General features: G+C 61.1%; 49 protein-coding genes and 1 pseudogene. 16 read left to right on the top strand and 34 right to left on the bottom strand.

Annotated features, from left to right (window positions below):
- Window positions 1-79: 79 nt before the first annotated feature.
- A pseudogene (locus QP915_RS05995) lies at window positions 80-810 on the top strand (IS1634 family transposase); the annotation flags it as partial.
- A gap of 27 nt (window positions 811-837) precedes the next feature.
- On the opposite strand, the gene QP915_RS05990 reads toward QP915_RS05995, so the two are convergent.
- The 15 genes from QP915_RS05990 to hisD all read right to left on the bottom strand — a co-directional run bounded on the left by QP915_RS05990 (window position 838) and on the right by hisD (window position 13,991).
- Window positions 838-1,728 carry a cation diffusion facilitator family transporter gene (locus QP915_RS05990; RefSeq protein WP_005328806.1) on the bottom strand — a complete coding sequence of 297 codons (891 nt, stop codon included), beginning with the start codon at window positions 1,726-1,728 and terminating at the stop codon, window positions 838-840.
- A gap of 293 nt (window positions 1,729-2,021) precedes the next feature.
- Window positions 2,022-3,437, bottom strand: a complete 1,416-nt coding sequence (pyk, locus tag QP915_RS05985) for a pyruvate kinase (protein ID WP_239193234.1) — start codon at window positions 3,435-3,437, stop codon at window positions 2,022-2,024.
- 159 nt (window positions 3,438-3,596) lie between these two features.
- Entirely contained in the window at window positions 3,597-4,550 is a 954-nt protein-coding gene (gene lgt, locus QP915_RS05980; protein ID WP_284768592.1) for a prolipoprotein diacylglyceryl transferase, read from the bottom strand.
- Window positions 4,551-4,595: 45 nt separating this feature from the next.
- The gene (locus tag QP915_RS05975; protein WP_284768590.1) at window positions 4,596-5,426 is read right to left on the bottom strand and encodes an indole-3-glycerol phosphate synthase TrpC; all 831 of its coding nucleotides are present in this window, start codon (window positions 5,424-5,426) and stop codon (window positions 4,596-4,598) included.
- An 84-nt stretch (window positions 5,427-5,510) separates the two neighbouring features.
- A complete protein-coding gene (locus tag QP915_RS05970) occupies window positions 5,511-6,149 on the bottom strand; it encodes a TIGR02234 family membrane protein (RefSeq protein WP_284768589.1) in 639 nt (212 codons plus the stop codon).
- Entirely contained in the window at window positions 6,146-6,508 is a 363-nt protein-coding gene (gene hisI / locus QP915_RS05965) for a phosphoribosyl-AMP cyclohydrolase (protein ID WP_284768588.1), read from the bottom strand. Before hisI ends, QP915_RS05970 begins: the two co-directional genes overlap by 4 nt.
- Window positions 6,505-7,275, bottom strand: coding sequence for an imidazole glycerol phosphate synthase subunit HisF (hisF, locus tag QP915_RS05960; RefSeq protein ID WP_284768587.1), 771 nt, complete (start codon window positions 7,273-7,275; stop codon window positions 6,505-6,507). The genes hisI and hisF overlap by 4 nt, the downstream gene beginning before the upstream one ends.
- A gap of 30 nt (window positions 7,276-7,305) precedes the next feature.
- Complete coding sequence (locus tag QP915_RS05955; protein ID WP_284768586.1) at window positions 7,306-8,088, bottom strand: inositol monophosphatase family protein; 783 nt, start codon at window positions 8,086-8,088, stop codon at window positions 7,306-7,308.
- Window positions 8,089-8,091: 3 nt separating this feature from the next.
- A complete protein-coding gene (priA, locus tag QP915_RS05950; protein ID WP_284768584.1) occupies window positions 8,092-8,880 on the bottom strand; it encodes a bifunctional 1-(5-phosphoribosyl)-5-((5-phosphoribosylamino)methylideneamino)imidazole-4-carboxamide isomerase/phosphoribosylanthranilate isomerase PriA in 789 nt (262 codons plus the stop codon).
- A 14-nt stretch (window positions 8,881-8,894) separates the two neighbouring features.
- Window positions 8,895-9,527, bottom strand: a complete 633-nt coding sequence (gene hisH / locus QP915_RS05945) for an imidazole glycerol phosphate synthase subunit HisH (protein ID WP_284768582.1) — start codon at window positions 9,525-9,527, stop codon at window positions 8,895-8,897.
- A gap of 3 nt (window positions 9,528-9,530) precedes the next feature.
- Window positions 9,531-10,781: an MFS transporter gene (locus tag QP915_RS05940; protein ID WP_284768580.1), complete on the bottom strand. Its 1,251-nt coding sequence runs from the start codon at window positions 10,779-10,781 to the stop codon at window positions 9,531-9,533.
- On the bottom strand, window positions 10,778-10,945 hold the full coding sequence (locus QP915_RS05935; protein WP_284768579.1) for a CG2302 family histidine operon protein: 168 nt from the start codon (window positions 10,943-10,945) through the stop codon (window positions 10,778-10,780). Before QP915_RS05935 ends, QP915_RS05940 begins: the two co-directional genes overlap by 4 nt.
- 5 nt (window positions 10,946-10,950) lie before the next feature.
- Complete coding sequence (hisB, locus tag QP915_RS05930) at window positions 10,951-11,553, bottom strand: imidazoleglycerol-phosphate dehydratase HisB (protein WP_284765794.1); 603 nt, start codon at window positions 11,551-11,553, stop codon at window positions 10,951-10,953.
- On the bottom strand, window positions 11,550-12,680 hold the full coding sequence (locus QP915_RS05925) for a histidinol-phosphate transaminase (protein ID WP_284768578.1): 1,131 nt from the start codon (window positions 12,678-12,680) through the stop codon (window positions 11,550-11,552). The genes hisB and QP915_RS05925 overlap by 4 nt, the downstream gene beginning before the upstream one ends.
- Window positions 12,681-13,991 carry a histidinol dehydrogenase gene (hisD, locus tag QP915_RS05920; RefSeq protein WP_284768576.1) on the bottom strand — a complete coding sequence of 437 codons (1,311 nt, stop codon included), beginning with the start codon at window positions 13,989-13,991 and terminating at the stop codon, window positions 12,681-12,683.
- Window positions 13,992-14,116: 125 nt separating this feature from the next.
- Between hisD and QP915_RS05915 the strand changes: the two genes are divergently transcribed.
- Window positions 14,117-15,013 (top strand): type III secretion system chaperone family protein, encoded by an 897-nt coding sequence (locus tag QP915_RS05915; protein WP_284768574.1) that lies wholly within the window; start codon window positions 14,117-14,119, stop codon window positions 15,011-15,013.
- Between the two features lie 9 nt (window positions 15,014-15,022).
- Here QP915_RS05915 and QP915_RS05910 read toward each other — a convergent pair whose 3' ends face one another.
- Both QP915_RS05910 and QP915_RS05905 read right to left on the bottom strand, forming a co-directional pair.
- Window positions 15,023-15,508 carry a hypothetical protein gene (locus QP915_RS05910; RefSeq protein WP_284768572.1) on the bottom strand — a complete coding sequence of 162 codons (486 nt, stop codon included), beginning with the start codon at window positions 15,506-15,508 and terminating at the stop codon, window positions 15,023-15,025.
- 1 nt (window position 15,509) lies between these two features.
- Window positions 15,510-16,304: a hypothetical protein gene (locus QP915_RS05905; RefSeq protein ID WP_284768571.1), complete on the bottom strand. Its 795-nt coding sequence runs from the start codon at window positions 16,302-16,304 to the stop codon at window positions 15,510-15,512.
- 164 nt (window positions 16,305-16,468) lie between these two features.
- On the opposite strand from QP915_RS05905, the gene QP915_RS05900 reads away from it, so the two are divergent.
- The 5 genes from QP915_RS05900 (at window position 16,469) to QP915_RS05880 (ending at window position 22,280) form a co-directional block, all read left to right on the top strand.
- Window positions 16,469-17,008 (top strand): TetR family transcriptional regulator, encoded by a 540-nt coding sequence (locus QP915_RS05900; RefSeq protein ID WP_284768570.1) that lies wholly within the window; start codon window positions 16,469-16,471, stop codon window positions 17,006-17,008.
- Window positions 17,009-17,029: 21 nt separating this feature from the next.
- Window positions 17,030-19,228, top strand: coding sequence for a glycogen debranching protein GlgX (gene glgX / locus QP915_RS05895; protein ID WP_284768569.1), 2,199 nt, complete (start codon window positions 17,030-17,032; stop codon window positions 19,226-19,228).
- A gap of 13 nt (window positions 19,229-19,241) precedes the next feature.
- On the top strand, window positions 19,242-20,573 hold the full coding sequence (locus tag QP915_RS05890; protein WP_284768568.1) for an exonuclease domain-containing protein: 1,332 nt from the start codon (window positions 19,242-19,244) through the stop codon (window positions 20,571-20,573).
- Between the two features lie 80 nt (window positions 20,574-20,653).
- Window positions 20,654-21,271 (top strand): hypothetical protein, encoded by a 618-nt coding sequence (locus tag QP915_RS05885; RefSeq protein ID WP_284768567.1) that lies wholly within the window; start codon window positions 20,654-20,656, stop codon window positions 21,269-21,271.
- Window positions 21,272-21,281: 10 nt separating this feature from the next.
- Window positions 21,282-22,280 (top strand): GTP pyrophosphokinase, encoded by a 999-nt coding sequence (locus QP915_RS05880; protein WP_250409992.1) that lies wholly within the window; start codon window positions 21,282-21,284, stop codon window positions 22,278-22,280.
- A 21-nt stretch (window positions 22,281-22,301) separates the two neighbouring features.
- Here the strand turns inward: QP915_RS05880 and QP915_RS05875 are convergent, their stop codons facing one another.
- Genes QP915_RS05875 through ilvA form a run of 4 tightly spaced genes read right to left on the bottom strand, consistent with a single transcriptional unit; the run spans window position 22,302 to window position 24,840 of the window.
- Window positions 22,302-22,691 carry an RNA-binding S4 domain-containing protein gene (locus tag QP915_RS05875; protein ID WP_023021235.1) on the bottom strand — a complete coding sequence of 130 codons (390 nt, stop codon included), beginning with the start codon at window positions 22,689-22,691 and terminating at the stop codon, window positions 22,302-22,304.
- Complete coding sequence (locus tag QP915_RS05870) at window positions 22,692-22,931, bottom strand: hypothetical protein (protein WP_049377606.1); 240 nt, start codon at window positions 22,929-22,931, stop codon at window positions 22,692-22,694. It abuts the gene before it with no gap.
- A 2-nt stretch (window positions 22,932-22,933) separates the two neighbouring features.
- Window positions 22,934-23,572: a YigZ family protein gene (locus tag QP915_RS05865; protein ID WP_284768566.1), complete on the bottom strand. Its 639-nt coding sequence runs from the start codon at window positions 23,570-23,572 to the stop codon at window positions 22,934-22,936.
- Window positions 23,572-24,840, bottom strand: coding sequence for a threonine ammonia-lyase IlvA (ilvA, locus tag QP915_RS05860; protein ID WP_284768565.1), 1,269 nt, complete (start codon window positions 24,838-24,840; stop codon window positions 23,572-23,574). Before ilvA ends, QP915_RS05865 begins: the two co-directional genes overlap by 1 nt.
- 99 nt (window positions 24,841-24,939) lie before the next feature.
- On the opposite strand from ilvA, the gene QP915_RS05855 reads away from it, so the two are divergent.
- Together QP915_RS05855 and QP915_RS05850 are read left to right on the top strand one after the other, a co-directional pair.
- Complete coding sequence (locus tag QP915_RS05855; protein ID WP_284768564.1) at window positions 24,940-26,793, top strand: choice-of-anchor I family protein; 1,854 nt, start codon at window positions 24,940-24,942, stop codon at window positions 26,791-26,793.
- Between the two features lie 62 nt (window positions 26,794-26,855).
- A complete protein-coding gene (locus QP915_RS05850; RefSeq protein ID WP_284768563.1) occupies window positions 26,856-27,341 on the top strand; it encodes a hypothetical protein in 486 nt (161 codons plus the stop codon).
- A 49-nt stretch (window positions 27,342-27,390) separates the two neighbouring features.
- Here the strand turns inward: QP915_RS05850 and QP915_RS05845 are convergent, their stop codons facing one another.
- Entirely contained in the window at window positions 27,391-28,581 is a 1,191-nt protein-coding gene (locus QP915_RS05845; RefSeq protein WP_284768562.1) for a cobalamin-independent methionine synthase II family protein, read from the bottom strand.
- A 72-nt stretch (window positions 28,582-28,653) separates the two neighbouring features.
- Window positions 28,654-32,226 carry a DNA polymerase III subunit alpha gene (dnaE, locus tag QP915_RS05840; RefSeq protein WP_239277363.1) on the bottom strand — a complete coding sequence of 1,191 codons (3,573 nt, stop codon included), beginning with the start codon at window positions 32,224-32,226 and terminating at the stop codon, window positions 28,654-28,656.
- 27 nt (window positions 32,227-32,253) lie between these two features.
- On the opposite strand from dnaE, the gene rarD reads away from it, so the two are divergent.
- Window positions 32,254-33,123, top strand: coding sequence for an EamA family transporter RarD (gene rarD, locus QP915_RS05835; protein ID WP_284768561.1), 870 nt, complete (start codon window positions 32,254-32,256; stop codon window positions 33,121-33,123).
- Here rarD and QP915_RS05830 read toward each other — a convergent pair.
- The 5 genes from QP915_RS05830 to lspA are packed head-to-tail and all read right to left on the bottom strand — an operon-like array spanning window position 33,110 to window position 36,433.
- Window positions 33,110-33,379: a permease gene (locus QP915_RS05830; protein WP_284768560.1), complete on the bottom strand. Its 270-nt coding sequence runs from the start codon at window positions 33,377-33,379 to the stop codon at window positions 33,110-33,112. The two genes, rarD and QP915_RS05830, sit on opposite strands and share 14 nt — an antisense overlap.
- 9 nt (window positions 33,380-33,388) lie before the next feature.
- Window positions 33,389-34,429: an HNH endonuclease signature motif containing protein gene (locus QP915_RS05825; protein ID WP_284768559.1), complete on the bottom strand. Its 1,041-nt coding sequence runs from the start codon at window positions 34,427-34,429 to the stop codon at window positions 33,389-33,391.
- A 60-nt stretch (window positions 34,430-34,489) separates the two neighbouring features.
- Entirely contained in the window at window positions 34,490-35,026 is a 537-nt protein-coding gene (locus tag QP915_RS05820; protein WP_284768558.1) for a hypothetical protein, read from the bottom strand.
- A complete protein-coding gene (locus QP915_RS05815; RefSeq protein ID WP_239278933.1) occupies window positions 35,023-35,949 on the bottom strand; it encodes an RluA family pseudouridine synthase in 927 nt (308 codons plus the stop codon). The genes QP915_RS05820 and QP915_RS05815 overlap by 4 nt, the downstream gene beginning before the upstream one ends.
- Entirely contained in the window at window positions 35,942-36,433 is a 492-nt protein-coding gene (lspA, locus tag QP915_RS05810) for a signal peptidase II (protein WP_370633366.1), read from the bottom strand. Before lspA ends, QP915_RS05815 begins: the two co-directional genes overlap by 8 nt.
- 41 nt (window positions 36,434-36,474) lie before the next feature.
- Between lspA and QP915_RS05805 the strand changes: the two genes are divergently transcribed.
- The gene (locus QP915_RS05805; protein ID WP_284768557.1) at window positions 36,475-37,416 is read left to right on the top strand and encodes a hypothetical protein; all 942 of its coding nucleotides are present in this window, start codon (window positions 36,475-36,477) and stop codon (window positions 37,414-37,416) included.
- Here QP915_RS05805 and QP915_RS05800 read toward each other — a convergent pair whose 3' ends face one another.
- Window positions 37,417-38,067: a WKL family lipoprotein gene (locus tag QP915_RS05800; RefSeq protein ID WP_284768556.1), complete on the bottom strand. Its 651-nt coding sequence runs from the start codon at window positions 38,065-38,067 to the stop codon at window positions 37,417-37,419.
- Between the two features lie 108 nt (window positions 38,068-38,175).
- On the opposite strand from QP915_RS05800, the gene QP915_RS05795 reads away from it, so the two are divergent.
- Window positions 38,176-39,069: an asparaginase gene (locus tag QP915_RS05795; RefSeq protein WP_284768555.1), complete on the top strand. Its 894-nt coding sequence runs from the start codon at window positions 38,176-38,178 to the stop codon at window positions 39,067-39,069.
- Here the strand turns inward: QP915_RS05795 and QP915_RS05790 are convergent.
- Window positions 39,066-40,454, bottom strand: coding sequence for a DNA polymerase IV (locus tag QP915_RS05790; RefSeq protein ID WP_284768554.1), 1,389 nt, complete (start codon window positions 40,452-40,454; stop codon window positions 39,066-39,068). The genes QP915_RS05795 and QP915_RS05790 overlap by 4 nt on opposite strands.
- Window positions 40,455-40,758: 304 nt before the next feature.
- Between QP915_RS05790 and QP915_RS05785 the strand changes: the two genes are divergently transcribed.
- From QP915_RS05785 to QP915_RS05775, 3 genes are all read left to right on the top strand, one after another.
- The gene (locus QP915_RS05785) at window positions 40,759-41,382 is read left to right on the top strand and encodes a metallophosphoesterase (protein WP_284768553.1); all 624 of its coding nucleotides are present in this window, start codon (window positions 40,759-40,761) and stop codon (window positions 41,380-41,382) included.
- Between the two features lie 65 nt (window positions 41,383-41,447).
- Window positions 41,448-42,092 carry a GntR family transcriptional regulator gene (locus QP915_RS05780; RefSeq protein WP_239278939.1) on the top strand — a complete coding sequence of 215 codons (645 nt, stop codon included), beginning with the start codon at window positions 41,448-41,450 and terminating at the stop codon, window positions 42,090-42,092.
- Window positions 42,089-43,321, top strand: a complete 1,233-nt coding sequence (locus QP915_RS05775) for an MFS transporter (protein ID WP_239278940.1) — start codon at window positions 42,089-42,091, stop codon at window positions 43,319-43,321. Before QP915_RS05780 ends, QP915_RS05775 begins: the two co-directional genes overlap by 4 nt.
- A 72-nt stretch (window positions 43,322-43,393) precedes the next feature.
- On the opposite strand, the gene ileS is transcribed toward QP915_RS05775, so the two are convergent.
- A complete protein-coding gene (gene ileS, locus QP915_RS05770; protein WP_284768550.1) occupies window positions 43,394-46,564 on the bottom strand; it encodes an isoleucine--tRNA ligase in 3,171 nt (1,056 codons plus the stop codon).
- Between the two features lie 288 nt (window positions 46,565-46,852).
- Between ileS and QP915_RS05765 the strand changes: the two genes are divergently transcribed.
- A complete protein-coding gene (locus QP915_RS05765; RefSeq protein ID WP_284768549.1) occupies window positions 46,853-47,854 on the top strand; it encodes an HNH endonuclease signature motif containing protein in 1,002 nt (333 codons plus the stop codon).
- A gap of 75 nt (window positions 47,855-47,929) precedes the next feature.
- On the opposite strand, the gene QP915_RS05760 is transcribed toward QP915_RS05765, so the two are convergent.
- From QP915_RS05760 to QP915_RS05750, 3 genes are all read right to left on the bottom strand, one after another.
- On the bottom strand, window positions 47,930-48,151 hold the full coding sequence (locus QP915_RS05760) for a hypothetical protein (protein ID WP_049377639.1): 222 nt from the start codon (window positions 48,149-48,151) through the stop codon (window positions 47,930-47,932).
- A gap of 99 nt (window positions 48,152-48,250) precedes the next feature.
- Window positions 48,251-49,426 carry a DivIVA domain-containing protein gene (locus tag QP915_RS05755; RefSeq protein WP_284768547.1) on the bottom strand — a complete coding sequence of 392 codons (1,176 nt, stop codon included), beginning with the start codon at window positions 49,424-49,426 and terminating at the stop codon, window positions 48,251-48,253.
- 203 nt (window positions 49,427-49,629) lie between these two features.
- Window positions 49,630-49,923 carry a YggT family protein gene (locus QP915_RS05750; protein WP_150850916.1) on the bottom strand — a complete coding sequence of 98 codons (294 nt, stop codon included), beginning with the start codon at window positions 49,921-49,923 and terminating at the stop codon, window positions 49,630-49,632.
- Between the last annotated feature and the right edge of the window lie 69 nt (window positions 49,924-49,992).

The raw sequence follows: 49,992 nt of genomic DNA, 5'->3' as shown, positions 1-49,992 counted from the left end.
CGCCCTTTGCCGGAGTTGAGGTTGGCTTATGAAGAACTTCTCAAATCAGCTTGACACAACATAGGAGCATCACCCTCCGAACAAGCAAGCATTGATAGATGCAGGTCTGCACTACATTTTGTCGGTGAAACCCCACCGTGCCTGAGGTGATTGAAACCTGGCGGCGGGAAATCCCTGGTGAAGCCTACGCCCACGGCCAGATCTGGACACAAGCCTCGGCAAGCGATGGGCGCAAACACCCAACCCCGAATACGATGACCCACTTCCAGTACTCCTATGATCGGGCCAGACGCAGCCTGCGCGGAATCAAAGAGCAAGTCGCAAAAGCCAAACGCGCTGTTGACGGCGAAATCGCCATTAAGCGCAACCGCTATTTCTATCTTTCCACCCCGAACAAGAAGGTCAACTACGCTCTTGCTGCCAAACACCGAACCCTAGCCGGAATTAAAGGCTATGAAACCGACCTGACCGCTCTTCCCGCCCAGGAGGTTATCGGGCATTACCGCAGGCTATTCCACATTGAAAATGTCGTATCGGATGTCGAAATCAGACCTGAAAGCACGCCCAATCTATGCGAGGAACAAAACTCGATCACAGCACATCTCAATATTGTGATGGCAGCACTAGCCGTGGCCCACCTGATGGAGACCCGCAGTGGTCACTTCATCAAACGCCTCGTGAGAACACTCAAGAAATACCGCAGCTTTCAATTCCTCGTGGGCGGCGAAACCATTCACGCCGCCGTACCACTGCCCGCCCGACCTCACCGCCACCATTCAAGCAATCACCGGCCGCGAACTTCCGCACTAAATTGGCCTAAGTCAGGTTAGATGGGAATCAGCACACCGTCTCGTGGGATTCGTGCTCCGGGTGCTCGATCTGGATGGTGGAGTGCTCGATACCGTGTTCGCGCAGGGCCTGCTGGGCGGCATCCAACAGCGGGCCGGTGCCGACGGTGCCGTCGCGCACGATATGCACGGTCGTGAGCACGTTCACGCCGTCCAGGCTCCACAGGTGCAGGTCGTGGATGTCAGCAACGCCCTCGACCTGCCGCAGCGCGGGCTCGATCGCACTGGCGTCGAAGTCCGCCGGGACTTGCTCGAGCAGCACGCTCGCCGAAAGCCGCATGAGCTGCCAGGCGCGCGGCAGCACCATCGCCGCGATCGCTAGGGAGGCGATCACGTCCGCCGCCACAAACCCCGTGGTCAGTACCACGATGCCGGCCACGATTACTGCGACCGAGCCGAGCATATCCACTAACACGTGCAAGAACGCGCCCTCCACGTTGATCGAGGATTTGCGGTGCCGGTGCAGAACCCACGCCGATAGCGCATTCGCCACCAGGCCGATCACCGCGATGATCAGCATCGTTTTTCCCTGCACTTCGGCTGGGCTCTGCAGGCGGCGCACCGCCTCGACGACAATCCACACCGAGATCGCCAGCACCATCACTGCGTTCGCCAGTGCAGCAAGCACCTCCACTCGTCGGTAGCCGTACGTGGCCTGAGCCGATGCTTGTCGGCGCCCAACCAACACCGCTAACACCGCGATGATCAACCCCGCAGCGTCGGAAAGCATGTGCATCGCATCCGCCATCAGCGCCATCGAACCCGCCAACCAGCCGCCGATCAGCTCCGCGAAGAAGACGGTGCCGGTAATGCCTAGCGCAATCAAGAGTGCGCGCAGCGGCGTGCTGGAGTGATCGTGGTCGTGGTGCTCGTGTGCCATGCACTCAGCCTATCCCCGTCGACGCTTATTGACAATTAAATGAAAATGAATGACGGTAAGCGCAGCCACTGAGGCCAAGTCGGCCTGATTTAGGTCATTGTGCAGTTGTCCTTTGAATGTGTAGAGAAGCTGAAACATGAACAACCAAAAAGTACTGCAGCCGCATGTCAGGAAAGCAACCGCTGAGTGTACACGAGGTAAATATAAATCTATATTTGTATAAATGTATATAGAAAAGCGCCGCGACCCGTGGAACGTGTTAAAGGGTGGGTCGCGGCGCTCGTGCCAAAAATCTACTTCTTGGTTTCACCCAACAAGTGACACTGAATCATGTTGGTGTTGCCAGCAATTCCTGGAGGAGTACCAGCAATGACGACAATCATGTCGCCTTCCTCGTACCTGTCCATCTCCAGCAATGCGTCATCGATGGCTTCCATCATGTCATCGGTGGACTTAACGTGCGGGCTCAAGAAGGTCTCAGCACCCCACGTGAGAGCCAGCTGGGAACGAACCGCTGGGTCCGGAGTAAATGCCAACAGTGGCAGGTGGGAGTGCAGGCGAGCCACTCGCTTAGCGGTATCACCGGAGGTAGTAAAGGCTACGATGGCCTTTGCATTGAGGCGCTCGGCAATATCGCGGGCGGAATAGGACACCACACCACGCTTGGTGCGCGGAACGTGGGACAGCGGTGGAACCTTGCCGCCATCTTCAGCATTAGCCACAATCTTGGACATGGTGCGCACGACGTTCTGCGGGTCAATGCCCACTGAAGTCTCACCAGAGAGCATGACGGCGTCGGCACCATCGAGAACGGCGTTGGCCACGTCGGAAGCCTCTGCACGAGTCGGGCGCAGGTTGGAAATCATGGAATCCAGCATCTGGGTAGCCACGATGACCGGCTTAGCGTTCTCGCGAGCAATCTGAATAGCGCGCTTCTGGAACAGCGGGACGCGCTCCAGCGGCACCTCAACACCGAGGTCGCCACGGGCAATCATGATGGCATCGAATGCCAGCACGATGGACTCGAGCGCGTCTACTGCCTCAGGCTTTTCCAGCTTGGCAATGACCGGAACGCGGCGACCCTCTTCGTCCATAATCTCGTGGACCTTATCCACATCTGCTGGGGAGCGGACGAAGGACAGTGCCACGAGGTCAACGCCGAGATTCAAAGCGAAGCGCAGGTCAGCGATATCCTTTTCCGACAAAGCCGGCACGGAGATATCCATACCAGGGAGGGAAACGCCCTTGTTATTGGAAACCGGGCCACCTTCGGTGACCTCACAGACGACGTCGTTGCCGTCGACTTCCTTACAAACAACGGCAACCTTGCCGTCGTCGATCAGCAGGCGGTCACCTGGCTTAGCATCTTTGGCCAGGCCCTTGTAGGTGGTGGAGACGCGGTCATGGGTGCCTTCGATATCGTCCACGGTAATGCGGACGATCTGGCCGTTATCCCATTGCTCCTCGCCGTTGATAAAGCGGCCAAGGCGAATCTTAGGGCCCTGGAGGTCCGCCAAGATACCTACGGCGCGGCCGGTCTTATCGGTGGCCTGGCGCACCCAGTTGTAATTCGCCTCGTGGTCTGCATGCTCGCCGTGAGACATATTCAGGCGGGCAACGTCCATGCCGTCCTGTACGAGGCGCAAGATGCCGTCCTCGCTAGCAACGGCAGGGCCGAGAGTACAAACAATCTTCGTTCTTCTATCCAGCATTATTGGCCTATTCCGTCGGGGGAAATTGAACACTCCCCAACCTACTCCTTCGAAAGGATTGGGGCCACAATTTCTCGGTTTCATTTTCCGAGCGGGCACCCCAAAATGCACCGTTTCCCACACAACCAAAACCAACCGGACATATTTGGGCGGTGTTTACGTCGATAAAGAACCCGGTTGCTGTCCATTAGATACCGCGTGCTCATCACTGTGCTCATCAGCATCCCGGCGCTCCGCCCAATATTTAGGATCCACCTCTTCGGGGGACTCTGGGCCCTGCCGGTGCCTATCAAGCACAAAGAAGACAATCGCGGCGATGATAAAAATCACAAGGGAGACGATGATATTTACGCGCACCCCAAAGATATGGGTTGCTTCATCGGAACGGATCCCTTCAATAAAGAAGCGCCCCAATGTATAGCCCATGACATAGAGGGCAAAGACGCGCCCGTGCCCCAACTTCCAGGCCTTGTGAGCCCACAAGAGGAAAAGGCAGACCAGGACATTCCACACGAGTTCATACAGGAAAGTCGGGTGTACCGAGGTCATGACCTCACCCGTGGAGTGTCCGGAAACGGGAGCATAGCCGCCATTTTCATTGACGCGGTAGTAAATATCTAAGGCCCACGGAACGTCGGTCGGGCGCCCATAGAGCTCTTGGTTAAACCAGTTACCTAGGCGTCCAATCGCTTGTGCGAGGACGAGGCCTGGTGCCACCGCGTCAGCAAAGGGGCCGAGCGGCACCTTCTTCACTTTGAAAAGCACCCACAAAGCTAGTGCGCCCAAGGCTACGGCTCCCCAAATGCCCAGGCCGCCATTGGTAATCTTCAGCGCGTCAGCGGGATTGCAGCTATCGCAGAAGTACTTCTGGTTATCGGTAATGACGTGGTAGAGCCGTCCGCCAATGATGCCGGCTGGGATGACCACGATGGCGGCATCCCATACTGTGTCTGGGTTACCGCCGCGTGCGGTGTAGCGGCGTAAGGTCATTCGCAGGGCGACGATAATTCCTACGATGATGCACAGGGCATAGGCACGAATGGGAATGGGTCCCAACTGCCACACGCCCTGCGGCGGAGACGGAATATTTGCAAGAATTTCTGTGTGCACGTAGCCAGTGTGCCTTATCCCCCACCCCACCAGCTAGTTGGGGCCTTAATCTATCTTGCGCGCGGGGCACGCTGGATGCTGCCCGGCAGCCACCAAAGAGCGCGCCAGCGCCGTCGGATCCTGGGCAGCCATGACTGATTCGCCCACCAACACTGCATCGGCGCCGCGTGAAGCATAGTGAAACAGGTTGCGCGCGTTGTTTACCCCGCCTACTGCGATGCGCAGGATGGATTCTGGCAGGCCTGGGGCGATATCGTTAAACGCCTCGCGGTTAATGGCATCCGAAGCCAACGACCACGCATTGATGGCGATGACGCTACTTCCTGCTTTGATTGCGCGGTCGACCTCGGCGCAGTTGCGTACCTCGACAATGGCGGTCATACCGAGCGATTCCACGCGGTCTAAAAGCGCCTCCAGGCGAGCTTGCTCTAAGAGCTCTACCTGCAGCGGAATAGCATCGGCCCCAAAGCACCTGGCTTCATGAATTTGATAAGGGTCCACGATGAGATCGCGCGACATCATGGGAATATCAATCGCAGCACGAGCGGCTGCCATGTCTTCTAAAGAACCGTGGAAGCGGCGGAAATCAGTCTGGCATGCCATGAGATGTACGCCGCAGCGTTCAAAGGTGCGGGCCCATTCCGCCATCTGTTCCGCAGAGCCAACATGAGCGATTTCACCGCCGTAGGGTACGGCGCGCTTGAGCTCCGTGATGACCGAGCAACCTGTGCGAAGCAACGCGGCGCGGGCATCCCGGGGAGGTTCCATGTCCCGCGAGCGCGCCTTTACCTCTTTAAAGGACACACGGGCTTCCCGCGCAGCAACGTCCTCCAAGACTCCTGCAACAAGGTGGTCAACGGCAATGGGCGTAGGCATCAGCACCTCCCTCCACGGGCGATTAAAATCACACTTAGGTTAACCCGCTAGCATGCCGTTCCGGAAATTACACAGGAAACGGGGCTATTTTTTGTCCATATCGGTGGGATCGATATCACTATCAAGTGCGTCCCACATCACGCGTCCAGAGTCGGAAGAGGTTTCCAAATCCTCCTCCAACTTTGCCTGCCGTGCCGCTGGGGTTTCGTATTTGCTAGATGCCTTCGCCTTATCTACGCCCGGATTGCGTGCAAGCATGACTGCACCGAAGAGGGCTGTTGCCGCACCTACTAGGGCCAGGATTGGCCCCAGGGAATGCACCTCGGTGGAAACGACTGTGGCCCAGTCAGAGATCTGGGCAGAGTCAACGGCGTTTTCATTGGCTGAGGCCCCCTGCAGGATTTTCTGCGCGCGCTCGGCGTCCGCGCCCGCAGTCAGCAGGCTCACCGGGGTCCATGCACTGACCGCGGCCGCGAGGGCGCACACTACGCCCACCACTCGCCTACCGACGCGCCGCAGCGCCATCCCCGCGACGGCACCGGCTACTAGAACTAGGGTCAGGGCCATGATCTCCAGCGACCAGGCCGAGCCGATGATGTCATTGGCTGCGGAGCCGGCCTTGTCGTCCTCGCTGGCGGCTACCACCCACGTAGCACGGGAGGACAGCCACACTACGATGGCTCCTACAGCGATAAGTAGTGGTCCAAGGCGTCTAGCCTTCACGGTTGCCCTCCTAGGAGATCGGTGGCGTCAAAGCACGTGCGGTCACCGGTATGGCAGGCGCCGCCGCGCTGCCGCACGGTCAGCAGAATAGTATCTCCATCGCAGTCAAGGCGAACGCCCAGCACCTCTTGGGTATTTCCAGAAGTTTCTCCCTTGACCCAATATTCATTGCGCGAGCGCGAAAAATACGTTGCCCTGCGGGTAGCGAGGGTATGGGCCAAAGCGTGGTCATCCATCCAGGCCATCATCAGCACCTCACCAGACTCAGCTTGGGCAATGGCCGGCACCAAGCCTTGGTCATTGCGCTTGAGCTGCTTGGCGATGTCCCCGTCAAGTTCATAGTTGCCCGGGGTACTCATCGGCGTACCTCGTAGCCCGCAGCATCAAGGGCGTCTTTCACGTCGCTGATTTCTACCTCACCGAAGTGAAAAATGCTTGCTGCCAAGACGGCATCGGCGCCGGCCGCAACGGCCGGTGGAAAATCTGCGGCGTTTCCCGCGCCGCCAGAGGCGATAACGGGAATGGTCACCGCTGCGCGCACGGCGCGCAGCAATTCAAGGTCAAATCCTTCCTTTGTGCCATCGCCATCCATTGAGTTGAGGAGGATCTCCCCTACGCCGAGTTCTTCGCCGCGGCGTGCCCATCCGATGGCGTCGATCCCAGCCGATTCCGTACCACCGTGCGTGGTGACCTCAAAGCCGGATGGCGCATACTCTTCGCGGCACCGGCGGGCATCAACAGACAGCACGATGCATTGGGCTCCGAAAATCTCAGCCATGTCGCGCAGCAGTTCCGGATTCTTAATGGCCGCGGTGTTTACTGAGACCTTATCCGCCCCGGCGCGCAGTAATTCTCGGACGTCATCAACGCTGCGAACTCCGCCGCCCACCGTCAATGGAATAAATACCTGGTCTGCGGTGCGACGCACGACCTCGAGCATGGTGGAGCGGCCTTGTTTGGACGCGGAGACGTCTAAAAAGGTAAGTTCATCGGCTCCTAGGGCGTCATAACGCGCGGCCAGCTCCACTGGGTCGCCGGCATCGCGCAGGTTGTCAAAGTTGATGCCCTTGACCACGCGGCCTTGGTCCACGTCTAGGCAGGGGATCACGCGTACGGCTACAGCCATGGCGGCCGCCTCCTTTTCGGGTGTTTAGTCTTAGCGGTGAAATGAACCGGTGTGACGAGACAAGATATCCACGATGGTGGCATGAACCTGCGGGGTACCTGCCACCATGCCGCGCGACTGCGCGGTCCACGGATTTCCTTCCGGATCGGTGACAACGCCACCAGCTGCCTGAATCTGCAGTGCTCCCGCGGCGTTATCCCATGGGTGCGGAGAGAAGTTAATCGCACCATCGAACACACCCTGCGCGACGAAGGCATTATCAAGCCCCACAGAACCGGTCATCCGCGGGCGCAGTCCGGTCTCGCGCAGCTCGTGGAAAATGTCGGTGGGCAAGTGGGAAGAGCAGCCCACGTGACCGCGTGCTTCATCAAAACCCATTGCTTCATCCCCTCCACCAAAACCAGTGGCAGGCCCACCTACTGAGCGCATCGGGGAGCCATCGCAGGTGACCAGACGGCGCCCCAGAAGCGGGAAGTCAGATACCGCGGCAACGGGCGTACCCTCATGAATGAGCGCCACCAGGATGCCGGCCATGGGGTTTCCGGCAGAGTAGTTTGCGGTGCCATCGATCGGATCTACCACCCACACGGTATCGAGCACGCTGCCGCCTGATTCTTCTCCATAGACCGGGATGCCAGTCATCTGGGTCAAAATATCGCGCAGCTGTTGCTCGATGACGAGATCTACCTCGGTGGCAAAATCTCCCTGCCCCTTAAAACGGGCGGGCGCAGCTCCGAGGCCGGAGCGAAAAATGGGTTCTACTTGGTCTACGGCCGCCTCCGCGAAGGCCACCAACTCGCGGGGTTCCATCATGACTTAGTTGTCCTCAGGGTCGAAAGGGTCAATGGTTTCTTCCGCCGGCAGCGGCTCTACCACGGCCACCGCAGCGAGTGCTTCGTCGAGGGTGAAATTCCCTTCGTACAGGGCCTTGCCAATAATGGCGGAATCGATGCCCTCATTTGCATAAAGCGCCAGCTCGCGCAGGTCTTCCACACTAGAAATGCCACCAGAGGCGGTGATCTTTGCTTCCGTCGCCATCGCTACCTCGCGCAGGAGCTCAATATTAGGTCCGGTGAGCGTGCCGTCTTTAGATACGTCTGTCACCACAAAGCGCTGACATCCGGCGGCATCGAGGCGCTCGAGTACCTCCCACAGATCGCCGCCATCGGAGACCCAGCCATTGCCGGCGGTACGCCATTCGCCGCCATCTTCGCGCACGGCAAGGTCCACGGCGACCTTATCTCCGTAGCGCGCGAGGATGTCCTCGATCCATTCCGGCTGCTCTAGAGCAGCCGTGCCGATACTAATGCGCTGCGCACCGGTAGCCAGCGCGCGCTCTACCGCGGCATCATCCCGGATTCCTCCGCTAAGCTCCACATTTACACCCAGCTCGCGGGTAATCATGGCCATTTCTTCGTGGTTGGAGCCCCGACCAAATGCCGCATCCAAATCCACAAAGTGCAGCCAGTTCGCGCCTTGGGACTGCCACTTTTGCGCGGCATCACGCGGGGAACCATACGAGGTTTCGGTGCCTGCTTCGCCTTTATCCAAGCGCACGGCTTGGCCTTGAGATACATCGACTGCGGGCAAAAGCGTAAAAGTCATATCCATCATCCTACCTAGAGCGTGCGCATCCAGTTTTCCAAAAGCTGTGCACCGGCGTCCCCGGATTTTTCAGGGTGGAATTGGGTCGCCCACAGCGCACCGTTTTCTACCGCCGCGACAAACCTATCTCCTGTGTGCTCGGCCCAGCTCACCAGCGGCGGGCGGGTAATTTCCGTTTCCAATTCCCAACGGCGAACGCCATAGGAATGCACAAAATAAAAGCGCTCGTCTTCGGTCACTCCAGCAAACATATCGCTGCCGACGGGTACCTCTACGGTATTCCACCCCATATGCGGCAACACCGTAGAGTGCAGCTTTTCGACGGTACCGGGCCACTCGCCGCAACCGGTGGAGTTGATGTTGTGTTCTACTCCGGCGTCGAAAAGCACCTGCATGCCTACGCAAATGCCCAACACCGGACGCTCCCCTGCCAAGCGCTGACCGATGACCCGTGGTCCTTGCACCGCCCGCAGCCCGCGCATGCAGGCAGCAAAGGCACCCACGCCGGGGACAAGCAGACCGTCCGCTTCCACCGCTTCCTTGGGGTCCGCGGTAACGGTGACGTCCGCGCCCACTCGCTCTAGTGCGCGCTGTGCCGAGCGCACGTTGCCCGCGCCATAATCCAATAATGCGACCGTCTTTGCCATGGGCTATACCTTACGCATACGGCGCAGACGCGTCCGGATATCGTTGGTTTCGCTCACCCGGGTGCGCCCGAGTACGAAGTCTGCCGCCGTCATAAGCAAACCAGCAACGAGGATGGCCACGCCGGCCCCAAACGCCCCCGCATAGCCGTAGCCGGCGACCAAGGCGCCCAAAAGGGTCGAGCCCAAACCGGTGCCGCCGTCATAGAAGATATTCCAGATGGCCGAAGCCTCCGAAACTCGTTCACGCGGCAGGCGATCAAACATCGACAGCAAGGCCTCATTTTGCGCAATACCAAAGGCACCGCCGAAGAGGAAGGCGCCCAACACGAGCCACCATACTGAGCCGTCGAGATAAAGAGGAACGGCAATGGCAAGCACACCCACGATGGCCATTACCTGGCTGGGGATGTAGAGCCGGCCAGGAGTGCCCACGCGGTCTGCCACCATGCCGGCAAAGTAGCGGAAAATCATGGCGGCGCCGCCCACGATGGATAACATGATGCCGGCCAAGCTGGCGCCGCGCTCGGCATCAAGTTCTTGCACCGCCGGCGGCAGGAAGGATGATACGGCGCCATAGCTCATAGAAAACGTCGTCAGCGCCAACGCAGGGACGAGCACCAGCTTCCACGTAGGAACGCGGATAAGGTTCGGCTCCTCTTCGGTATCGGAGGCGAGCGTGACCTTGATCTTGGGAATGCGCAAACACATGCCAAAACCCACGAAACCAATGATGCCGGCGGTGATATACGTCGAGGCATAACCCAGCTTTTCCGCCATGATCAATCCCAAGGGCAAAAAGACCATCTGGCCCAGGCCAGTAAAGACACCAATCATGCCGGTAGCCTTGCCCAGCAGGCGTACGGGCGCTAGTTCCGCAATGAGCGCGGACTCAGAAACGGTCAGCGCACCAAAGCCCACGCCGCGCAGAGCGGAAAAGAGCAGGACAACCCAAGCATCGGTGCCCAAGAGGTGGCCGAAGGCAGGTACACCCAAGGTAAAGGCAGAAAGCGCCATCACGCGGCGGTAGCCCCACCGGCGCAAGAGCCACGGGGAAATGATCTGGGTCAGCACGGTAAAGGCCATGAAGATGCCCGTGGATGATCCCGCCAAGGTAGCTGAACCGCCGGAGTCAATGACAGCTAGCGGCACTACGGGAAGGAGGATGGACCAAGCGCCGAAGGCCGCGGCAATGGCCACCATGGTGGCGGTGTAGCCCGGGATCTTCCAGATATTGGTTTCTTGGGTTGTGCTCATTTACCAAACGCTCCTGCCATCCACGAGATTGCTGCTACCACAGTGATTGCGGCCAGAAGTGAGGCTACGACTGTCATCGCCTTCGACCCCTGTTGGTAGGCAGACCATGCGCCTCCTACCAACATGCCGGCTACGAGGAAGAGGACCAAGATCATAAAGTGCATGCGTTCTAGAGTGCTCCCTTCGTCGATGGAATTCCAGTTTGGCGTGGGTCTAATTCCACCGCACCGCGCAGCGCACGCGCTACGGCCTTATACTCCGCCTCCGTAATGTGATGCGGATCGCGCCCATAGCGCACGTTGAGGTGGAGCGTTACCGCAGCGTGGGTGGCGAGCGTTTCAAAAAAGTGGCGATTGATCACCGTGGCGTAATGCCCACCGATGATCTGCCACTGCAGGTGCTCCGGTTCGCCGTTCATCACGAAATAGGCACGCCCAGAAAAATCCACCACCGCTTCCACCAAGGCCTCGTCCATGGGCAAAAGCTGGGAGCCAAAGCGGCGAATGCCGGCCTTATCCCCCACCGCCTCACGCAGCGCGGTGCCGAGCACGATGGCGGTATCTTCCACAGTGTGGTGGGCATCTACCTCCACATCGCCCTCAGCCTGCACGGTGAGATCCAAGCTGCCATGAGTAGCGAAGGCCGTGAGCATGTGATCGAAAAAAGGCAGTCCGGTGGAAATATCGCTGCGTCCCGTGCCATCGAGGTCAATGTCCACAGAAATCTGCGATTCCGACGTTGCCCGGTGGGCGCGTCCTACTCGGTTGCTCATGCTTCGCTCCTTTCTCCTGCGAGCGGGGAATCCGCCACTACTGTATCCGCAAGGTCCTCAGCTACGGCCAAAAAGGCCGAATTTTCTTCTGGCAGCCCCACCGTCATGCGCAGGTGGCCTGCGATGCCAACATCGCGAATGAGCACTTCCTTATCCAAGAACTGTTGCCACACGCGGTGTTGGTCAGCAAAGCGGCCGAAGAAGAGAAAATTAGATTCGCTAGGCAGGACGGTATAGCCCAGTTCGTGCAAGCGAGCGGCCACCCGCTCGCGTTCGGTGGCAATCTTTTCCACGGTGGCGAGCGTATCCGCGCTATGGCGCAGCGCCACCGTCGCAGCTGCTTGGGAAAGCACGGACAGGTGGTACGGCAAGCGCACCAACATCACGGCCTCCACAAAGGCCGGGTCCGCCACAAAGTATCCGAGACGGCCGCCGGCAAAATCGAAAGCCTTAGACATGGTGCGCGAGACCACCAGCTTCGTGGGGTATTTATCCAGCAGCGTCACCGCAGAAGGCGAGGAGCAAAATTCGCCATAAGCTTCATCGACGATGAGGATGCCCGGGGCGGCGTCGGCAAGCGCGGCAATATCGTCCACGCTGGTCACCCCGCCAGTGGGGTTATTCGGCGTAGTCACAAAGATGATATCCGGCTGGTGCTGCGCCACGGCTGCCAGCGCCCGGTCCATATCGATGCGGAAATTCTCATCGCGCGGGCACTCCACAAACTGCGTATGGGTCCCATCCGCGAGGATAGGGTGCATGGAATAAGACGGGTTGAAACCGAGCACGCTGCGGCCTGGACCGCCGAATGCCTGCAACAGCTGCTGCAAAATCTCATTCGAGCCATTCGCCGCCCACACCTGCGCATAGCCCACGCGCACCCCGGTTTGTTCAGAAACGTAGTCCGCCAAGGCCTGGCGCAGCTCCACCGCATCGCGCTCCGGATAGCGGTTGAGCGTGGTGGCAAGGCGCCGGGTCTCCGCCACCAAGTCATCCACCAGCGCCTGCGAGGGAGGATAAGGATTTTCGTTGGTATTGAGCTGGTAGGCCACGTGGAGCTGCGGCGCCCCATAGGCAGACTTGCCGCGCAGCTCCTCGCGCAGAGGAAGATCATTCAAGTGCGTCATTTAATTCTCCTCGAATCGGGCGCGGATAGCCTCACCGTGGGCAGGCAGCCCCTCGGCCTCCGCAAAAGCGATTACGTGCGGGGCAATCTCTTCCAGCGCAGCTCGGTCATATTCAATGAGGTTGACCGGCCGCATAAAGGTATGGGTAGAAAGGCCGGCAGAAAAGCGCGCCGTACCGGAGGTGGGCAATACGTGATTGGAGCCGGCCGCGTAATCTCCGAGCGGCACTGGAGCAAAGTCCCCTACAAAGATGGCACCGGCGTGCTTAATCCGCTCGGCCACCGCGCCGGGCTCTGCGGTGTGGATCTCCAGGTGCTCGGCGGCATAGGCATTGGCCACCGCCACCGCTGCATCCAGGGAATCGACCAACACAATTCCGGATTGCTCGCCGCCTAGAGCTTCGGCTGCCCGTTGCGCATTAGCGGTGGCGCCGTAGCGCGCCTCTACCTCCGCCTTCACACGCTGAGCCAGGCTTGGCGATGCCGTAATGAGCACGCTCGCGGCCATCGGATCATGCTCGGCCTGGGAGATAAGGTCATAGGCCACATACACCGGATTCGCGGTGTCATCAGCGATAATGGCGATTTCGGTCGGCCCAGCCTCGGCATCCGTGCCCACCACGCCGCGCACCAGCCGTTTGGCCGCGGTGACGAAGATATTTCCAGGGCCGGTAATCATGTCCACAGGGGCTAGTTCGGCCTCATCATCGCCGTAGGCCATCAGCGCGATGGCCTGGCCGCCTCCTACCGCCCAGACCTCATCCACGCCCAGCATCTGGCACACGGCCAACACCGTGGGGTGAGGCAGGCCACCGCACTCTTTTTGTGGCGGCGAGGCTACCACCAGGCTTTCCGCGCCGGCCGCCTGCGCTGGCACGGCGTTCATGATTACCGAGGACGGATAGACCGCCTTGCCTCCCGGCACGTATAGCCCAACGCGCTCGATGGGGCGAAAGACCTCGGTCACCGTGGCACCTGGCGCCAGCTCAGTGGTGTGCGCGGCCGGTTTCTGCTCGGCGTGAACCTTGCGGACCCTCTCGATGGAGGCCTCAATCGCTCGGCGCACCTGCGGGTCTAGGCCGGAAGCGGCCTTCTCCAACTCCACTTGGGGCACCCGCAGATGGGCTGGGCGCACGCCATCGAATTGTTCGCCATAATCCAAGGCCGCGGCAGCGCCCTCTTGACGTACTCGATGAACCAGCGGCGCCACCTTGTCCACCACGGCGGCGACGTCGGTGCCACCGCGCGGCAAAACTCGCCGCAGCTGGGCGGGGCGCAGCTCGTGGCCACGCAAATCGATGGTGCGAAGCATTCCGTATCCTCTTCTGCCTATCGGATTTCTGTTATTAAACCAATATCCTAATGGTCAAACGCCAGCGAGGGGGCCGGTTTGGGCTATAGACTCGATGTCAACACAGCTTTAAGGTGGTGGCAGCGATGAGCGAAATTGACCCCTCTCTTCTGCTTTCGCATGCCCGCACCATTGCCCGCGATAATGACGTGTCCTGCTGGGCGCTACCTACTGGCGAGCTTCTCGTTCCGCATGCGGCAGGCGGCTCCACCTTCATCTTTATAGACCAGCTGGAAGAACCGGTGCTCCACCTGCACACCAGCCCCGGCGGCGGCGTCGATCTCAGCGAGATCTCCGAGCTCGCACACCTAGCCAACGAGTGGAACCACGATTGTCTCTCTCCGGCCGTCGTGGTTGATTATGACCAGCCTGACTGCGTGAGCGTGTCTGGCCATAGCTATCTGCCGGCCGATATCTCCCCCAGCCGCGAACAGCTCGCGGCATTCCTCCTACCAGCGCTGCGCAATGCGGAGGTCCTCATGGATCTGCTCGCTCAATCCCATCCCGGCCTCGTGCGCGAAGCCTCACCGGAGCTTGCCCCGCTTGCCGACGCCCCCTTGGAACCCTTCACCCTCGATAGCTTGGCCGAGATCCTGCCGCTTATTGGCATCCAGCGCTTCCAAAGCGACGGCGCCACGGCGATCTACGCGTGGGTCAATGACGTTCTTTTCGCCTTCGCACTGGACAACGGGCCCAGCCTCATTATCAAAGGGCATTGGGACCCCAGCCTGGACGAGGCGGAATTTACCCGGCTCTTCCTCATTTGCAATGACTGGAATCGCGCCCACCACGGCGCCGTAGCATTTTGCCACCACACCGCCGAGGGCCTGCAAGTGCGGATGGATGCCGCCACCATTACCGCCGCGGGCCTTACCCGCCCGCAACTTTTTAGCGCCATCGGCCGCGGGCTCAAGCACATCCTGCACGGCATCGATGACATCGCACACGAAGTAACCGGTGCCTCCCCCGTCGAATGGCCCTAGACGCGCACATCACCAATCTTCATCGGCGCTGACAAAAGCCGTGGACCAATAGGCAAACATCGCCATAAAGGGGGCCACCGCCCACGAGATGGCTGGGGAAAAATTCGGGGCGAACTCTACGACTTCCCCTGGGTTTTCAGGCGGATGCGTGGCGGTGACCCCGCCAAAGACATAAAAGGACGCTGCCCCAGCCAGGGCACACACGCCGACCCACAGGAGCATCGACAAGCCCCGCCCTTGCCGGCGCAGGTACGCGCCCAATCCCAAGAACAAACCAAGCAGGCCGGTAATGAGGGCAAAGGTAATAAAGGCGATGAACTGGGCGCTTCCCATCGCATCGATGGCATAGCCACCATCGTCTACCTCATGGCCGGTAAGCGTCGGGCGGAAAAACCCCCACAACGCACCGGCCACGCCATAGACCAAGAGCGCGCACGCGAGTAACCCCGCACCGAAACCTAGGGTGCGGGGTAAACGATGATTAAACAGAGACAACTTAGTTACAGAAGGTCCAGTTGCCATTCTCGCGGCGGAAGCGGACCGTGGAGGTCTCGGTGCCCTCAGAGTTGGACACGCTAACGGTTGCAGAAGCATCGTCGCCATTGACCACAACGTCGTTGACGGACTGCAGCTTGGTCGACTGCGGGATGGACTCCAACTGGCTAGCGAACTTCTCTACCTCGGCGTTGCCACCGCCCTGCTGGCGCATGGTGTTGGCGTACTCGGCAAAGGACTGGTTCGGCAGGCTATCGACGTACTGCTGGTACTGGCCAAACTCCTGGGACTGCTCATCGCGGACTGCCTGGCAGGCGTGCTGCGGCATGTAGTTGAAGTATTCCTTCACATTATCGATCTCGTGCTGGCCGCGAACCAGCTGCTCGATGGCCTGCTTATCGGCATCATTAGCGTTCTGGCCACCTTCAATCGGCTTGATGTCCTTCGCGCCAGCAAAAGGATCCTCACCATTGTTCAGCGGGTTAGCCAGCTGATCTGGCCCCTCGCCAGCGCCGTCCTCGCCCTCCTGGCCTTTTGCACCTGCAGCGGCGTCCTTCTTTTCGCCGTCCTTATTCTGATCCTTTTCTTTATCCTTGTCCTTGTCCTTGTCCTTGGACTTATCGGCGTCCTTGTCCTCGGACTTATCTGCAGACTTATCCTCAGAAGACTTGGATGCCGTGGTGGCGGAAGCCTTCTTGGAGTCGTCATTGTCATCCGAACCACACGCAGCCAAAGCCAGCGGGGTGACCAGCGCAACTGCGATGAGGGACTTCTTTGCAGGGGTCAAAAAGGACAAGGGAAAGCTCCTGAATCAATCTTGCGAATGTGAAGCCACCCCAAGAGCGGCCTCTTATTTGTCTTCGCAATACTAACAACCCGACGATGGAAATGACATTGAGACTCCGTTAAAAGAACCTGTGAACTACCGTCCCGCCCGGCCAAGTCCGTACAATTGCCAAGGTGCACATAAATCGCGAGAGTATTATCGGCGCCGCGCTTTCCCTGCTTGATTCCTATGGGCTTGGGGACGTCACCATGCGCCGCGTTGCTTCCTCCCTCGGCGTTGCCCCCGGCGCACTCTACTGGCACATTGCCAATAAGCAAGCGCTCATTGCAGCCCTAGCAGAGGAGATTATCTCCCCCGTTTCTGGGGAGTCTCTCGAAGAGATCAGCCTCAACCTCCGTGATTTGCTGCTCGCCCGCCGCGACGGCGCCGAGGTAGTCATTGCCGGCCTCTCCCTCCCGCAGGCCCCTGCCTGGGACCGCCTCTTGACGGCCTTCACCGCTGCCGCCACGCGCAGCACCCTTGCTGCCGACAGCGCCCACCGCGCCGCCGCGCTCTCCGCCATTCACCTCGTGCTCGGCGCCACCTTAATGGAACAGTCCCAACGCCAGCTTGCAGAAACCACCGGTGAGTCTCCGGTCACAGATTATCGCGCAGACCTTATACGCGGCGTACGCATTATTAACGCTGGACTTACGCACGGCGCCGGCGCCTAGAAAGTGGTTATGCTCGTGGGCATGAACACTCCCGCCATGGACGCAGTCCCCACGCCCACCGAGCGCTACGGCCGCCAAATCTGGCCCGGCAAACCCACCCCACTGGGATCCACCTTTGATGGATCCGGCACCAACTTCGCCCTTTTTTCGGAAGTAGCGGACAAGGTCGAGCTCTGCCTCATTGATAAGGAAGGCAACGAAGACCGCATCGAAATGTCGGAGGTCACCGCCCATGTGTGGCATATTTACCTCCCCAATGTCACCCCTGGCCAGCGCTACGGCTACCGCGTCTATGGCCCCTATGAACCAGAAAACGGCCTGCGCTGCGACCCTTCCAAGCTCCTTGTCGATCCTTATGCCCGCGCCTTCGACGGCGAATTCGACGGCGATGCCTCCCTCTACTCCTATGACATCCACGCCGAGGAACCCGGCACCGGCCGCAACGAAGAAGACTCGCTGGGCCACACCATGTTGTCTGTGGTGATTAACCCCTTCTTTGACTGGCGCAGTGACCACCGCCCCCATATTCCCGATAACGAAAAGGTCATCTACGAAACCCACGTTAAGGGCATGACCATGACCCACCCCGACGTGCCGGAAGAGCTCCGCGGTACCTACGCGGGCATGGCACACCCGGCCGTCATTAACTACTTCAAAGAGCTTGGCGTTACCACCGTTGAGCTCATGCCCGTCCACCAATTCCTGCAGGACGATCGCCTGCGCAACCTAGGCCTGCGTAACTACTGGGGCTATAACACCTTCGGCTTTTTCGCCCCACACCATGACTATGCCTTTGCTAAGAAGCCAGGCGAGGTGGTCTCCGAGTTCAAGACCATGGTCCGCGCCTTCCACGAGGCCGGCATCGAGGTCATCCTCGACGTGGTTTATAACCACACCGCCGAGGGCAACCACATGGGCCCGACCATTGCTTTCCGCGGCATCGATAATGGCGCCTACTATCGCCTCGTCGAGGGCGATGAGGCCCATTACATGGATTACACCGGAACCGGCAATTCCCTCAATGTCCGCCACCCGCACTCGCTGCAGCTGATTATGGACTCACTGCGCTACTGGGTTACGGAGATGCGCGTCGATGGCTTCCGCTTCGACCTGGCGGCGACCTTGGCGCGGGAGCTTGACGACGTCGACAAGCTCGCCACCTTCTTCGACCTAGTCCAGCAAGACCCCATTGTCAGCCAGGTCAAGCTCATCGCCGAACCCTGGGACATCGGCCACGATGGCTACCAAGTGGGCAACTTCCCGCCCATTTGGAGCGAATGGAATGGCAAGTACCGCGATACCGTGCGCGACTTCTGGCGCGGCGAGCCCGCCACCCTGGGTGAATTCGCCTCCCGCCTGACCGGCTCTTCGGATCTCTATGCCGATAATGACCGCCGCCCCACCGCCTCCATCAACTTCATCACCGCCCACGATGGCTTTACCCTGCGCGACCTTGTTTCCTATAACGACAAGCACAACGAGGCCAATGGCGAGGACAACCGCGACGGCGAATCCTTCAACCGCTCCTGGAACTGTGGCGAGGAAGGCCCCACCGATAACGACGATATCCGCAAGCTGCGCCGCCGCCAGACCCGCAACTTCCTGACCACTCTCCTGCTTTCCCAAGGCACTCCCATGTTCTCGCATGGCGATGAATTTGGCCGCACGCAAAACGGCAATAACAACGTCTATTGCCAGGACAACGAGCTGTCATGGATGGACTGGTCCATGCTGGAGGAGGAAAAATCCGCCGCGATGCTGGGCTTTACCAAGCGCGTCCTGGCCATCCGCAACCACCACCCCGTCTTCCGCCGCAAGCGCTTCCTCGCCGGCGGCCCGCTCGGCGCGGATGTGAAGGAACGCGATATCGCCTGGCTGGTTCCTTCGGGCCGCCTGATGACCCAGGACGACTGGGACCACGACTTCGGCCGCGCCCTTATGGTCTACCTCAATGGCAATGCCATCACGGAAACCACCTCCCGCGGCGAGCGCATCACCGATGATTCCTTCATCATGATTTTTAACTCCCACGACGGCGAAATCGAGTTCACCCTGCCCACCAAGGATCTCGGCGCTACGTGGCGGCTGATGGTCGATACCGCCGATTCCGGCGGTTACCCCGCGGAGGAAACCCTTATTGAGGCAGAGGGTACGATCACGGTGCAGCCGCGTTCAACGCTGATCTTGCGTCAGGTTGAACCGCCCGTTTTCGATTCCTAGAGAAAGGCCCCTCGTGTCATTTCCCGCGCACGGCGCACTCATCGATGTCACAGCGGATAAACTCGTGCTCCACCGCACCCTGCTGGCTACCAGCCTCGGTGCCCCCGCCACTGAAGATATCCCGCTTGAGTCCATCGACACCGTGCACGTGAGTGAACCGACCCCCACCGGCTTCGGCGCCCTGGACTTGGGCGCCGCCGGCACTATCGCCTTCGCCCCGCACCAAGACCCGCAGGCCGTCGCCCGCGCCATTTCCGCCGCACAGCGCGGCGAAGCACCCTCTTCCGCCGCCACCATCCCCGGCCTTGATTTCACTGCCGTGGACGTGGAAACGGCCAACGACAACTGGGGTTCTATCTGCCAAATAGGCGCGGTGCGCTTCCGCGATGGCCAGGAGACCGCCTCCCGGTCCTGGCTGTGCACCCCTCCACCAGGCCTCGAGCACTTCGCGGATATCAACGTCTCCATCCACGGCATAACCGCGGACGATGTGGAAGGGGCGCCGGCATTTGCCGACGTCGCCAAGGAGCTCTTCGATTTCCTCGGCGGCGACGTGCTTGTCGCGCACAACGCCCAGTTTGATTCCACCGCACTGCGCTCCGGCCTGCTTACTGCTGGCGCCGAGGTGCCCACCGTGCCGCTGGCCTGCTCCCTCGCGCTGTCCCGCGATGCCTCCAAGGCCAAGGTCATTTCGGTACGCAACCATAAACTGCCCACCGTCGCCGCCCACCTGTCTGCGCCGGACTTCAGCCACCATGACGCCACCGAGGATGCCCGTGCGGCCGGCGAAATCATCGCCCGCTTGGCCGAGCGCTTCGGGCACACCGGCAGCATCCGCGACCTATTCACCGCACGCGAATTCACCTTAGGCCGCCTCGATTCCGAGGACATCCTGCCTGTCCTACGTGCCCACACCGCCCCCACCTCCGCCGCGGATCTCGGCGCTGGGACCGACTTCCGCAACCAGACCCGAGCGGCCGGCTCCGCACAGAAGAAGTCCCGCGGGCCCGCCCCGTGGCAGTCCGTCGCCACCCCGGACACAATCCCAGAGCCCAACCCCGACGCCGACCCAGAAGGCGCACTCTACGGCCAGCACGTCACCCTCACCGGCGATTTCGAGCCCTTTGATAAGGGCGTGCTGTGGCAGGGCATCGCCGAGCGTGGCGGCCAAGTGGCAAAGAACGTCACCAAAAAGTCCACCCTGCTCATCGTGGGCGAATGGGCCAAGAAAACCTCCAAGGAAAAGCGCGCGGAGGAGCTGCAGGCCAAGGGCCAAGAAATCGACATCTGGCCGGCCGATAAGCTCTTTGCTGAGCTGCAACTCGACGCCGAGCCGCCCTTCTAGGCCCACCCCGGGAACCAAACGGCGGTTTCTCCAGTCCAATAAAGGCGACCGCACCCTACCGCCACACTGGAGAAACCGCCGTGACCGTCGCCCTGCGCCCGCCTCGTCCCACCACCGCAAACCTGCTGCCTGCGCTCTTTGCCCGTTCCTGGCTGAAGGACCAGCGGCTTTCTGACGACGGCTTCTGCGACTCCCTCGCCACCATCCAGCTCTCCCCCAGCCTGTCCATGGCTCTGGTCTTTCCTGGCAAGCAGACCTTTCGCCGGCTCAGCCACCGCGGCCTCGCGGACATGGATATCTCCGCGCGCCGAGCATGGAACCACGCCTCCCATAACCTGCAGCGCGCCGCACTCGATTCGCAAGGGCTGCGCTTTTGGACCCGCCCCGCCGCCTGCGAGCTTCCTTCCGCCGCCCGTTTCGGTGGCTTGCAGGTCCGCTCCCACGGCGCACCGATTTCCTCCTGGGTTGCCCACCCAGAGACCTTTACCGTGCTGGACAAGCACATGCGCCGCCTCCTGCGATCGCACTCCCTGACCTACCTGGTACCGGACTCCGCCACGCTCTTTGCCTTTGCCCACCTGCCGGACACCTATGCCCGCCAGCTGGCCGCCGAAGCCGTCGCGCGCGTGCCCCGCCATCGCACCGTGCTCCACCCACGCCCGCTAGTATGGTCTAACGGATTCCCGCGGGAGTTATGAAAGGAGCACCATGCCGGAAAGTAGGATGTCGCGGCTGAGCAACCAGTACCACGACTGGGCGCGCAGCCACCCCACCGCCGCGGTGGACTTCCGCACCGCCATCGAGGACCTCCTCAATGACGCCGGCATCATCTTCGACCGCGTCTCTACCCGCGTCAAAACCTGGCCCTCACTGAAGGCGAAGGCCAAAAAGCGCCGCGAGAACGGCGATTTTGTCTATCCCCAGCCCTGGCAAGAGATCCACGATGTGATGGGCGTGCGTGTGACGTTGTATCACTCCACCGCTATTCCAGAAGCGCTAGGCGTTTTTGGTGAATCCTTTAAGGTTGAACGCTCCGTAGACAAGGCGGCCGAAACTCGCATCTCTGGTGGCTTTGGCTACGGCTCCCACCACCTGGTGCTTACCGTGACCGAAGATAGCGCGGCTGCAATGGAAGAGCTCGCCGCCTACGTGGGCTGGACCTTTGAGGTGCAGATTCGCACCGTCCTGCAGCACGCGTGGGCGGAGTTTGAGCACGATATCCGCTATAAACAGGGACCGAACCCGCCCTCGCCGGAAGTTGACCGCCTGTTTACCCTGGCCGCGGGCCTCATCGAACTCGCCGACCAGCAATTCGATGAAATCGCCGCGCTCAAGGCCCCCGATACAGAAACCGACAAGGATGTCGAGCTTACCGCCGAGACCCTGCCGGGCGTGCTCGCCATCATCTTGGGCAACCGCTTCCCGCTCTCGCGCTCGGAGCACTACCGCTTCTTGGCGGAGCTCTTGGAGCAAAACGGCGTTCGCCACTTGGGTCAGCTTGAGCAGCTGCTGGATGATACCGCCATTGCTCACGTCCACGACGCCATGCGCTACCGCTTCCGCCCCGGCCAGGTGCGGCTTATCGACGACCTCCTGCTCAACAAGTTTGGCAAGCAGCACATCGAGGCCACCGCCGAATCCGGCGACCGCCCGGGCCGCAAGCGGCGGCTTACTGCGCGCTTGAAAGCGCTACGCGCCGCCCACTAGCCGCGCGGTAATTTCGGTAACTTACCGGAAACCGCCGCGGAATTTCTCCATGTCGCGGCGTTCCTTCTTCGTCGGCCGGCCAGCACCGCGCGGGCGCACGGGAACCGACGGCATAAACTCCTTGGGCGGCGGCGGTGGCGCATGGTCCGTATAGCAGGTGCGCGCGACGGGCGCGCCGACCCGCTTGGCGACGGTCGCTAAAACCTCGAGGTCATGCTCGTGGTGGTTGCGCCATACGCGCACGCGGTCGCCCGGCACCACCTGTTGGGAAGGCTTGACGGCCTCGCCATTGATCTTTACGTGCCCGGCGCGCACGGCGGTCGCGGCCGCAGACCGGGTTTTAAACATGCGAACGGCCCACACCCAGGCATCGATCCTGACGGGGCGGCCGCTAGGTTGCGGTGCCGGCATCTAGTACTGGTTGTGGTTCTCGTTGACGATTTTCTGGATCTTCAGCCAGTTATAGCCGCCACCTGCAACGGCAACGATGGCACCAATTAGCATCCAGGCCCAGAAGTTAACCGAAAGCACGCCGAGCACTACGCCCACACCGAGGCCGCCGGCCACGCATACGACGGCGTTGCGGGAGTGCTTGCGCACCTGCTGCTTGCGCTGCGCAATGGGGTTATTCGGTCGTTGCTGCATACTCATGGTCAGGATCCTACCTCAACCCACGCGCTGCCGGCCTCTGCCGCCTCGAGCTGGCCCTGCGAGATCGCTGCCAGCGTTGCTTCCAGCTCGTCCAGCCCGCCTGGGTGCACGGCCACGGTAAAGGTGACCGCGGCCGCATAGGCGGTATCGGTTATCTCATAACCGCGCCCGCGCAGGTCCGCCTCTACCCGCCCGGCCGTCGCATGCGGGCACTCCACGGCATAAAGCTCCCGGCGCGCCCTGGTTACCGCGCGCACCTTCTCCATGGCCTCGCTGACCGCACCGCCATAGGCATGCACCAACCCGCCGGCGCCCAGCTTGATGCCGCCGAAGTAGCGCACGATCACCGCGCACACATCGAGCATGCCGGAGCCCTTCACCACATCCAGCATCGGTTTTCCGGCCGTACCGGAGGGCTCGCCGTCATCGGAAGAGCGCTCCACCGGGTTCGCACCATCAACGTGATAGACGTAGGCGGAACAGTGGTGGCGGGCGTCGGGAAAGCGGCTGCGGGCGGCGTCGATAAACGCGCGGGCCTCTTCCTCATTAGTGACGCGACCAATCAAGGTAATAAACCGGGACCGCTTAATTTCAATTTCGTGTTCAACCTGGCCTACTGGGCGACGATAAGAATCCTGCATTAGGCCACGAGGAATTCATACTCGGGGGTGCCGGGCTTGAGGTACTGCACCGAAATCTTGGATTCTCCCATGCGCTCTAGCAGGCCCTCGAGATCTTCGGCACGGCTAAGCTGCAGGCCCACCAGCGCGGCGCCCGTCTCGCGGTTATTGCGTTTGAGGTACTCAAAAAGCGTGATGTCATCGGTCGGGCCCAGAATCTCGTGCAAGAAATGGCGCAACTGGCCCGGCTCCTGCGGGAAATTCACCAAGAAATAATGCTTCAGGCCGCGGTGGACCAGGGAGCGTTCCATGATTTCGGCGTAGCGCAGCACATCGTTATTGCCGCCGGAAATTACGCACACCACCGTTGAGCCTGGTTCCAGGTCCAATTGGTGCAAGCCCGCCACCGACAGTGCGCCGGCTGGTTCCGCAATGATGCCCTCATTTTGATACAGGTTGAGCAGGTCCGTGCACACCGCGCCCTCGGATACGGTGTCGAAGATCAGGCGCTCGCGATTGGCTTCCAAGATCTCATAGGGCAGTGCGCCAAGGCGCTTGACGGCCGCGCCATCCACGAAGGGGTCGACCTCCTCGAGCGTGACTGGGCCGCCGTGGTCAAACGCCGCTCTTAGCGACGCCGCCCCTTCCGGCTCCATACCCACCACCCGGGTCTGCGGCGCCATATCCGCCACGTAGGAGGTGATGCCAGAAATCAGGCCGCCGCCTCCCACAGGAACGACGACGGTATCGAGCGACTTGCCCTTGGCTGAAAGCTGTGCCACAACCTCCGCCGCGACGGTGCCTTGTCCGGTGATGGTGTCGCGGGCGTCGAAGGGCTCGATGAAGGTGGCGTCGCGCTCGGCAGCGTCGGCATGCGCGGCGGCTGCTGCCTCATCGAAGTTGGCGCCGACCACCACCAGTTCCACCTGGTCGCCGCCGTGGACCAGGATGCGGTCGCGCTTTTGCATCGGCGTGGGTTCCGGCACGAAAATCTTGCCGGCAATGCCCATCGTGCGGCAGGCATAGGCCACGCCCTGCGCATGATTGCCGGCCGACGCCGTAACAATTCCCCGGCCGCGCTCTTCCTGGGGAACATTCGACATACCGTTTAATGCGCCGCGAATCTTATAGGAACGCACGTCCTGCAGATCCTCCCGCTTGAGATAGACCTCGCAGCCCGTCTCGGCCGACAGCCGGGCGCAGTACTGCAGCGGAGTCGGGGCGATTTCCGAGCTAATCCGCGCCTGCGCCTGCTGGATATCGGATGCATGGATGGTCGAATCAGTCATGTCTTGACAGTCTACCCATTCACTGGAAATTCACTGTCCTTTAGTTGCACCGTTACCTCCATCAGCAATAGTGGACATAACCACAAGAAAGGAAAATTTATGCTCAAGCGCATCTCTCTCTGCGTTACCTCCTCGCTCGTCCTCGCCTGTGCCCCGACCGCACACGCCTACATCGTGGATAACGTGCTGGAACACTCCGCCCCCAACGCCGCACTACAGCTGACCCCCATCGGTTCCCATGAATCCGGCGTCCTGGGCAAATCCGCCGCCGAAATCGTCGCCTACCACGCTGCGTCCCAGCGCATCCTCACCGTCAATGCGCGCTCCGGCGAGGTCGATATCCTCGACGCCTCCGATCCCACCCAGCCGCGCAAGATCGGCGCCCTCTCCGCCGGCGGGGACAAGGAAATCAACTCCGTGGCCGTGCGCCCCGATGGCCTAGCCGTCGCCGCGGTACAGCAGGCGGACAAAACCGACAACGGCGAGGCGCTGTTCTTCAATGCCGAAACCGGCGAGGAGCTTGGGCGCGTAGGCGTTGGCGCCCTGCCCGACAACGTGCACCTCACTGCCGACGGCCGCCACGCACTGGTTGCCAACGAAGGCGAGCCTTCCGACGCACTCAACGCCGAGGGCACCGCCTACCTCAAGGACCCAGAGGGCTCCATTTCCGTCATCAGCTTGCCTGAGGGCGTCGCGGCGCCCGCGCTTAGCGACGTCCACACGGCCGACTTCACCGCCTTTGATACCGCCGACCTCGACCCTTCGATCCGTGTCTTCGGCCCCTCCGAGCACCATAACCTGCCCTCGCGGGACTTCGAGACGGAATACATTTCCTCCGCGGGCGGCAAGGCCTATGCCACGCTGCAGGAAAACAACGCCATCGCGATCATCGATATCGAGTCCGCCACCGTAGAAAAGGTCCTCCCCGCTCATATCGCAGACCACTCCCAGGTACCGCTGGATCCGTCCAACAAGGATGACGCCGCGGAGCTGCGCACCATCCCGGTCAAGGGCCTTTCCATGCCGGACTCCATCGGTGCCTTCGAGGCAGAGGGCCAGACCTATTTCGCCACCGCCAACGAAGGCGATGCTCGCGAGTGGGGAGGCTATACCGACGAAGTAGAGCTCAAGGACCTAGTAAAGGACGGCAAGGTCTGCGACGGCCTCGAGCTCCCCGAGGGCATTGAGGATAAGAAGTTTGCCGGCAACCTCAAGCTCACCAACGCTTCTGGCTGGAACGAAGAAAAGGAGTGTTTTGACGGCCTGTATTCCTATGGCTCGCGCTCCTTTAGCATCTACGACGCCGAGGGCAACGTCGTCTTCGACTCCGGCTCGGACTTTGAGAACATCACCAAGGATATGCCCGGCCTTAACTTCAACGCCGATAACGAGGATCCGGATTTCGATGACCGCTCCGATAACAAGGGACCAGAGCCGGAAGCCTTGACCATCGGCAAGGTTGGCGATCGCACCTACGCCTTCATCGGCGCGGAGCGCGTGGGCGGCATCTTTGTCTACGACGTAACCACCCCCGCCGAGGCACAGTTTGTCACCTACGTCAATAATCGCGATTTTTCCGTTGGCTACGACGAGGACGATGTTGCTGCCACCACCCAGGCCGGCGATCTCGGACCAGAGGGCCTGGCCTTCGTTCCCGCTGCAGATTCCCCTACCGATGACGCGCTCCTCATCGCCGGCAACGAGGTATCCAGCACCACCACCGTGTTCTCCGTCAAGGACCTGCTTGCCGACGCCCCCGATGACACCGATTCCCCCTCCACGTCTGCGGGTTCCACTGGAACCAGCAACGGCAGCGTCGCTGCCGGCGTGGGCATCGTGGCCGGTTTGGTAGGTCTTGGCGCCCTGATTGGCGGGGCGCTGGGATTCCTGCCGAAGACCGTCGACGAGTTCTATGCGCTGTTGCCGGCGCAGGTGCGCAAGCTTTTGCCATAGACCTTCCGGGATTTACCTGCTAGATTATTTGAGGCTAATACCTCTCACTCTAAAAGAGAACCATGCGCAACCGTCTCAGCATTTCGCTCGTCGCCGCCACCGCCGTGGCAGCGGGCCTCGTTGCACCAGCTACCGCTTCTGCCGCAGAAGATAAGGCGAAGGAGATTTCGGCTGAATGCCAGGCCGAGGTCGATAAGGCGAAGGAAGAACACCTCAAGAAGATCGAGAGCGGCGAGCTCGGATCTTCCGCCCGCACCCCGCAGGAGCTCATGCAGGGCCTGGCCAACGGCTACGGCTCCTCCGGAATGCCAAAGGAGCCGGACTGCGTAGCCCAGGAAGCAGAGGAGCACCAGATCGAGGCACTCAAGCGCCTGCCTATCTGGGGTTCTTCCTCCCCGGAGGAGTTCCTCGAGGTCATGAGCTGGGTTACCGTGGCTGCCAGCCTCGTTGCTGCGCTGCTGCAGGCCTTCACCATGGTTGCCAAGGTGAACCCGGCTGTGCTGGAGCCGATGAAGAATGTCCTCAAGCAGCTGGGCGTGCGCTTCTAAGCACTGAATACTTGAGCCGCTCCGGAGCTCCGGAGCGGCTTTATGCGTTTTAGAAGAGTTCTCGGGTAGCAATCTCCGCGCCCTCGACCAAGGACTGCAGCTTCGCCCAAGCAATCTGGGGGTGCAGGCGGCCGCCCAAGCCGCAGTCGGTCGACGCAATGACGTTTTCTGGGCCGACTACCTCAGCGAATTGGATGATGCGATCGGCCACAAGGCGCGGATGCTCTACCGCGTTGGTGGAGTGCGAGACCACGCCCGGGTAAATCACGGTGCCTTCCGGCAGCGCGTGGTCCTGCCACACGCGCCACTCATGCGCGTGGCGCGGCGAAGCGGCCTCGAAGGAGAATCCGCCGACCTCGGCACGCAGGATTTCCTCGACGATATCCGCAAAGGGCACGTCGGTAACGTGCGGACCGTGCCACGAGCCCCAGCAGATATGCAGGCGCGTTTGTTCCTTGGGCAGGCCGGCAATGGAATCATTGAGGACGTCGATGCGCTCGCGAATAAAACCGCGGAAGTCCTCGACCGACGGCTCCGGGTTGATTTGGTCCCAAGCCTCGGCCAGGTCGGGTGCGTCGAATTGCACAATAAGCCCAGCATCGGTGATGGCCTGGTATTCGGTGCGCATGGCACGGCCGACGTCGGCAAGCAGCTCATGCTCATCGTCGTAGTAGCGGTTGGTCAGGCGCGCTGCCGAGCCGGGCGAAAGGGCGGCGATGAAGCCGGGGGTGCCGGTTGGGAGGGCGTCGGCAAGCAGGCGGACATCGGCGGCAACCTCGTCCTGGCCGATGTAGGTTACAGGGCCGGTGAACTCTGGGTTCGCCACCTTGGCGCGGCCGGTAAAGATGCCAGAATCCGGATCATTATAGGCCTCCGAGAACAACGCGCGGTCGCGGCGATCAATAAACGACGTCAGCCGCGGCTCACCCGGCTTAGATCGCACCACCTCGGCCGATTCCCAGCGGTCGGTATCCGTCATCGTCAGCCCGCCCAGGCGGCTAAACGAATAGTTCCACCACGCGCCATAATCCACCGCGCCAGAGGTGATATGGCCGTACTCGCCCTCGTTAATGATATCGAGGCCGAGATCGAGCTGCCGCTTGACGACGTCCGCCACCGCAGCCTCCAAAATCCCCTGAAACTCCGCGGCCGGCAGCTCCCCGCGCTGCAGGTTGGCTTCCAACAGCTCCGGGGTGCGCGGCAGCGAGCCGACGTGGGTGGTACGAATCTTGTTAACCATCAGGTTTCCTCCATCGATATAGACTGTGCTGTCTAGATTAGTGGAGGGCGCCTGCCGCCGCCGAGTTTAAATTCAGCCTAAAATGCCCGCGCCCATGGTGGCCTTAAGGTCGCCCATGAGGTTGCCGGATCGCTCCACGCGCAGGTGGTCGCCGAGGATCATGGTGGTGGACTCGGAGCCGTCGACAAGCTCGAGGTACACGTCTGACTCGCCCTGGTTTTTGAGCAGGACCTGCTTGAGCCGGGCAATGTTTTCCATGGTGCACTGATCCGTGCGCAAAGTCAGGCGCAGCGGCAGGCCGGCGCCACCGCCAGGACCGAGGTCTGGGACGCGGATATCAGAGCAGAACAGGGAGCGACGCTCATCGCGCACCTTGACGTTCACGCGCGCGAGGATGATATTGTCCTCCACAATCTGCGGGGCGACGAGCGAGTACACCTTGTTGAATACCAGGATTTCCACCTGCGCGCCGTTGTGGTCTTCCACCGTGACAATGGCCCACGGCGAACCATCACGCTTAGAGAAGCGGCGGTCCACGCCCGAAATGATGCCGCCGATGATGAGCTCTTGGCCGTTATGGACCTCGTCGTTGAGGATCTTGGTCAGTGGGGTATCCGTCTGCGCGGCCAGCGCCTCCTCGAAGCCATCGAGCGGGTGGCCGGAAACGTAAAGGCCCAGCATCTCGCGCTCGAGGGCAAGTTCGTGTTTACGATCCCAGTTGTCTTCTGGAATATCCAAGGCAAAGGCGTTGGAGGCCGCATCGTCCTCTCCCCCGCCAATTCCAGCGAAGAGATCGAACTGTCCCTTATCCGCGGCCTTCTTGGTGGTTTGCACCGCGTCAACAGCGTCCTCGTGGATGAGCATGAGGCCCTTGCGCGGGTGGTTCAAGTCATCGAAGGCGCCGGCCTTAATGAGCGCTTCTGTCACGCGCTTGGTGCAGGCGGCGAGCTCGATCTTGTCCAGGTAATCGCTAAAGGAGGTAAACGCGCCCTTGTCGTGGCGGGATTTGATGATGGATTCCACCACTTCCGAGCCAACGTTGCGGATAGCGCCCATGCCGAAGCGGATATCCTCTCCCACCGCCTGGAAGTCCTCTTCGGACTCATTGACGGACGGCGGCAGCACCTTGATGCCCAGGTGGCGGCAGTCCGACAGGTAAATGGCGGACTTATCCTTTTTATCGCCCACCGAGGTCAACAGCGCGGCCATGTACTCCGGTGCATAGTAGGCCTTGAGGTAGGCCGTCCAGAAGGACACCAAGCCGTAGCCCGCGGCGTGGGACTTATTAAACGCGTAGGACGCGAAGGGCTCGATGGTGCCCCACAGCGCATCCATGGCGGACTTGGAGTAGCCGTTTTCTTGCATACCGCCCCAGAACTTGTCGTACTGCTGCGCCAGCACTTCCGGCTTCTTCTTACCCATCGCCTTACGGAAACCATCTGCCTCGCCGGCCGTGTAGTTGGCGACCTTCTGCGAGATACGCATGATCTGCTCCTGATAGACGATGAGGCCGTAGGTCTCATCCAGGATTTCCTTGAGCGGCTCTTCCAACTCCGGGTGAATTGGAGTGATTTCCTTACGGCCGTTCTTGCGGTCCGCGTAGTCCCAGTGGGCGTTCACGCCCATCGGGCCCGGGCGGTAGAGCGCAAGGGAGGCCACAATATCCTTAAAGCCGGTCGGCTTCATGCGCTTGAGCAGCTCCTGCATGCCGCCGGAGTCGAGCTGGAAAACGCCCAGCGTATCGCCGCGCGAGAGCAGGTCATAGACCTTGGAGACCTTGGGGTCGTCAGCATGCAGCTGCTCTAGGTGGATTTCTTCGCCGCGGTTGCGCTTGATGTTTTCAATCGCATCGCCGATAACGGTGAGGTTGCGCAGGCCCAAAAAGTCCATCTTCAGCAGGCCGATGGCCTCGCAGGCCGGGTAATCCCAGCCGGTGATATAAGCGCCGTCGGCCGGGCGCTTCCACATGGGGATGTGGTCCATGAGGCGAACCGAGGCCATAATCACCGCACAGGCGTGCACGCCTGCCTGCCTGACGACGCCCTCCAAACCCCGCGCCGTGTCATAAATCTTCTTCACATCTGGGTCGGATTCCACCATCTGGCGGACCTCGGCGGCCTCGGAGTAGCGCTCGTGGTCTGGGTCCGTGATGCCCTTGAGTGGAATGTCCTTGGCCATGATGGCAGGCGGCAGCGCGCCGTTGATGCGGTCGGCCATCTGGAAGCCGGGCTGGCCAAAGTGCACCTTGGCCGAGTCCTTAATGGCCTGCTTGGTCTTCACCGTGCCGAAGGTAATCACCTGCGCCACCTTGTCCTCACCCCAGCGCTCGGCCGCATAGGTAATCATTTCGCCGCGACGGCGGTCATCGAAGTCGATATCGATATCGGGTGCGGACGGGCGTTCTGGGTTCAAGAATCGCTCGAAGAGGAGATCGTGTTCCAGCGGGTCGATATTGGTAATAGTCAGCGCGTAGGCGACGAGCGCGCCGGCCGCCGAGCCACGGCCCGGCCCCACACGAATGCCCACGGAGCGCGCGTGCTTAATGAGCTCGGCCACGATGAGGAAGTAGGACGGGTAGCCTTTCATCTCGATAACAGAGATCTCATACTTGGCGCGCTCGATATACTCCTCCGGAACATCACGGCCGGGGAAGCGCGCTTGCAGGCCCTCCATCACCTCATGGGTGAGCCAGGAGGTTGGGGTGTGACCCTCGGGGACGTCGGCAATAGGCATGCGATCGTGGGTGTGTTCTTCCCAGATTTCGCCGTAGTCTTGCACGCGCTCGGCAATCCACAGGGTGTTATCGCAGCCGTCTGGAATCATATCGTCCCAGGTCTCGCGCATCTGCGCGGCCGACTTAATGTAGTAGCCGGTGCCGCCGAACTTGAAGCGGTCCGGGTCCATGAAAGTTTTGCCAGTCTGCACGCACAGCATCGCCTCGTGCGCAGGCGCCTGGGACTCCAACACGTAGTGGCAGTCATTGGTCACCAGCGGCGGCAAGTCCAGCTTGCGTCCGATTTCTAGCAGGCCATCGCGCGTGCGCTTTTCGATGTCCAGCCCATGGTCCATCAACTCCAAAAAGAAGTTGTCCTTGCCGTAGATGTCCTGCCACATGGCCGCGGCCTCCAGCGCCTCGTTGAACTGGCCGAGGCGCAGACGGGTCTGGACATCGCCAGAAGGGCAACCGGTGGTGGCGATGATGCCGTCGGCATGCTCGGCGATGAGCTCGGCGTCCATGCGCGGCCACTTGCCCAACTGACCCTCGTAGGAAGCAAGCGAGGACAAGGTAAAGAGATTGCGCAGGCCGGTGGCATTCTCCGCAATCATAGTTTGGTGGAGGTAGGCACCGGACGCGGAGACGTCGTCGCGCTTTTGGTCCGGCGTGCCCCACAGCACGCGCTTTTTGTTGAAGCGGGATTCGGGCGCCATATACGCCTCGATGCCGATGATGGGCTTGACGCCGGCGCCGGTCATGCGGCGGTAGAAGGCATCAGAGCCATACATATTGCCGTGGTCGGTCATGCCGACGGCCGGCATTTCTTGGCGGACCACCTCGTCTGCCAGCATATCGACCTTGGCCATGCCGTCCAGCATGGAAAACTCGGTGTGGTTGTGCAGGTGGACGAAGGAGGAGTTTTTGGCCATGCGGCTCATCATAGCGGGGCGGTCAAAATGGGCTATTATTTTGTGATGCTCTACACTCTCGCCGCCTATATCATGTGGGGATTTTTCCCCGCGTTCTTCCCTCTCCTTCTGCCGGCCTCACCGCTGGAAATCTTGGCTCACCGCGTGTTGTGGACCGCGGTGTTAGTCACCGGATTTTTGCTCCTCGGCGGCCGGTGGCGCGAAATGGCGCGCATGGACAAGCGCACGTGGGGTTGGCTTGCGGCCGCAGGTGTATTCATCACGGTCAATTGGGGCACCTACGTGGTGGCGATTAATAGCAACCACGTGGCCGATGCGGCGCTGGGGTATTTCATCAATCCCTTGGTGTCGGTCGCCCTCGGCATGGTGTTTTTGAAAGAGCGGCTGCGGCCGTGGCAAGCCGGCGCGGTGGGCGTTGCGGCCTTCGCGGTGCTGTATTTGACGTTCTTTACCGGCCAGGCGCCGTATATTTCGCTGCTCTTGGCCTTCAGCTTCGGCTTTTATGGGCTGCTCAAAAAGCAGGTTCGGGTGTCCTCGGCCGTCTCGGTCGCAGCGGAGGCGCTCGTGATGTCACCGCTGGCGGTGGGATACATCCTGTGGCTAGAAACAAGCGGCCAAGGCACGTTCGCCAGCGAGGGCGTCGGCCACGCGCTGCTTTTGGTCAGCGCCGGCTTGATTACCGCGCTGCCGCTACTCTGCTTTGCGGAGGGCGCACGAACGCTGCGCTTATCGACGATCGGCATGCTCCAATACCTCGCCCCCATCATGCAGATGCTGTGGGCTCTCTTTGTCACCCACGAGCACTTTTCAACGCACCGCTGGATCGGCTTCGGCATCATCGGCGTGGCGGTGGCTATTTACGTCGCCGACTTAGTGCGCATGGCTAGGAGCGCCTAAGTTCCTCGCGAGCGGCACGGGCGCGGCGACGCGCCGCCTGTTCCTCTTCTGCCCGCAGCGCCCAGCGCGGCATCACCACGACGAGGAAACTGCCATAGGCACATACGATCCCGGAAAACACCAGCTTCATCGAGGTGCCGCCGGTGACAAGGCCGATTAAAAGCGCGATGCCGGAAACCACCACCGCGACCCACGCGGCGATATAGGCAAACTTGTAGTTGGGCATCCACTGCGAAAAGGACTGCTGTGAGGACATGGGTCTAGCCTACGCGGTGGTCGTATTCGTGGGCCCGGTATCGACAAGATCCGGTGGGGGCGGATCCCAGGGGTTGACCCAGCGCACGCCGCGGGCGGTGCGCTCGAAGCGGCCATTGCGCGGCGGGCCGGTGCGATGGTCATCATTGCGGCCGTTGTGATAGGCGCAGGCGGTGGTGAGGTTCTTCGCATTGGTCCACCCGCCGCCAGCCCAGCTGAAAATGTGGTGGACCTGGCACTCATCGGCAGGCTTATTACATCCCTTGACCGGGCAGGAGGGATTTTCCGCCGCGGCCATCATAAACTGCTTCCAGGTAGCCCCACGGCGCATGCGGTACAGGTTCACTGGGCCCTCTACGGGGTGGAGCAGGGTGACAAACCCCTCCTCAGCAAGCGCGCGCTGGGCCAATTCGGAGCCCGTAATCTGCGCGCCATTGGTCATGGTCAACACCACATCGTCGCTGCCATGGGCCACGCCAACCAACTTATCCAGCGGCACCACAACGTTGGTGCGCACGGTTGCGGCGGCGCCGGTACCGGTGCGGAAGAGAGAGGCGACGTCGGCAAGCGAGCCGGCATGCTGGTGGAGTTCTGCAATCAGCGCAGAAGGGCCAGTGATAGACAGAGTCCACGGCTTTCCGGCGGCGCGGCGGCGCAACCGCACCCCCGGCTTGGGTTCGCGCGGAGCGCGCATCTCGCGCAGCTTTTTGCGAGCACGCCTTTCCATCTCCCGCGTATCGCACGCGATATGGGTGAGCTCGGCGCGCAGGGCCCAGGCGCGGGCTTGCGTGGGCGCGCGCCGGGCATGCTTTTCGATGACCTCCAGCGTCGGCAGCGAATGCCGGTTGCGGCGGGCCCCGTCCACCGCGCGGCGTTGGCGGCGGCGAAAGTTGGTGGTGCCGAAGTAGACCTGCGCGAGCTGTGCTACAGATTCTGCTGCAGCATCGGGCATGCCAGCAGCGGTAAGGTCCGCGGCGGAGGCATCGGCGGCCTCGGCGAGGATATCCATCGCCGAGTTGAGTGCCGCAATATAGGCCCGAATGTGTTCCATGCCCTAGATGCTAAAAGCGCTGGGCGGCCACCGCGCGCCATAGGGCCCAGGAGGGCGATATTAGCTGGGAGGGCGGATGGCGAAGCTGCCCCAGGCGGCGTCCGCGGGTGCGGGTTCGACGGCGGCGACGGAGGGAGTGGAGGCGACGTCGGCAAGCTGGGCGCCCGACCCCCACACCACTGCCGCGCTCACCGCGGTGGGACGCTGGCCATAGGACGCATCGATGCGGTCGAAAGCGCGTTGGATGACCGCGGCCCGGTCCTCGCCGGCGGTGGGTTCGGGCACGTCGATGGGGGCGGTGGAACCGATAAGGATGGCGTCCATGCGCGGGGCCGCGGCAACGGCGGCCGCGGCGGCTACGGGCGGCAGGTCCTCCTCAAAGGTGACAAGGGCGTAGGCAGGCGCGTCTGGAATGTCGCTGCCGGATACGCGCGCAATATACTCCGCGCGCGTCTCGCCATCCGGACCGAGCTGATCGCCTTGTACTTGCGAAGAAGCCTGGGTCCCTAGGGCGCCAAAAAGCGCGAGCGCGGCCAAGAAAAGCACCGCAAGCACCGCCAGGGCCGCTAGCCGACGCCGCCGGTAGACCTTCCTCATCCCCGCAGAACCTCCAAGGCGTGCTCGAGATCGGCCGGGTACGGCGCTTCAATCTCGAACCACTTGCCGGTGCCGGGGTGAGTAAAGCCGAGTTTTACCGCGTGCAGCCACTGGCGCTTAAGCCCAAGGCGCTTAGCTAGGTTCGGATCCGAGCCGTACATCGGATCGCCCACGCACGGGTGGCCGGTGGCGGACATATGCACGCGGATCTGGTGGGTGCGGCCGGTCTCTAGGTGCACCTCGATGAGGCTGGCCTCGCGGAAGGCCTCGATGAGGCTGTAATGGGTGACGGCCGCTTTGCCGTCGTCAAGCACGGCGAATTTCCAGCCCGACTTGGGGTGACGGCCGATAGGCGCATCGACGGTGCCCTCGATGGGATCCGGCAGGCCCTGCACCACGGCGTGGTAGGTCTTTTTTACGCTGCGGTACTTAAAAGCATGCTTGAGCGCGGAATAAGCGCGCTCCGAAGAAGCCACGACCATCACGCCAGACGTGCCCACATCGAGGCGGTGCACGATGCCCTGGCGCTCGGTCGGCCCGGACGAAGCCACTGTATAACCGGCCGCGCGCAGCCCGCCAATCACCGTCGGCCCGTCCCAGCCCACACTGGGGTGCGCGGCCACGCCCACCGGCTTATGCACGCAGATAATATCGGCATCGCTGTAGAGCACGTCCATGCCCTCGACCAGCTCTTCGCGCGGCAGCAACGGCTTTTCTGGCTCCGGCAAAAGCACCGAGACCACGTTGCCGGAGGTCAACCGCTCGGACTTGCCCAGCTCCTGGGAATCGATGGTCACGTTGCCCTCGGCGCACAGCTGCGCGGTGGCGCTGCGGGAAAGGCCAAGGAGCTTGGCTAGGGCGGCGTCGGCACGCATTCCTTCTAGGCCTTCAGGAATGGGGAAGCTGCGCATCTGCCTATTCATGCTCGGCCTTCCTTTCCTCCAGCACCATGGCGATGATGAAGAGCACCACGCCGCAGGTAATGGCCGCGTCCGCAATATTGAACACGGCGAAAGAGCCGACCGAAATATAGTCCACCACGTGCCCAAACCAGAAGCCGGGGGCTCGGAAGATGCGGTCAGCGAAATTACCCAACGCGCCACCGGCGATAAGCGCTAGGCCCACCGCCTGGCCGGAGTGGGTAATGCGCGGGGCGGCAACGGCCACGCCGAGCACAAAGACCAGCTGGATGGTGGTAAAAAGCCACGTCGATCCCTCCCCGCCCATGGAAAAGGCGGCGCCAGGGTTAAAAAGCAGGGTAAACCGGAACCAGTCCCCCATGACCGGCAGGGGCTCGCCCTCTGTAAGGATGGAGAGCATTACTTGCTTCACGGCTTGGTCCACCAGCGCCACGGCGATGACGACCGCGGCGATAAGTCCTGTCTTGCTCCTTCGTTTTTGACTCACCCGCTCTATTCTAAACGGGAGCGTCCGGTATTTTGGTAAGCGTGTTTCGAGTCAAAGTTTTTGCAGCCCTGACCACAGCCGCCGTGGCGCTTACGGCGTGTTCCTATGAGAAGCCGGGCCCCGCGGTAGAACAGCCCGTGGGCCTGACTATCGACGCCCCTCGCGTCACCGTGGACAATCCCGGCACCGGGGAGAAAAAGCTCCTGGAATACCGCGATATCGACTCCACGCAGGACGTGAACTACCGCGTTACCGAGGGTTTTTCGCAGGACCTGCTCAAAAAGTCAGCGGCCGAGAAGTTTCGGGCTTCCGACGTCGAATCCACCACCACTACGCTGCCGCTATCGGCCAAGGTAGATAAGGCTAGCAAGGACGTTGAAGATCAGCTGCCGGCCACCCGCAATGCCTTTGTCACTGCCGGTGCGCCGGAAACTTCTGGCGACACCGACGTCTCTTCGGCCGAGGGATTCCAATTTGGCTGGCGTGGCCAAGACAATGGCCAGATGAATTCGCTGCGCTTGGCCGCGCCCCAGGACGCCACGGATGAAGCCCGTGGCTCTGTCGAACAGGCGATTATGAAGCTGACGGCCCTACCCGTGGTTTTCCCCACCGAGGAGGTAGGCACGGGAGCGAGCTGGACGGTGGATTCGCGCGTTACCGGCGAGTCCACCCTGCTGCAGACCACGCGCTATACGGTCGCTTCCATCGAGGGCGACCAGGTCAAGCTCAACGTAGAGGTAGAACAGCGGCCGTCGCTAGGCGCGCTGTCCTTTGAGGGCCAGGCCCAGGGCACGGAGTTGGAGGACAAGGAGCTCAAGGTTGTGGACTCCAGCACCCAGTCCAAGGGCAACATCACGGTAGACCTGAGCAAACCGCTGCCCGTGGGCGGTGACGTGTCTTTCGACACGAAGGTCATTTATGGCGCCGCCGGCTCGGAGCTGCGCGTGGTGCAGTCGAGCCTGACGGAGCTGAACTTTTCCTAGTTACTCGGCCGGGGCTTCTACGGGAGCCTCAGCTGGCGCCTGCTCGGCGCCGGCCGCGGGGGCGTCGCCTTCGGCAGGAGCTGCATCGCCCTCGGCCGGTGCCGGGGCGGGTGCAGAGGCACCGGCGCCGGTATCCGCGCACATCTCCGGAACCTGCTCTGGCGGCACGGTGTTTTGGATGAGCGTGCAAGCCCAGGCCTTGGAAAGCTTCCAGGTGCCATCTTCGTAGACGAACTCCACCTGGTCAGCGGTCTGCTGCTGACCGTCAGCGGTGGTGAAGTTCACGGTGGTCAGCACGGACTGCGGGTCATAGCCCGGAAGCACAGGATCGACGACCTCGAACTCGGCACCGGATTCCGCCTTGGACTGTGCCATGGTGTCAAAGATTTCCGGTGCGGTCTCGCCGCCCTGCACGGTGGCGGTCTTTTCCTGCTCAGAAGCGTTCGGATCCGTGGCCTTGGCCAAGATGGCGTTGAGATCTGCCGGGGACGGCAGCGCTGGGGCAGCGGAATCGCCGTCAGAAGAGGCAGATTCCTGAGCCTCGGTGTTGGTGCTGGCGGTATCGTCCTGCTCATCGTCGGAAGAGCAGGCGGCCAGGGCGGTGGCCGCGGTCAGTGCGAGGCACGCGGCGCTAAACTTGCGGAATTTCACTTCTAACTCCTCACGTCTGGGTTCTAAACTCCCATCAGTTTACAGCTGCACCAGCTTTTTCCGGGCTGCGCCCGCCGCGTGGGCGGAGATTTCTTTAACCTTGAGTACATGACCCGACTTGCTTTGATAGCCACCGGCGGCACGATCGCGTGCACCACCGTGGCCGATGGTTCCCTGGTTCCCACCATCTCCGGCGCAGACCTTGCCGCTGACATCGACGCCGAGGTAGTGGAGTTTCGCCAGCTCGATTCGTCCTCTATTACTTTGGCGGACCTCGATGAGCTCATTGCGGTGGTCAATGAGCACACCGCGCGCGAGGACATCGGTGGCGTGATCATCACCCATGGCACCGACTCCATGGAGGAAACCGCGCTGGCGTTGGAGATTTTCTGTGCAGGGGCAAAACCCATCGTGCTCACTGGAGCGCAGCGCGCCTTCGATCACCCCGCGGCCGACGGCCCCACCAATCTGCGCGCTGCCCGCGAGCTTGCAGCCAGCGGACGCCCTGGGGTTTTCCTCTGCTTCGGCGGCGAGATCATCCCGGCGCGCGGTGCGCGTAAGCGGCACACCAGTGACCTGCGCGGGTTTGAGTCACTGCCCGTTCCTGGCACCACCCCGCGTTTGAATCCTGCCCCGCTGGCGCCGCAGCATATCGAGATCATCCCCGCCTATCCGGGAGCGGGGCGCCTGCTGGTCGACGCCGCCGTAAACTCCCCCGCCTCCGGTCTCATTGTGGAGGCCATGGGCTCGGGAAATATGGGCGAGGAGATGGGCCGCGCGCTTGCCGACGCCCTCCACGCCGGCCTCCCCGTCATCATTTCTACCCGCACACCCTATGGCCCGACGGCGCTGGCTTACGGTGGCGACGGCGGTGGCGCGAGCCTGGGGAAGCGTAGCGCCATCAACGCCGGATGGTTCCGCCCGAGCCAAGCGCGAATCCTGCTCGCGGCGGCGCTGGCCACCGGTACCGATCCGGCAGAGCTTTTTGCTCAGGAGGGCTAGTCCTCGCTGGTCAGCCAGTCCTGCCAATCCAGTGAGTCGAGCGGGTCTGCTGGCACGAGCGCGGGATCATTAGCCGCGAAGGATTTGGTGCGGCCGGGACCCGTGACGCGGGTTTCAAAGCGCACGCTCACCACCCCGTGGCCGGCGCCTTGAATCCAACCGTGGCCGTAATCGGGGTGGAAAACGTCTTGCGTGGCGTGCCACTGGTTATCGGTTTCTTCTTCCACCGTCACCGTAGGCGCTGGCATGGTCGGCGTTGCGTCGTCGCTCACCCCAGTCTCATAGTCCGTATCTGCCGGTGCAGGGCGCACGATCTCACGGTCGAGCTCCGGGAAAAGCACGTCTTGGCGAGCGGCCTCTAGGCCGGAATAGCTCACCCCCACCAAGCGGATGGGCCCCAGCTCATCGGGGTAGCGGGCAAGCTTGAAGGCGGCAGCGGTGAGCACGGCGGCGTCGTCAGTCGCGTAGGGCAAGGTGGTCGAGCGCGATTCGATATGAAAATCCGCCATGCGTAGCTTCACCGTTACGGTGCGCGCGCCGCGGCCATCCTTAAGCAGCCGGCGGTGAGCGCCCTCCGCCGCGCGAGTGATGGCTGCATCGACCTCCGGGGCGGTCTGCAGGTCTTTCGGGTAGGTGTGCTCGGTAGAAATCTGCTTAGAGATAGCACGCGGCGCCACCTCGCGGTCATCAATGCCGCGGGCCAGCTGCCACAGCTGCAGCCCCACCACACTGCCGATGGAAATCTCTACTTCCTTACGCGTCATCGCCGCTAGCTGCCCAATGGTTTCTACGCCGATGGACTTGAGCTTCGCACCAGTCACCGGGCCGACTCCCCACAGCTTGTTCACCGCGAGGGGATGCAGCATATCTAGCTGGCGCTCCGCTGGGATAACAAAGGTGCCATCAGGCTTCGCTTCGCCCGATCCAATCTTGGCAAATTGTTTGCCCGATCCTGCCCCAATGGAGCACGGCAGACCCGTCTCCTCCCGAATGAGCGCGCGCAGCTCATTCGCCCAGCGCTTGACCTCCTCCGCGGTCGATCCTTCGAGGGCGGCGGGTTCCATAAAAGCCTCATCGATGGAAAGCTGCTCGATAACCTCCACGTGTTGCGCGATGATGCCGAAGACGCGCCGCGAGGCCGCCGCATACACCGCCCGGCGCGGCTGCACTACCACCGCGCGAAGTCCAACAAGCTGCTGCGCGCGATACATCGGCATGGCCGAATGCGCGCCGTACTCGCGCGCCTCATAGGAGGCGCCGGCCACCACGCCGCGCCCACTGGTGCCTCCCACCAAAACGGGACGTCCCTGCAGCGTAGGCCGGGTCAGCTGCTCGACGGAGGCGAAAAACGCGTCCATGTCGATATGTAAAACCCAGCGTTGCATGCGGCCCAGTCTAATAGGCGCACCTCCACATGTACTCCTGGGTGTTTGTGCGCCGTTAATTAAAGCTTTTATTTCTTTCCATCTCATCGCCACCCGCCCGCAAAGTCATCTTTTTAGGTTTTCAAGGACACTTTCTCCAGAAGGTAACCCTCAGCCTATAAAGCCTCCATAGTTGCACACGGAGTCCACAACTCTCCTCACTCCCTACTGCCCGAGCCGAACATATCGATCCCACAGCCCGGCGGAAACAATCGCAGTTGCACGCATCCCCCTTCGTCTTGGTAGCACAATCGAAAGGCCGCACATGCCCGCTAGCATCTTCGTCTTTTCAGATCTCCACTTAGGTCTCCCTGGCGCCCCCGGCTTGGACTGGGCCCTGCAAGCACTCGAGTTTGCCGCCAATAGTGGGGCCACGGCGTGCGTGTGCTTGGGCGATATCATTGACCGCAACGCGGACTCGGCCGAGTTCGTGCCTCAGGTCCGCACCATTATGGCCCATGCTGTCACCCTGTTCAACGAAGTCCACTTCATTTCCGGCAACCACGATACCCACCACAACCTGGACTTCCCGCCCGAGGTCACGGTCCACGGCACGCAGGTGCATACCTTTCATATAGGAAACACCACGGTTCTAACCGCAGCGGTGGCCACCGATCCGGACCCGCGCCGCCTCCAGTTTCCTCCCCGCCGCAGCAACGGCCCCCTCCTCGGCCTCCTACACTCTTCCGTCACCGGTGAGTTTTCTAAAGGCACCTGCCTGCCGCTGTCCGTGGCTGAGCTACAGGCCTGCGAGGCCGATGCCTGGTTCCTTGGGCACGTCCACGCCCCGCACACGCTTGCCGACGCCCCCTTCATCGGCTGGGTCGGCATGGGTTACGGCTTACTCTTCGACCCCGATACGTGCCACGTCACACGTTCGCATGACTAGATTCGTTCCCCACAAATCCCCCTCATATTCTTGCTTGCATGCAAGCTTGTATGCAAGATGGATGCATGTCCAATGAACGAATGCAGCCCGCCGCGGAGCGCGCCTATGACTTCGTCAAAGAGAAGATCATTGACGGCTCCTTCGAGCCCTCGCAGATGCTTTCCGAGGCCTCCCTGGCTACCGAAATGGGAATTAGCCGCACCCCAATGCACGAGGCTTTCCTGCGCCTAGAGGTCGAAGGCTTTCTACAGCTCTACCCCAGGCGGGGTGCGCTCATCGTGCCGATCAGCCCGCAGGAAATCCGCGAGGTCTATGAGGCACGCTTGCTTGTAGATAGGCACTGCGCTGAAAAGATCTGCGCAATGTCTGATGCCGAGCGCGCGGACATCGCTGATCAGCTAGATGCGACCATCGCGGAGCAAGATACTGCGTTGGATAGCGCGGACCTGCATACCTATACACATCTTGATGCGCGTTTCCACCAGATCATCATGGATGGCGGTGCCAATACCCTGCTGGCCGGGCTGGGACACCAGCTGCGCGAACGCCAGCAGCGTTTTACCGCCACGGCCATTGGCCGCAACGTAGCCCGCGCCCGCACCTTCGTAGATCAGCACCGCACGCTTGCCGATGCCCTCCGCACCGGCGACCTCGACGCCTACCTTTCCGCATTGGACACCCACCTAACCAACTCGAGGAATCAACTATGACCGAAAAGTTTGCCAAACACTCATGGTTTCCCGTCGCTGGCAGCATGGTCGCTGTCGCGTGGGGCGGCAATGAGTTCACCCCTCTCCTAGTGATGTACCGCGAGGAGTCGCACTTCTCGCAGGTTACCGTCAATGGTCTCTTGGCCGCCTATGTGCTCGGCATCGTGCCGGCGTTGCTGATTTCTGGCCCGCTTTCGGACTACATTGGCCGCCGCCCCACTATGCTGCCTGCCGCACCGCTGTCACTGTTGGGTTCGTTCCTCTTATCCATCGCGCCGAACGAGCCGCTCGTCATCGCCGTGGGCCGCATCATGTGTGGCTTGGCATTGGGCATCGTCATGGCGGTCGGCTCCACGTGGGTGGCAGAGCTCATTACCCGCGCTGGCGGTGATCCTGCTGCCGGCCCGCGCCACGCTTCCCTGTGCCTGACCTTAGGCTTCCTCATCGGTGCCGGCCTCGCTTCGGTGCTGGCCCAATGGGGTCCGTGGCCGACCCACTTGGCGTATATCCTGCACATCCTCCTCACCGTCGCCACCGCAATCTGGCTGATGAAGACCCCGGAAACCCGCCCACCGCGAGGCGCTACGGTAAAAGACACCTTCCTTGACTTGAGCATCCGCGACATGCTGCGCATGCTGCACATTCCCTCCGCAGCGCACCGCCGCTTCGTGCGCATTGTCCTGCCGGTCGCACCGTGGGTCTTCGGCTGCGCTGGCGCCGCCTATGCCCTCCTGCCCCAGCTTTTGTCCAAGTCCGCCGGCGATGCCCCCATCGCTTTCTCGGGCCTGATGACAGTTATCACCTTGGGCTGCGGCGTCGGCATCCAGATGCTCGGCAAGGTTATCGATACCAGCCGCTCGGCCCGCGCTTCCGCGGTTGCCATGGGCGTTATCACTGTGGGCACCATCCTCGGCGCGGTTGCCTCCCATACTCGCTCCCTGCCGCTCGGAATCGCCGGCGCAGCGGTCATGGGCGCAGGCTACGGCCTCGCCCTTGTCGCCGGTCTCTCCGAGGTCCAGCGCATCGCCCGTGCCGAAGAACTCGCCGGCCTCACCGCCGTCTACTACTCGGTCTCCTATACCGGCTTCTTTATCCCCATGGCCTTCAGCGCACTCGCGCCGCTGCTCGGCTTTACCACCCTATTCCTCATTGGCGCCGTGCTCGCACTGTGCTGCCTCGTTAACGTGGTCCTCGGTTGGCGCTCTCACCTGCCCGGCCCGGTCCGTTGAGTCCTATCACTCATAAAAAATTGCCCAGCCGCACTGGCTGGGCAATCATTCTTTTAGGTGGCAACGTACGCGCTACTGCTTGACGACGGTAGCGCTAACCCCCTTCACCACCTCGTGCACATCCGCACCATCGAGCGCCTCGGTGGTCACCTGGAAATCGGTGGCGAGCACTTCACCGGCGATGTGGTCGGCGTGACGCTCCGCCCAGGCCTTCTTCTCCTCGGGGACAGCGAGTACGGCCGCGATGCGGTCCGAGACCTCGAACCCAGAAGCCTTGCGGGCATCCTGAAGACCGCGGATAACGTCCGCCGCCCAGCCTTCGGCCTCGAGCTCTTCGGTCACCTCGGTATCGAGTACTACTAGGCCGTCGAGGCCTTCGATACGCGCGGTCGACTTCGGATTCGCTGCCTGCAGGCGCTCGGTGTACTCATCCGGGCCAAGCACAATATCGCCGTCCACTACAACCTCTTCGCCGCGGCGCTCGTAGTTGCCCGCCTTGAGGTTCTTGATGGCGCGCTGCACGTCCTTGCCCAAGCGAGGGCCGGCGACCTTCGCGTTGCAGACCACCTGGAAGGTACCTACCGAATCGACGTCGTCAGTAAGCTCTACTTCCTTGACATTGACCTCGTCGCGGATGATATCGGCAAAGTCCGCTAGGCGCTGCGCCCCTTCAAGGGCCACCGTCAGCTTCGGCAGCGGCAAGCGGTTGCGCAGCTTATTGGACTTGCGCACCGAAGACGCTGCCGAGGCCACCGCGCGGGTCGCATCCATCGCAGAGACGAGACCTGCATCGGACGGGTAGTCCGCAGCCTGCGGGTAATCCGCCAGGTGCACCGAACGCTCACCGGTAAGCCCGCGGTAGATTACCTCCGCCACGTGCGGTAGCAGCGGTGCCACCACGCGAGTCACGGTCTCCAGCACGGTGTACAAGGTATTAAACGCCTCAGGATGGGCGTCCTCGCCCTCCCAGAAACGATCGCGCGAGCGGCGCACGTACCAGTTGGTCAGGACGTCGGAAAACAGGCGCACCTCTTCGGTTGCCGTGGCGATATCGGTATCGGCAAGTGCCGCGTTGACATTGGCCACCACATCGTGGGTCTTAGCCAAGATATAGCGGTCCAAAACATGCGTGGAGCTGGTGTCGAACTTTGCTTCCTTTTCTGCGTAGAGCTGCAGGAAGGTGTAGGCATTCCAGATAGGCAGGATAGCCTGGCGCACGCCCTCGCGAATGCCCTGCTCGGTCACGATGAGGTTGCCTCCGCGCAGGATAGGCGAAGACATCAGGAACCAGCGCATGGCATCCGAGCCATCGCGATCAAAGACCTCGTTGACGTTTGGATAGTTGCCCTTGGACTTAGACATTTTAAGGCCATCGTTGCCCAGCACGATGCCATGGGCCACGACCTTCTTATACGCCGGGCGATCAAAAAGCGCGGTGGACAGTGCGTGCATCACATAGAACCAACCACGCGTCTGACCGGAGTACTCCACAATGAAGTCGGACGGCGAGTGGGTCTCAAACCATTCCTTATTCTCGAATGGGTAATGCTTTTGCGCAAACGGCATCGAGCCGGACTCGAACCAGCAATCCAGCACGTCTGGTACGCGGCGCATCATCGACTTACCGGTCGGATCATCCGGGTTCGGGCGCACCAACTCGTCGATGTGCGGACGGTGCAGCGACTCCGGACGAACTCCGAAATCGCGCTCCAGCTCATCCAAGGAGCCGTAGACATCCATGCGCGGGTAATTGTCATCATCAGACATCCACACTGGGATAGGCGCACCCCAGTAGCGGGTACGAGAGATATTCCAATCGCGTGCACCCTCGAGCCACTTGCCAAACTGGCCATCCCGGATATGCTCCGGCAGCCACTCAATTTCCTTGTGGTTAAGCTCCACCATGCGATCGCGGAACTCGGTCACCTTCACGAACCAGGCCGGCAGCGCCATGTAGATAAGCGGCTCGCCCGAGCGCCACGAGTGCGGATAAGAGTGCTCGATGGTCACGTGGCGCACCACTCGCCCAGCAGCCTTCAAGTCCTTGATGATGTCCTTATTCGCATCGAAGACCAGCTGGCCCTCATAAGGCGGAACCTGCGAGGTGAACTTGCCGTCCTCATCCACTGGGATAACCAGCTCGATGTCGTACTGGTTGGTGGTATTCATATCGTCTTCACCAAACGCTGGAGCCTGGTGTACCACACCGGTGCCGTCCTCAGTGGTGACGTAATCAGCGATCAAGACCTGGTAGGCATTGCGCAGATCCGGGAAGAAGCCGAAGATAGGCTCATAGGTAAAGCCCTCGAGTTGCGCGCCGGTAAAGGACTCCAGTACCTCGGCCTCACCCAGTTCCTTCTCCAAGGTGGACAGCAGGTTTTCCGCCATGATGAAGGTACGGCCAGCGAAATCACCCTCCGTAGCCTTAAAAAGCACGTAAGAAACCTCGGGGTGAACCGCCAGAGCCTCGTTCGAAGGCAAGGTCCAGGGGGTGGTGGTCCAGGCGAGGAAGGAGGCGTCGGCAAGCGCAGGGTGCTCCGCCAACGTCTTTTCTGCCGCGCTTCCCTCGCGCGCGCCCTTCACGGGGAAGGTAACCGTCAGGGTCGGATCCTGGCGCATCTTATAAGAATCATCCAGGCGGGTCTCCTGGTTGGACAAAGAAGTGTGCTCCGCCCAGGAGTACGGAAGAACTCGGAAGCCCTTGTAGATGAGGCCCTTGTCATAAAGCTCCTTGAACGCCCACATGACCGATTCCATGTAGTTGATATCCATGGTCTTGTAGCCGTTTTCAAAGTCCACCCAGCGGGCCTGGCGGTTGACGTACTCTTCCCACTCGTCGGTGTACTCCAGCACGGATTTAGCGCAGTATTCATTGAACTTTTCCAAGCCCATGTCCTCGATCTGCGCCTTTTCAGTGATACCCAGCTGCTTTTCCGCCTCCAGCTCGGCGGGCAAGCCATGGGTATCCCAGCCGAAGACGCGAGGAACGAAATTGCCAGCCATCGTGCGATAGCGCGGGACGATATCCTTCACATAACCGGTCAGCAGGTGGCCATAGTGCGGCAAACCATTGGCAAATGGAGGACCATCATAGAAGATGTACTCTGGGCAGTCCTTGGTCTTTTCTAGCGAAGCCTGGAAGGTATCATCCTGCTTCCAGTACTTCTGGACTTCCTCTTCCATATCTGGGAAACGGCTGGAGCCGCCCGTCATGTCGACCTTGGGGTAAATCTTTTTCGCCATAATTATCCTTCACTCTTAACACGGTGCAGGGACGCGCCAATAAGGCTCGCGGTACCACCCTGCTTGAGCCCGCAGGCTCCGCTTCGTTTCGGTGAAGGAGTTGACGGTCCCACCCGTTCAGTTCTACTGGGCCACACTGGCTGTTCTTCTGAATTGCTCCCCGGTGATGGCCGGATCACTGCGTGTAGGCCACAGTATAGCGCCCCTGAATCTTCGTGCACAATAAGTTATCCACAGGCTAAAAATTTTCCCTTGTGAGGGCTTGCGCGGGGAAATAAATTGTGAGTCGTGAACGCGCTAGATACTTACCTCGCAGCCATGGCACCCGGGATGGACATCGTCCTCGGGTGCGCAGGCATGTCCGAGGAGGACCTCTGCGCGCGAGGTGCCGCTGAAAAGACGGCCCGCGAGTTGGCATTGCTAAAAGAGGCGTACTGCGGCACGACCAAGTTCACTAGGAAGCGTCGTCGTGCTATCGAAGGTGCTCAGCACAACGGGCATTCCATTGTTGCTCTATCCATCATTGAAAAGTATGCACGCAAAATGCCCACGCTTTTCGACGCTTGGGTACTCCGCGAACAACTGTGCACCACCAAGGCCACAGCAGCGGCACTGGAAAAGCTGGCCCAATCCAAGGTCCCGAAGAAAAAGCGCAAGGTGAAGCCTGGTGTACGCATCATCAGACGCAAGGATGCGCCGTGGACGCTAGCGATCGACGGCTCGTCTTCGTTTATTGCGGATCTCCACGCGGCGGTGGAAAACCAGGATAGGAAGCCGTTAGATGTAGTGGAAGATACGTTTTTCGGAGGAGATACGGCGCAACGAAGCACGGTGGTAACCAATGTCATCGTGCGGCTGGAAGACTACGTGCGCATCGTCAACGGTGATGGTGAAGAAATCACTTTGCAGATGACCAACGGAGCGACGCTTACGGGTGCGCAGTATGTGCGCCGCGCCTTGAAGGAGCATGGGCTCATTACCCTAGTAAGCCCCTATGAAGGCGCGGTGAACCTGTACCGCACGGAGCGCTTCGCCAATGCCAAGCAGCGGTTGATGGCGGGCGCGGAAAATCCGGTATGCCCATGGCCGCGCTGCGCTAAGCCTGCTGATGAATGCCAAATTCACCATCTGGAGCCGTGGTTGCACGGTGGATTGACCAATATCGCGAACTTATCCACAGCTTGCGCGTACCACAATGGCGCCAACGATGACGATCCAAATGCCCCTCCGCTGCGCGGGCGACTTGCCCGAACGAACGGACAGATTCGGTGGCAACCGCCCGACTGCTAGAACCCGACTGCGAAATAAGGCGCCTCGTGCGCCTTATTGGCATGCCTGCTACCGAAGGCTTGGGGTCTCGCGGCGCTAGTCCTCGCGAAAGGCTGCGCGCAAAGCCTCCTGCTCAGGCGATTCAGTTGCTTGGGCTTTGTCAGCGCGATGCTTATGCGCCCAGTCCAGGATGAAACACACAAGTCCGAGTCCAGCAGCGGCAAAAACGATATACAACGACCAATCGGCTCCCGAGATAACGAAGTTGACCAAGGCCACGAATGCCACGAGGGCGAGAACTAAAGCGGCAACGAGCACAATGGTTCCTTTCGGTAGGAGCGGGCTAAGACACTACGGTCTAAAACAACAATAGCGCCCCCGCTGCGGTGGCGGGGGCGCTAAGAAGAACGGAGTGGCTTAGTTGTTGCCAGCTTCGCCGTTCGGTGCGGCGGTGCCGCGGGTAGCCAGCTCTTCCAGCTGAGACTCCAGCAGGGTCTTCAGGCGAGTACGGTACTCACGCTCGAAGGTGCGCAGCTCGGAGATGCGCGCCTCCAGGGCGGTCTGCTGCTGCTTGACGGTGTTCATAACCTCGGTGTGCTTGCGCTCGGCATCGGCCTGCAGCGAAGCAGCCTTCTCCTCGGCCTGACGGATTTGTGCTTCGGCACGGGAAGAAGCGTCGGACTCGGTCTGCTTTGCCTTAGCCTCAGCGTCAGATACCAGCTTCTTGGAGCGGGAATCTGCATCCTGCAGCTGGGCGTCGTACTTCTTCTGGGCGTCGGCAAGCTGCGCCTTGGAGCGAGAATCAGCATCGGTCAGCTGCTTCTCGGCGGCAGTGCGTGCCTCGGACAGCATGGACTCGGACTCTGCACGAGCCTCAGAGGTCAGGCGATCTGCCATCTCCTGTGCCAGACCCAGAACGCGGGCAGCCTGCATGTGGGTTTCTGGGGTAGCCAGGCCATCGGCGGTCTGAGCAGCACCAGCGCCTGCGATACCCGCAGCCGCTGCACCAGCCTTGGAAGAACCAGCTGCAGAAGCGGACTTCTTCAGCTCGTCGTTTTCCTTCTTGGAGGCCTCGAGTTCCTTCTTAGCCTGTGCTGCCTCCGCGCGGGCTGCCTCTGCATCCTTCTTCGCCTGAGCAGCCTCCTCGCGGGCTGCCTTCAGGTCTGCAGAAGAGGAAGCAGCAGCGGAGCCAGACGCCTGCGCCTTAGAAGCCTCAGCCTGGGCAGCCTTAACCTGCTCCTGTGCCTTCTTGGTTTCTTCCTTGGCACGGGAAACCTCGGACTTGGAGTCCGCCAGCTTGGTTTCGTACTCGGCGCGCAGCTTGGCCTCAATCTCCTTGCGCAGCGCAGCCTCATCGGTACGGGTGGAAGCCGCAGTTGCGGTACCAGCAGCACCGGCGCCAGTACCCGCCTTGGCCTGGGAGTTCAGATCGCTAACCTGCGCCTGCAGGTCTTCGTTCTCATCCTGCAGCTGGGCAAGGGCGTCCTCTACGAGGTCGAGGAACTGATCCACCTCGTCTTCGTTGTAGCCGCGCTTGCCAATTGGCGGCTTGCTGAACGCGACGTTGTGAACATCAGCTGGTGACAGTGGCATGTCTTCTCTTCCCCTTCAGGTTGGTACAACCCCGGAGCTTCCAGGGCCTTAGGAGTGCGGTTCAGGTCTAACTAAACCTTCCCCACAAAGGTACATGTGGTTCATAATACGGGTTATCGCGATTTATCGTAACCAAACGCCCACAATAATCGACGCTCCGCCGAGTCTCAACGTTTACCACAGGTTTCGAGGCGACGGGGGTGCTAAGTCAGGAAAATTATCCGCAAAATCATTGTGAGTATCGAGAGTAAGACGAACAGCACAAGCACCGATACATCAAGCGCTACGCCACCCATTTGCAGTGGCGGGATCAGGCGGCGCAACGCCTTGACCGGCGGATCCGTAATTACAAACAGAGGCTCCGCTACAACCATGAACCAGCGTGGAGGGTTGAACTGCCGCGAGAAGGACTGGATCATTTCAATAATTATGCGAGCGATGAGCACCCACGTGTAGATCCGCACGAGCAGGATAAGAATAATTCCGAGTTGTGTCACAATAACTGAGCCTATCGAATAAACCCCCGCAGATGCCCAATCGGCACCCCACGGGGGCTAAGTGAGACC

Source organism: Corynebacterium sp. MSK158, assembly GCF_030229085.1.
In the GTDB taxonomy this organism is placed as follows: domain Bacteria; phylum Actinomycetota; class Actinomycetes; order Mycobacteriales; family Mycobacteriaceae; genus Corynebacterium.
This window is presented reverse-complemented; position numbering and strand designations above follow the sequence as displayed.

Excerpts from the sequence above, each read along its gene's own strand:
- QP915_RS05935 (WP_284768579.1), bottom strand. The coding sequence starts at position 10,945 with ATGCACTTTATGATCTTGGTCCTCTTCCTCGTAGCCGGCATGTTGGTA.
- priA (WP_284768584.1), bottom strand. The coding sequence starts at position 8,880 with ATGACTTTTACGCTTTTGCCCGCAGTCGATGTATCTCAAGGCCAAGCC.
- QP915_RS05755 (WP_284768547.1), bottom strand. The coding sequence starts at position 49,426 with ATGCCACTGTCACCAGCTGATGTTCACAACGTCGCGTTCAGCAAGCCG.
- QP915_RS05855 (WP_284768564.1), top strand. The coding sequence starts at position 24,940 with ATGCTCAAGCGCATCTCTCTCTGCGTTACCTCCTCGCTCGTCCTCGCC.
- QP915_RS05870 (WP_049377606.1), bottom strand. The coding sequence starts at position 22,931 with ATGAGTATGCAGCAACGACCGAATAACCCCATTGCGCAGCGCAAGCAG.
- hisI (WP_284768588.1), bottom strand. The coding sequence starts at position 6,508 with ATGAGTACCCCGGGCAACTATGAACTTGACGGGGACATCGCCAAGCAG.
- QP915_RS05825 (WP_284768559.1), bottom strand. The coding sequence starts at position 34,429 with ATGGAACACATTCGGGCCTATATTGCGGCACTCAACTCGGCGATGGAT.
- QP915_RS05990 (WP_005328806.1), bottom strand. The coding sequence starts at position 1,728 with ATGGCACACGAGCACCACGACCACGATCACTCCAGCACGCCGCTGCGC.
- QP915_RS05865 (WP_284768566.1), bottom strand. The coding sequence starts at position 23,572 with ATGCAGGATTCTTATCGTCGCCCAGTAGGCCAGGTTGAACACGAAATT.
- QP915_RS05815 (WP_239278933.1), bottom strand. The coding sequence starts at position 35,949 with ATGAATAGGCAGATGCGCAGCTTCCCCATTCCTGAAGGCCTAGAAGGA.
- QP915_RS05955 (WP_284768586.1), bottom strand. The coding sequence starts at position 8,088 with ATGATGGAACCCCGCGAGTTGGTGGCCTTCGCGGAGGCGGCCGTAGAC.
- QP915_RS05830 (WP_284768560.1), bottom strand. The coding sequence starts at position 33,379 with ATGTCCTCACAGCAGTCCTTTTCGCAGTGGATGCCCAACTACAAGTTT.
- QP915_RS05790 (WP_284768554.1), bottom strand. The coding sequence starts at position 40,454 with ATGCAACGCTGGGTTTTACATATCGACATGGACGCGTTTTTCGCCTCC.
- QP915_RS05915 (WP_284768574.1), top strand. The coding sequence starts at position 14,117 with ATGAGCGAAATTGACCCCTCTCTTCTGCTTTCGCATGCCCGCACCATT.
- QP915_RS05850 (WP_284768563.1), top strand. The coding sequence starts at position 26,856 with ATGCGCAACCGTCTCAGCATTTCGCTCGTCGCCGCCACCGCCGTGGCA.
- hisH (WP_284768582.1), bottom strand. The coding sequence starts at position 9,527 with ATGGCAAAGACGGTCGCATTATTGGATTATGGCGCGGGCAACGTGCGC.
- QP915_RS05880 (WP_250409992.1), top strand. The coding sequence starts at position 21,282 with ATGCCGGAAAGTAGGATGTCGCGGCTGAGCAACCAGTACCACGACTGG.
- QP915_RS05785 (WP_284768553.1), top strand. The coding sequence starts at position 40,759 with ATGCCCGCTAGCATCTTCGTCTTTTCAGATCTCCACTTAGGTCTCCCT.
- hisB (WP_284765794.1), bottom strand. The coding sequence starts at position 11,553 with ATGAGCAACCGAGTAGGACGCGCCCACCGGGCAACGTCGGAATCGCAG.
- QP915_RS05845 (WP_284768562.1), bottom strand. The coding sequence starts at position 28,581 with ATGGTTAACAAGATTCGTACCACCCACGTCGGCTCGCTGCCGCGCACC.
- QP915_RS05820 (WP_284768558.1), bottom strand. The coding sequence starts at position 35,026 with ATGAGGAAGGTCTACCGGCGGCGTCGGCTAGCGGCCCTGGCGGTGCTT.
- QP915_RS05795 (WP_284768555.1), top strand. The coding sequence starts at position 38,176 with ATGACCCGACTTGCTTTGATAGCCACCGGCGGCACGATCGCGTGCACC.
- hisD (WP_284768576.1), bottom strand. The coding sequence starts at position 13,991 with ATGCTTCGCACCATCGATTTGCGTGGCCACGAGCTGCGCCCCGCCCAG.
- QP915_RS05975 (WP_284768590.1), bottom strand. The coding sequence starts at position 5,426 with ATGCCTACGCCCATTGCCGTTGACCACCTTGTTGCAGGAGTCTTGGAG.
- dnaE (WP_239277363.1), bottom strand. The coding sequence starts at position 32,226 with ATGGCCAAAAACTCCTCCTTCGTCCACCTGCACAACCACACCGAGTTT.
- rarD (WP_284768561.1), top strand. The coding sequence starts at position 32,254 with ATGGGCTATTATTTTGTGATGCTCTACACTCTCGCCGCCTATATCATG.
- QP915_RS05875 (WP_023021235.1), bottom strand. The coding sequence starts at position 22,691 with ATGCCGGCACCGCAACCTAGCGGCCGCCCCGTCAGGATCGATGCCTGG.
- QP915_RS05940 (WP_284768580.1), bottom strand. The coding sequence starts at position 10,781 with ATGAGCACAACCCAAGAAACCAATATCTGGAAGATCCCGGGCTACACC.
- ilvA (WP_284768565.1), bottom strand. The coding sequence starts at position 24,840 with ATGACTGATTCGACCATCCATGCATCCGATATCCAGCAGGCGCAGGCG.
- QP915_RS05780 (WP_239278939.1), top strand. The coding sequence starts at position 41,448 with ATGTCCAATGAACGAATGCAGCCCGCCGCGGAGCGCGCCTATGACTTC.
- hisF (WP_284768587.1), bottom strand. The coding sequence starts at position 7,275 with ATGGCTGTAGCCGTACGCGTGATCCCCTGCCTAGACGTGGACCAAGGC.
- glgX (WP_284768569.1), top strand. The coding sequence starts at position 17,030 with ATGAACACTCCCGCCATGGACGCAGTCCCCACGCCCACCGAGCGCTAC.
- ileS (WP_284768550.1), bottom strand. The coding sequence starts at position 46,564 with ATGGCGAAAAAGATTTACCCCAAGGTCGACATGACGGGCGGCTCCAGC.
- QP915_RS05775 (WP_239278940.1), top strand. The coding sequence starts at position 42,089 with ATGACCGAAAAGTTTGCCAAACACTCATGGTTTCCCGTCGCTGGCAGC.
- QP915_RS05925 (WP_284768578.1), bottom strand. The coding sequence starts at position 12,680 with ATGACGCACTTGAATGATCTTCCTCTGCGCGAGGAGCTGCGCGGCAAG.